General features: G+C 56.2%; 51 protein-coding genes and 3 pseudogenes (1 of these 54 running past the window's edge). 29 read left to right on the plus strand and 25 right to left on the minus strand.

Annotated elements, in window-relative coordinates:
- Positions 1 to 136: 136 nt before the first annotated feature.
- The 13 genes and pseudogenes from FHP24_RS27025 to trbB form a co-directional block, all read right to left on the minus strand.
- Positions 137 to 940, minus strand: a pseudogene (locus FHP24_RS27025) (IS3 family transposase); the annotation flags it as partial.
- Between the two features lie 34 nt (positions 941 to 974).
- The gene (locus tag FHP24_RS27030; protein ID WP_139679359.1) at positions 975 to 1622 is read right to left on the minus strand and encodes a hypothetical protein; all 648 of its coding nucleotides are present in this window, start codon (positions 1620 to 1622) and stop codon (positions 975 to 977) included.
- A complete protein-coding gene (trbI, locus tag FHP24_RS27035; protein WP_139679360.1) occupies positions 1623 to 2960 on the minus strand; it encodes an IncP-type conjugal transfer protein TrbI in 1338 nt (445 codons plus the stop codon).
- A gap of 13 nt (positions 2961 to 2973) precedes the next feature.
- The gene (gene trbH, locus FHP24_RS27040) at positions 2974 to 3429 is read right to left on the minus strand and encodes a conjugal transfer protein TrbH (protein WP_139679361.1); all 456 of its coding nucleotides are present in this window, start codon (positions 3427 to 3429) and stop codon (positions 2974 to 2976) included.
- A gap of 3 nt (positions 3430 to 3432) precedes the next feature.
- On the minus strand, positions 3433 to 4254 hold the full coding sequence (gene trbG / locus FHP24_RS27045) for a P-type conjugative transfer protein TrbG (protein ID WP_139679362.1): 822 nt from the start codon (positions 4252 to 4254) through the stop codon (positions 3433 to 3435).
- Positions 4255 to 4272: 18 nt separating this feature from the next.
- Positions 4273 to 4938, minus strand: a complete 666-nt coding sequence (trbF, locus tag FHP24_RS27050; protein ID WP_139679363.1) for a conjugal transfer protein TrbF — start codon at positions 4936 to 4938, stop codon at positions 4273 to 4275.
- 40 nt (positions 4939 to 4978) lie between these two features.
- Complete coding sequence (trbL, locus tag FHP24_RS27055; RefSeq protein ID WP_139679364.1) at positions 4979 to 6085, minus strand: P-type conjugative transfer protein TrbL; 1107 nt, start codon at positions 6083 to 6085, stop codon at positions 4979 to 4981.
- Between the two features lie 16 nt (positions 6086 to 6101).
- Positions 6102 to 6353, minus strand: coding sequence for a DUF2749 domain-containing protein (locus FHP24_RS27060; protein ID WP_139679365.1), 252 nt, complete (start codon positions 6351 to 6353; stop codon positions 6102 to 6104).
- Between the two features lie 4 nt (positions 6354 to 6357).
- Positions 6358 to 7146 carry a P-type conjugative transfer protein TrbJ gene (gene trbJ / locus FHP24_RS27065; protein WP_139679366.1) on the minus strand — a complete coding sequence of 263 codons (789 nt, stop codon included), beginning with the start codon at positions 7144 to 7146 and terminating at the stop codon, positions 6358 to 6360.
- The gene (locus tag FHP24_RS27070) at positions 7121 to 9559 is read right to left on the minus strand and encodes a conjugal transfer protein TrbE (protein WP_139679367.1); all 2439 of its coding nucleotides are present in this window, start codon (positions 9557 to 9559) and stop codon (positions 7121 to 7123) included. Before FHP24_RS27070 ends, trbJ begins: the two co-directional genes overlap by 26 nt.
- Positions 9560 to 9562: 3 nt before the next feature.
- On the minus strand, positions 9563 to 9862 hold the full coding sequence (locus FHP24_RS27075) for a conjugal transfer protein TrbD (RefSeq protein WP_139679368.1): 300 nt from the start codon (positions 9860 to 9862) through the stop codon (positions 9563 to 9565).
- Positions 9855 to 10220, minus strand: coding sequence for a TrbC/VirB2 family protein (locus FHP24_RS27080; RefSeq protein WP_139679369.1), 366 nt, complete (start codon positions 10218 to 10220; stop codon positions 9855 to 9857). Before FHP24_RS27080 ends, FHP24_RS27075 begins: the two co-directional genes overlap by 8 nt.
- Positions 10210 to 11202 carry a P-type conjugative transfer ATPase TrbB gene (trbB, locus tag FHP24_RS27085; RefSeq protein WP_139679370.1) on the minus strand — a complete coding sequence of 331 codons (993 nt, stop codon included), beginning with the start codon at positions 11200 to 11202 and terminating at the stop codon, positions 10210 to 10212. Before trbB ends, FHP24_RS27080 begins: the two co-directional genes overlap by 11 nt.
- Positions 11203 to 11894: 692 nt before the next feature.
- Here trbB and FHP24_RS27090 point away from each other — a divergent pair.
- The 6 genes from FHP24_RS27090 to repC all read left to right on the plus strand — a co-directional run bounded on the left by FHP24_RS27090 (position 11895) and on the right by repC (position 17784).
- Positions 11895 to 12617, plus strand: coding sequence for a helix-turn-helix transcriptional regulator (locus FHP24_RS27090; protein ID WP_139679371.1), 723 nt, complete (start codon positions 11895 to 11897; stop codon positions 12615 to 12617).
- A 79-nt stretch (positions 12618 to 12696) separates the two neighbouring features.
- Positions 12697 to 13365: an acyl-homoserine-lactone synthase gene (locus tag FHP24_RS27095; protein WP_139679372.1), complete on the plus strand. Its 669-nt coding sequence runs from the start codon at positions 12697 to 12699 to the stop codon at positions 13363 to 13365.
- A 71-nt stretch (positions 13366 to 13436) separates the two neighbouring features.
- Positions 13437 to 13859, plus strand: coding sequence for an HTH domain-containing protein (locus FHP24_RS27100; protein WP_139679373.1), 423 nt, complete (start codon positions 13437 to 13439; stop codon positions 13857 to 13859).
- A gap of 300 nt (positions 13860 to 14159) precedes the next feature.
- Positions 14160 to 15377, plus strand: coding sequence for a plasmid partitioning protein RepA (gene repA, locus FHP24_RS27105; RefSeq protein ID WP_139679374.1), 1218 nt, complete (start codon positions 14160 to 14162; stop codon positions 15375 to 15377).
- On the plus strand, positions 15374 to 16372 hold the full coding sequence (gene repB / locus FHP24_RS27110) for a plasmid partitioning protein RepB (RefSeq protein WP_139679375.1): 999 nt from the start codon (positions 15374 to 15376) through the stop codon (positions 16370 to 16372). The genes repA and repB overlap by 4 nt, the downstream gene beginning before the upstream one ends.
- 197 nt (positions 16373 to 16569) lie before the next feature.
- Positions 16570 to 17784 carry a plasmid replication protein RepC gene (repC, locus tag FHP24_RS27115; RefSeq protein WP_139679376.1) on the plus strand — a complete coding sequence of 405 codons (1215 nt, stop codon included), beginning with the start codon at positions 16570 to 16572 and terminating at the stop codon, positions 17782 to 17784.
- A gap of 28 nt (positions 17785 to 17812) precedes the next feature.
- Here the strand turns inward: repC and FHP24_RS27120 are convergent, their stop codons facing one another.
- On the minus strand, positions 17813 to 18631 hold the full coding sequence (locus FHP24_RS27120) for an alpha/beta fold hydrolase (protein ID WP_139679442.1): 819 nt from the start codon (positions 18629 to 18631) through the stop codon (positions 17813 to 17815).
- Between the two features lie 257 nt (positions 18632 to 18888).
- Between FHP24_RS27120 and FHP24_RS29140 the strand changes: the two genes are divergently transcribed.
- The gene (locus FHP24_RS29140) at positions 18889 to 19107 is read left to right on the plus strand and encodes a hypothetical protein (protein ID WP_246091966.1); all 219 of its coding nucleotides are present in this window, start codon (positions 18889 to 18891) and stop codon (positions 19105 to 19107) included.
- A gap of 26 nt (positions 19108 to 19133) precedes the next feature.
- Entirely contained in the window at positions 19134 to 19562 is a 429-nt protein-coding gene (locus tag FHP24_RS29145) for a GGDEF domain-containing protein (RefSeq protein ID WP_246091967.1), read from the plus strand.
- Positions 19563 to 19664: 102 nt separating this feature from the next.
- Here FHP24_RS29145 and FHP24_RS27130 read toward each other — a convergent pair whose 3' ends face one another.
- The gene (locus FHP24_RS27130; protein ID WP_139679377.1) at positions 19665 to 20264 is read right to left on the minus strand and encodes a hypothetical protein; all 600 of its coding nucleotides are present in this window, start codon (positions 20262 to 20264) and stop codon (positions 19665 to 19667) included.
- A 175-nt stretch (positions 20265 to 20439) separates the two neighbouring features.
- Here FHP24_RS27130 and FHP24_RS27135 point away from each other — a divergent pair, with 175 nt between their 5' ends.
- Together FHP24_RS27135 and FHP24_RS27140 are read left to right on the plus strand one after the other, a co-directional pair.
- Positions 20440 to 21009 carry a hypothetical protein gene (locus tag FHP24_RS27135; protein WP_139679378.1) on the plus strand — a complete coding sequence of 190 codons (570 nt, stop codon included), beginning with the start codon at positions 20440 to 20442 and terminating at the stop codon, positions 21007 to 21009.
- Between the two features lie 65 nt (positions 21010 to 21074).
- On the plus strand, positions 21075 to 21938 hold the full coding sequence (locus FHP24_RS27140; protein ID WP_139679379.1) for a toll/interleukin-1 receptor domain-containing protein: 864 nt from the start codon (positions 21075 to 21077) through the stop codon (positions 21936 to 21938).
- Between the two features lie 173 nt (positions 21939 to 22111).
- On the opposite strand, the gene FHP24_RS27145 is transcribed toward FHP24_RS27140, so the two are convergent.
- A complete protein-coding gene (locus tag FHP24_RS27145; protein WP_139679380.1) occupies positions 22112 to 23287 on the minus strand; it encodes a site-specific integrase in 1176 nt (391 codons plus the stop codon).
- Between the two features lie 77 nt (positions 23288 to 23364).
- On the opposite strand from FHP24_RS27145, the gene FHP24_RS27150 reads away from it, so the two are divergent.
- Positions 23365 to 23643: a type II toxin-antitoxin system Phd/YefM family antitoxin gene (locus tag FHP24_RS27150; protein WP_139679381.1), complete on the plus strand. Its 279-nt coding sequence runs from the start codon at positions 23365 to 23367 to the stop codon at positions 23641 to 23643.
- Positions 23630 to 24061: a plasmid maintenance toxin (PemK-like) gene (locus FHP24_RS27155; protein ID WP_139679382.1), complete on the plus strand. Its 432-nt coding sequence runs from the start codon at positions 23630 to 23632 to the stop codon at positions 24059 to 24061. The genes FHP24_RS27150 and FHP24_RS27155 overlap by 14 nt, the downstream gene beginning before the upstream one ends.
- Before the next feature lie 368 nt (positions 24062 to 24429).
- Here the strand turns inward: FHP24_RS27155 and FHP24_RS27165 are convergent, their stop codons facing one another.
- Together FHP24_RS27165 and FHP24_RS27170 are read right to left on the minus strand one after the other, a co-directional pair.
- On the minus strand, positions 24430 to 25413 hold the full coding sequence (locus FHP24_RS27165) for a hypothetical protein (RefSeq protein WP_139679383.1): 984 nt from the start codon (positions 25411 to 25413) through the stop codon (positions 24430 to 24432).
- An 18-nt stretch (positions 25414 to 25431) separates the two neighbouring features.
- Complete coding sequence (locus tag FHP24_RS27170; protein ID WP_139679384.1) at positions 25432 to 25890, minus strand: hypothetical protein; 459 nt, start codon at positions 25888 to 25890, stop codon at positions 25432 to 25434.
- 61 nt (positions 25891 to 25951) lie between these two features.
- Between FHP24_RS27170 and FHP24_RS27175 the strand changes: the two genes are divergently transcribed.
- On the plus strand, positions 25952 to 26134 hold the full coding sequence (locus FHP24_RS27175; RefSeq protein ID WP_139679385.1) for a hypothetical protein: 183 nt from the start codon (positions 25952 to 25954) through the stop codon (positions 26132 to 26134).
- 30 nt (positions 26135 to 26164) lie between these two features.
- Here FHP24_RS27175 and FHP24_RS27180 read toward each other — a convergent pair whose 3' ends face one another.
- Both FHP24_RS27180 and FHP24_RS27185 read right to left on the minus strand, forming a co-directional pair.
- Positions 26165 to 26797: a hypothetical protein gene (locus FHP24_RS27180; RefSeq protein ID WP_139679386.1), complete on the minus strand. Its 633-nt coding sequence runs from the start codon at positions 26795 to 26797 to the stop codon at positions 26165 to 26167.
- Entirely contained in the window at positions 26790 to 27542 is a 753-nt protein-coding gene (locus FHP24_RS27185) for a hypothetical protein (RefSeq protein ID WP_139679387.1), read from the minus strand. The genes FHP24_RS27180 and FHP24_RS27185 overlap by 8 nt, the downstream gene beginning before the upstream one ends.
- A 189-nt stretch (positions 27543 to 27731) precedes the next feature.
- On the opposite strand from FHP24_RS27185, the gene FHP24_RS27190 reads away from it, so the two are divergent.
- Positions 27732 to 28127: a hypothetical protein gene (locus FHP24_RS27190; protein WP_246091968.1), complete on the plus strand. Its 396-nt coding sequence runs from the start codon at positions 27732 to 27734 to the stop codon at positions 28125 to 28127.
- A 5-nt stretch (positions 28128 to 28132) separates the two neighbouring features.
- On the opposite strand, the pseudogene FHP24_RS27195 reads toward FHP24_RS27190, so the two are convergent.
- Positions 28133 to 28351: pseudogene (locus tag FHP24_RS27195) on the minus strand (IS66 family transposase); the annotation flags it as partial.
- 306 nt (positions 28352 to 28657) lie between these two features.
- Positions 28658 to 30127, minus strand: a complete 1470-nt coding sequence (locus FHP24_RS27200; protein ID WP_139679388.1) for a hypothetical protein — start codon at positions 30125 to 30127, stop codon at positions 28658 to 28660.
- 270 nt (positions 30128 to 30397) lie between these two features.
- Here FHP24_RS27200 and FHP24_RS27205 point away from each other — a divergent pair, with 270 nt between their 5' ends.
- From FHP24_RS27205 to FHP24_RS27245, 9 genes are all read left to right on the plus strand, one after another.
- A complete protein-coding gene (locus tag FHP24_RS27205) occupies positions 30398 to 31423 on the plus strand; it encodes a ParB N-terminal domain-containing protein (RefSeq protein WP_065282917.1) in 1026 nt (341 codons plus the stop codon).
- Entirely contained in the window at positions 31413 to 31814 is a 402-nt protein-coding gene (locus FHP24_RS27210) for a hypothetical protein (RefSeq protein ID WP_139679389.1), read from the plus strand. Before FHP24_RS27205 ends, FHP24_RS27210 begins: the two co-directional genes overlap by 11 nt.
- Positions 31804 to 33294, plus strand: a complete 1491-nt coding sequence (locus FHP24_RS27215) for a DEAD/DEAH box helicase (protein ID WP_139679390.1) — start codon at positions 31804 to 31806, stop codon at positions 33292 to 33294. The genes FHP24_RS27210 and FHP24_RS27215 overlap by 11 nt, the downstream gene beginning before the upstream one ends.
- Entirely contained in the window at positions 33295 to 34341 is a 1047-nt protein-coding gene (locus FHP24_RS27220) for a ParB N-terminal domain-containing protein (protein ID WP_139679391.1), read from the plus strand.
- A 181-nt stretch (positions 34342 to 34522) separates the two neighbouring features.
- Positions 34523 to 35548, plus strand: a complete 1026-nt coding sequence (locus FHP24_RS27225; RefSeq protein ID WP_139679392.1) for a DGQHR domain-containing protein — start codon at positions 34523 to 34525, stop codon at positions 35546 to 35548.
- Positions 35541 to 37172 (plus strand): radical SAM protein, encoded by a 1632-nt coding sequence (locus FHP24_RS27230; protein WP_139679393.1) that lies wholly within the window; start codon positions 35541 to 35543, stop codon positions 37170 to 37172. Before FHP24_RS27225 ends, FHP24_RS27230 begins: the two co-directional genes overlap by 8 nt.
- The gene (locus FHP24_RS27235; protein WP_139679394.1) at positions 37169 to 38767 is read left to right on the plus strand and encodes an ATP-binding protein; all 1599 of its coding nucleotides are present in this window, start codon (positions 37169 to 37171) and stop codon (positions 38765 to 38767) included. Before FHP24_RS27230 ends, FHP24_RS27235 begins: the two co-directional genes overlap by 4 nt.
- A gap of 106 nt (positions 38768 to 38873) precedes the next feature.
- A complete protein-coding gene (locus FHP24_RS27240; RefSeq protein ID WP_139679395.1) occupies positions 38874 to 40766 on the plus strand; it encodes a PIN-like domain-containing protein in 1893 nt (630 codons plus the stop codon).
- A gap of 1 nt (position 40767) precedes the next feature.
- Positions 40768 to 42324 carry an ATP-binding protein gene (locus tag FHP24_RS27245; RefSeq protein ID WP_139679396.1) on the plus strand — a complete coding sequence of 519 codons (1557 nt, stop codon included), beginning with the start codon at positions 40768 to 40770 and terminating at the stop codon, positions 42322 to 42324.
- Between the two features lie 801 nt (positions 42325 to 43125).
- Here the strand turns inward: FHP24_RS27245 and FHP24_RS27255 are convergent.
- Both FHP24_RS27255 and FHP24_RS27260 read right to left on the minus strand, forming a co-directional pair.
- Positions 43126 to 45981 carry a metallophosphoesterase gene (locus FHP24_RS27255; protein ID WP_180356150.1) on the minus strand — a complete coding sequence of 952 codons (2856 nt, stop codon included), beginning with the start codon at positions 45979 to 45981 and terminating at the stop codon, positions 43126 to 43128.
- Between the two features lie 230 nt (positions 45982 to 46211).
- A pseudogene (locus tag FHP24_RS27260) lies at positions 46212 to 46415 on the minus strand (integrase core domain-containing protein); the annotation flags it as partial.
- Between the two features lie 168 nt (positions 46416 to 46583).
- Here FHP24_RS27260 and FHP24_RS27265 point away from each other — a divergent pair.
- Both FHP24_RS27265 and htpG read left to right on the plus strand, forming a co-directional pair.
- Positions 46584 to 46997 (plus strand): transcriptional regulator, encoded by a 414-nt coding sequence (locus FHP24_RS27265; RefSeq protein WP_139679399.1) that lies wholly within the window; start codon positions 46584 to 46586, stop codon positions 46995 to 46997.
- Positions 46998 to 47793: 796 nt separating this feature from the next.
- Positions 47794 to 49680 (plus strand): molecular chaperone HtpG, encoded by a 1887-nt coding sequence (gene htpG, locus FHP24_RS27275; protein WP_139679401.1) that lies wholly within the window; start codon positions 47794 to 47796, stop codon positions 49678 to 49680.
- A gap of 77 nt (positions 49681 to 49757) precedes the next feature.
- Here htpG and FHP24_RS29155 read toward each other — a convergent pair whose 3' ends face one another.
- Entirely contained in the window at positions 49758 to 50318 is a 561-nt protein-coding gene (locus FHP24_RS29155; RefSeq protein ID WP_246091970.1) for a hypothetical protein, read from the minus strand.
- A 419-nt stretch (positions 50319 to 50737) separates the two neighbouring features.
- Between FHP24_RS29155 and FHP24_RS27285 the strand changes: the two genes are divergently transcribed.
- The 4 genes from FHP24_RS27285 to FHP24_RS27300 form a co-directional block, all read left to right on the plus strand.
- A complete protein-coding gene (locus FHP24_RS27285) occupies positions 50738 to 51631 on the plus strand; it encodes an NAD-dependent epimerase/dehydratase family protein (protein WP_139679402.1) in 894 nt (297 codons plus the stop codon).
- Positions 51632 to 52339: 708 nt separating this feature from the next.
- Positions 52340 to 53092 (plus strand): ImuA family protein, encoded by a 753-nt coding sequence (locus FHP24_RS27290; protein ID WP_139679403.1) that lies wholly within the window; start codon positions 52340 to 52342, stop codon positions 53090 to 53092.
- The gene (locus FHP24_RS27295) at positions 53013 to 54524 is read left to right on the plus strand and encodes a Y-family DNA polymerase (protein ID WP_139679404.1); all 1512 of its coding nucleotides are present in this window, start codon (positions 53013 to 53015) and stop codon (positions 54522 to 54524) included. The genes FHP24_RS27290 and FHP24_RS27295 overlap by 80 nt, the downstream gene beginning before the upstream one ends.
- Positions 54521 to 57671 carry the 5' portion of an error-prone DNA polymerase gene (locus FHP24_RS27300; RefSeq protein ID WP_139679405.1) on the plus strand. 110 nt of this gene lie beyond the right edge of the window, so 3151 of the gene's 3261 nt are visible here — the first part of the coding sequence; the start codon lies at positions 54521 to 54523; its stop codon lies off the right edge, out of view. The genes FHP24_RS27295 and FHP24_RS27300 overlap by 4 nt, the downstream gene beginning before the upstream one ends.

Raw genomic sequence — 57671 nt, forward strand, 5'->3', positions numbered from 1 at the left:
GTGTTTGTTATGGGAGAGACCGTTCGTTGACGATCGGCCGGGCCTACATCATAATCCAAACGCATCGGCAAACCGACGCGATAACGACCTGCGGCCGAAACCGCGCTTCTTTCCGAATATAGGACGTTATCCACACGATGGCGAATGGTCTGCCTCGCCATTCGATGATCTGGTCCAGGCTGCGGATGACGCGTTCAGCAGGCAGCGAAAAGTCCACCTCGATGCGGAGCCCCTCGCGGTTGAAGTCGTCCAGGACATTCAACAGTCGGAATTGCCGACCATCCTCCAAACGATCCGCCATGAAATCCATTGACCAGACCAGGTTAGGCGCATCCGGCACAGTCAGAGCGTCGGGCTTGTCCCGCCTCAAACGCTTGCGTGGCTTGATCCTGAGGTTCAACTCCAGCTCACGGTAGATGCGGTAGACGCGCTTGTGGTTCCAGCGATGTCCTCGGACATTCCGCAGGTATAGAAAGCACAGGCCAAAGCCCCAGGTCTTCTTTGCCCGCGTCAGCCCGATCAGGAGATCGGCGATCTGCTCGTTCTCGTCGTTCAGCTTGGCGCTGTAACGATAGCAGGTCTCGCTGACCTCGAAGGTGCGGCAGGCAAGTGCAATGCTCACCCCGCGCAATGCCACAGCTTTCCCGGCCATCTCTCGGCGTTGGAGATGGCCGTGTCATTTTTTCCCCAAAGCCTCCTTCAGCAGTTCCGCCTGCATGCTCATCTCCGCATACATCTTCTTCAGCCGACGGTTCTCATCCTCCAGAGCCTTCATCTGGCTGATCATCGAAGCGTCCATACCGCCATAATTCGAACGCCACTTGTAAAAGGAGGCGGTGCTCATTCCATGTTCCCGGCATAACTTCGGCACCGGAACGCCGCCTTCTGCCTGACGCAGGGTGGCAAGGATTTGGGGTTCGCTGAATCTGCTCGTCTTCATCAAAATCTCCTCGTTCATAAAGCCCGAGAAAATTCTACTTTTGAAGCCCGTTAATTGGCGGGAGGATTACGCTTCCACCAGGATCGAATTTCAGGAAAACACGATCTTCCCAAGATCTACGACTCCAGACATGAGGGCCACTGGCCGGTTGTTCGTCCGCGCTGCTTTCCAGCACCTTGCCGTCGACCTCGATGCGGATCGTTCCGCTCGCCTCCAGACCGACTTCCGTGAGATCGGCCAGCGCCTTCGGCGGCAGTTCCGGCGACGAGATCATCACGGTTCCGTCGGCTTCGCGGCGGATGGTTAGAAAATTGCTGCTGCCGCCCTGGGTGTTTGGAAATCCGACCACCGGCGCGGCCTCGGTCAGTTTGCCGTCAATCTTCATTTCAAAATCGTACCGGCCCTCGCCGACATAGGCAAAACGGGACATGCCGGGGAGCGCTACTGCGGTAGCCTCTTGGGCCTTCATCTGCGCCTCCTGGTTAGGTGGGATAGTCTGCCCTTTCGCCAGCGCACCGACGGTGCGTGGTTCGGCCACCCTACCCTCAAGGGTCACGTTATATTGATAGCCGTTCATGACAATGATGGCGTCGAGCTGTTCGGGGAGCACGCAGCCGCTCAAGACAACGGCCACACCGATCATGACAGGAAGCTGCAGTCCCTTTCGCGAGAGTGTAGGCATTTATCGCTCCACATATCCGGTCTGATAGGCGTCGGGGAAAACAATGTCCTGATCCACGAGGATGTTGAAATTGTACCCCGGCCGAATTTCCAACGTCGGCTGGATATTCATGTTCTTGTCGATCGTCCGGTCAGCAACGCGGCCGAATGTCTCTGCAAAGTTTCGGCGAGCCGCATCCGTCGGATCGTTCTGGCTGACGCCGAAGGCGTTTCTGTTGCTCTCGGGCAGTGACATATCAACACCAGTCCCGATCGCGGCGACCAGAATTGCCGATCCCCAGACCCGCCAGAAATGGTTGTTCACCTTGTCCTTAAAGCCGCCGTACCCTTGCGTGTCGACGCCGGCCATGCCGCCGATCTGAAGGGTCGCGCCGTCCGGGAAGATGATGTCGGTCCAGACGACCAGGGCTCGCGACTGACCATAGGACACTTCGGAATCGTACCGGCCAAACAGTTTCGTCCCTTGCGGGATCAGAAGCCTGTGGCCGGTCGCGCTGTCATAGACGTGCTGGCGTACTTGCGCCGTGATCCGCCCCGGCAGGTCTGAGTTGATGCCGGTGATCAATGTCGCCGGGATCACCGAACCCCGTTTCAGTTCGTAGGGCGACAGCTGCGGAACGACCTGGTTGGGCAGATAGCCAGCATCGGCAATATCCTTGTTCAGGAACGAGATCTTGCCCTGCTGGTTGTTGGGATCGGCCATTCCGCCCGGTGCGGCACCTGCCGCACGCATGGCGGCCGAGAGCAGGTCGGCCGTACCATTCGGGCTTGTCAGGCCGTTCGCCTGCCCCTGCCCTTGCTGGCCGATGCCTTGCTGCTGGGTGACTTTTCCGACGTCGACGGCCATGGGGCTGTTGCGGGCATTTACTTGTGCTTGCATCGCTGCCAGTTTCTGGCGGTTCTGCTCGCGCAACAGGGCCTCTTGATGCTCACGCATGAGGCGTGCGCGCCAATCCGCATCCGGCTCAAGCGCTGTTTCCGGTTGCTGTGTCGTCGGCCTCTGGCGAAATCCCGGCTGAAACGGGTTGACGCCTTCCGGGCGTTCAATCGGCGTCTCGCCGGGCGTGATGATCAGCGGATCTTGCCTCGGCGGCTCGTTGACGCCGTCACCTATATTTCGCTTCAGCTCGTCGGCAAAATCGGACGCCGGTAGGCCAGCCGATTGCTCTGGCTTGGCGCTACGGTTTCCGATCAGGCCGCGTTGCGCCATGCCCCAAATCACGACAACCACCAGAATGACAATCAGGCCGATAAAGAAGAAAATCGGGAGGCGGTTCAGCCGGCGGATTTTTGGCCGCTCTTCAGCATCCTCGGCAGATCCAAGATTGATTGAACTCATGCCCGTGCCCTCTTTACGTTTCGCCGTGCTTCATGATCGAAAGCGGGCTTGAGGCCACTACACCTGTTGTCGTTGCCTGGTATTGGCGGGCTAGCTCGACGCTCGGCGTCGAAACCCGCACGATCACGTCGCCATCCAGCGAATCCACGGTATAGGCAAGCGCAATAGCTTTGGGGCCGGTCGCGGCTGGATCGACGGCATAGCCCCATTCCCGCAAATGCTTGTCAAACGCTGACGCGAAGGCGGTTTTATCCGCCTTGAGAACAATGGTGCCAGTTCCCGGCCTCACCTGCTCAGCAAGCCGAGCAACCATGTCGGCTGCAACAGCATCGGCGGCCGGCGCCTGGAGATTGGCGGCGTCCATGCTGGCTTGCGGTGAGAAATATCCGCCCGACGTCGTGCAGGCCACAAGCGAGACCGAGACAAGAGCGAGCGCGAGGACGCGCGCGAGTGTGGCGTTTCCCCTCATAGGTTAACCCTTCCTGCTGATGGTGATTTTCTGCTGCTGCCCGCCGACGCCCGAAATCAGCACCGCCCGATCGATCAGATAATCGACCACCATCATGTTGTTGTTCATCCGGTAGTTGACGATCTGGTTTTGCCCTCCGGACACCACATAGAGGACCGGCGCATCGCCACTGCCCATGTGCCCCGGAAACTGGATGTACGTCTTCGTACCGTCGGTATAAATCCGGGTCGGCTTCCAACGGGCTGAGCCTCGCATGGAAAAGTCAAAACGGAGGTTCTCGGCAGGAATGCCGGCGCCCGGAATGATGCTGCCGGAGATCTTCTGGTTCACCGCCGCTAGCTGCTGGCGGACGTCTTCCGGGTATTTGAAGGCGACGCGCGCCATATAGCGTGTCGCGTCGGACTGCAGATTAATATGATAGGTCCGGCGTGACGTCGTAACGACCATCGACGTCTTCAGACCGGCTTCGGCAGGCTTGACGATCAGGCTGATACGCTGGCCTTGTGGCGAACCGGAAGATGCGGGCTCGACCTGCCATCGAACAGTGTCGCCGACGAGAACATCGCGCACGGCCTCGCCGGGCTGCAACTGCACTTCACAAAGCTGGAGGGGTGCGCAGACGACGGTCGGCTGCGTTTCGCCAAACAGATAGATGACCTGCCCGTCAGGTCCGCGTGTCATGACAGCGCCAGCATCTTGCCATTGGCCTGAAAGCCGGGTGCCCTTGCTTGCGTTATAATCGGCAGTGCGGCCTAGGGAGGGCGCAGCAGTTAGCAGGACCAGTGCCGTCACAACGCTCGCGCGCAATTTCGTCAATTTGAACATAGTCTCTCCGCGAGCGTCTTAAAGTTGGGCCGTCCAATCGAAGTCCTTGAGGTAGAGACCGATCGGGTTGAGGCGAATGATTGCTTCGTCCTGGGGCGGCGACAGGGTCACGGTGGCAACGCCGCGCCAGCGCCGGGTCCGCAGTTCCTTGCCCGAACGATCGCGCTCGATCTCGGTCCAGTCGATCTGGTACGACTGGTTCGAGAGCGCCACGATGTTGTTGATCTCGACCGACACCGTCACCGTCCGGGCGCGATCGAAGGGCGAGTTGTTCCGGAACCAGTTGTTGACCTTCTCCGTGGAGGGGTCGGTGCGCCTGAGCATCGCATAGGTGCGGTCGATATAGCCCTTCTGGACCACATTATCCGGCGTGATCGATCGGAAGTTATAAACGAACTGGCCGAGCATGTTGCGGACGACGCGCTCGTCGGCATATTCGATCTGTGCCGGGAACCCGCCCGTAACAGAATTTCCGAGCGTGTCGACCTGCACGATATAGGGGACAAGCTTGACCTGGCTGGCCTGATACAGCGCGAAGCCGAAACCCACCGTCGCCATGATCAACGATACCGATCCGACAGTCATCCATGCCCTGGCTGCGCGGTTAGCCCCGCCCATGCGCTCATTCCATTCGTGACGCGCCGCCAGATACGGGTTGTCGAGATGCTTCAGCTTTTTGGCCATGGCCTGATCCTGTTTCCTGACAAGTTGCGAGCCATGCCGCCTATTTCGATGTTTTGTGGTTGCGCAGTCCCATCGACCTCGATGAGCCACCCGCGCCCGAGCCATGCGAACCCATGGCGGCTTTTGCTGCCGTTCCGGCTAAAGCCGAGCCACCCGCCTTCACGCCCGCGGAGGCCTGACCTAGAATGCCAGCGCCGGCGGCCTTCGCGGCACCTGCCGCAGCAACGCCAGCACCGACACCCGCGACCGTCGATGCGGCGAAAGCCGTGACCTGCGCGCTGGATCTCATGGCTTCCATGCCGCTGCTGACTGACACGCCCTGTACGACGCCCTGGATGATATTGGGCACGTAGATCGCAATCATGAAGACGACGACGGACAGGCCCGCGATGACGAGGCTCGCCAGCAGCTCCTCTCCTGTATCGGCGTCATTCGAAAGGCCGATCAGGATCTCCGAGCCGATACGCGCAATCATCACGAGCGCCATCAGCTTCATGCCCACCGAGAAGGCATAGATGAGATATTTGATCGCGAAATCCTTGGTGAAGCTCGACCCGCCGAGACCGAGCATGATCATGCCTGCGAGCAGGCCGACATACATCTCCACCAGCACCGAAACGAAAATCGCGGCCACCAGCGAGAAAGAGATCACCACGACAATCATGGCGATGATGATGCCGATCGCCATCGCGTTGTCTTCGAAAATCCCAAACTTGACCTTTTCCGACAGCGTACTCGCCACCCTGATGCCGGCATTGAAGACGTCCGCTGGCGAAGCCGTCCCGCCGTTCGCCCCCAGCTGAAAAAGGCTGTCGACGACAGCTTTCGCGAAGTCGGGTCCCTGCTGCAGGACAAACAGGAAAAAGCCAATGAAGATAATACGCCGTATCAGCTCTGCGACCAAAGTATCGAGCGATGGCGCTGCAATGGCGAGCCACACGGCGGCAATACCAAATTCTATTCCCGCCAGGATCCAGAACAGTGACCTTGCCGCATTCATGACGGTGTCTTGCCACCCTTGAGTCGCCGAGCGGACATTGTTTTCGAGGCTTGTAAGGATCGATCCATCCGCAGCCATGGCGGGTTCCACCACGGCGAGTGCGACGATGGCGAGGGGCGCCAATCCCAAAATCAGTGCGGCACGCATGAGGACACCTTTCAGATTACCAACGCGGGGCCATTTTCTGCCCGCCTGTCGTCGGATAATTGTCTGGGTTGGAGTTCATCAGTTTGCGCGCGCGCTCGGCCGCGGATGCCCGCGCCGCCGCTTCCTCTTCCGCAAGCGCGACCTGTCTTGCGAGCAATGCCTTCATTTCCGGATCAGCGGCGGGGATCGCGACATAGGAAATCGCACCGCCGACCAGGGCGGATAGAAGGGCAACTAGGATGACGATCGGAAGTTTCACCTGGGCCATCCGACTACCACCGCGGCTGCATTTTCTGACCGCCTGACGTCGACGGCGGTGTACTCGAGAAGAAGGCCTCCCGCTTTTGTTGGGCGAGATCCTTGGCGGCCTGTTCGGACTGATACCATGTGCCCATCATCGTCGACTGCTGGGCGATCAGGCCGCGCAACTTCTGTATCTGCTCGAGCTGCTGGCTGGCGATCGAGTGGCCGACCTGTAGCGCCTGCATTTGGCCGACGGCCGTTTGCGACTGCTCCTGCAGCTGCTTCATGGTGTTTTGTTCGGTCTCGAACTGCTGCGCGGTCATCCCGGCCTGAGCGAGTGTGCCGCCGATCGTGTCACGGTTCGTTTTCGACCACTGCTCATATTGCTCCGAGAAGTTCTGCCCGCCGTGGACGCCGGAAGCGAACTCCTCGAAACTTGGGAAGCGCTGCTTCAGCACATCATCGAGATTGCCCATCGAGAAGCCGATGCCCTGCCCCTGCTGGGTGAGCTGCCGCAGTTTGTTGAGGTCATTTTCCGCCCGGCCCCAGACGTTTTTGGGCAGCTTCTCGAGATTCTGCAGCATCGTCCTGTACTGGTCGAGCTGGTTCTGGATCTGCGTGACCTGGTGGGCGATCTGTTGCGCCTGATTGGCGATCTGTTCGACCCCCTGCCCCGACTGTTCGAGAAGCTGCGCATTGTTGAGAAGCTGTGTCCATTCGGTCGCACCACCCGTCGCTGCGCCGGCGTAGACGGCGCAGGGGCTCACAGTGAGGACCAGACCGGCAAGAGCATTACGAAGCAAAGAGCGACGCAGCATTTTCAATTCCTCTTAGATGAAGCCAATGGCGGGGCCATTCATCCCCGTAGTGGTCGTAAAGTTCGCTGATGCGCTGAAGATCTTGCTTGCCGGAGACGCCGACGAAGGACAGGGTGATAGGACCGAGCCCCATTTCGAACAGGCGGCGGCCATCGGGAGAGACGACGTAATATTCACGCTTGGGCGTGGCAGTCGCGATGATCTCGATCTGGCGATCGTTGAAGCCGATCTTTTCGTAGAAATCGCGTGTCCCGATTTCACGCGCCGAACCGTTCGGCAAGCAGATTTTGGTCGGGCAGGATTCCTTGAGAACGTCCATGATCCCGGACTTGTCGGCATCCGAGATCGACTGGGTTGCGAGCACGACCGCACAATTGGCGCGACGGAGGGTTTTCAGCCATTCGCGGATCTTGTCGCGGAATGCCGGATGGCCGAGCATGATCCATGCTTCGTCGAGAATGATAAGGCTGGGTGAACCGGTCAGGCGCTTTTCGATGCGCCGGAACAGATAAAGCAGAACCGGGACGAGGTTGCGCTCGCCGATGTTCATCAGCTCGTCAATTTCGAAGGTCTGGAAATTGGAGAGCTTGAGATTGTCGCGCTCCGCATCGAGCAGATGGCCCATGGGACCGTCGACCGTGTAGTGGCGCAACGCCTCCTTGATTGACTTCATCTGCACGCCCGACACGAAATCCGAGAGCGAGCGACGTTCCGACTTCGACATGAGATCGAGCTGATGCGCGATAGCATTGCGATGGTCAGGCGTGACCGTCTCGCCTGACATGACGATGAGCGTCTCGAGCCATTCCGCCGCCCACGCTTTGTCGGCGTCCGTATCGAGATCCTGTAAAGGGCAAAATGCAAGGGTTTCGCTGCCGCCGACATCGTAGAAATCGCCACCGACGGCACGGGTGAGCGGGTACATGGACCGGCCCTTGTCGAAGGCGAAAAGCTGGCTGTTCTGATAGCGCCGGAACTGCGCTGCGATCAGCGCCAACAGCGTCGACTTGCCCGAACCGGTTGGCCCGAAAATCAAAGTGTGTCCGATGTCGCCGACATGCAGGTTGAGCCGGAACGGCGTCGAGCCGGAGGCCACCAGCATGAGCGGCGGGGAGTTCTCCGGATAGAAGGGATTTGGATTGACCGGCTCCCCGGACCAGACAGAATTGAGCGGTATCATGTCCGCCAGATTCCGTGTGTGGATCAGCGGTTCGCGGATATTGGCGTACCAATTCCCTGGCAGACTGCCCAGAAAAGCCTCTGTCGCGTTGAGGGTTTCGATACGTGCGCCGAAGCCTTCCGACTGGATGAGACGGCGGACACTTTCGGCCTGGCGGCGCAGCTTGGCATCATCGTCGCCGAACATGACGATGACCGGCGTGTAGTAGCCGTAAGCAACCAGGCCGGAATTTGCCGCTGCAATGGCGTCTTCGGCCTCGCCGACCATCTGAAGCGCGTCCTGGTTCACCGAGCCACTGTTCGTCTTGAACAGCTGATCGGTGAAGGGGCGCACCTTCTGGATCCACTTCTTGCGCGTACGCTCCAGCCGCTGGGTGGCCTCGATCTCGTCCATGAACATGAAGCGCGAGGACCACCGATAGGTCAGCGGCATAAGATCGAGGACGTTCAAAATCCCCGGCCAGCTTTCAGCTGGAAAGCCGTCGATCGCCACGATCTGGCAGAAGCGGCCGTCGACCATGGGCGACAGGCCGTGGTGAAACTCGGCGGTTGCCAGAAAGTCGAGATACATCGGGATTTCCGGGAGCCGCACCGGATGGTTTTCGCCCACGAGGCAGAACCGGACGAACTGGAAAAGCTCGTCGTATCTGGCGACACGATAGCCGCCGCGATCGAGCACTTCCTGAGTGATCATGCGGCGGATCGAAACCACGTTCTGCATGTATTGCTCGAACTCGCGGATCGATGTTTTGAAATGTTCAAGAATTCGATCGGCATTGCTCGTGGTACGAGACTCCGGGTCCGCATAGATGTATCTGACCAGTCCGGATTTGCGCGTGTCCGGTTCGCGGTAAGTGAGGATGATGGCGTGCTGGCTCTCGAAATGACCCTCAGCGGCTTCGAACCGCTGGCGACGCTCATCGTCGATCAGCTGGCTCACCCTGTCTGGAAAATGCGAGCGATCCTTTGTCGGATATTCGGTCGTGGGCACGCGCACTGCTTCGACCTGGATCATCCAGCCCGTGCCTAGGCGCGCGAGAACAGCGTTGATGGCGCGCGAAACTTCGTTGCGCTCAAAGTCGGTGGCGCTTTCGCTGTCGGGGCCGGCAAAATACCAGCCCGCCATAAGCGAGCCGTCCTTAAGAAGCATGATGCCGTTATCGACCAGACCAGCATACGGCATGAGGTCGGAGAAAGACGCGCCCGTGTGGCGAAATTTCTTGAGTGAAACCATCGTTCAGTATTTCCTCCATGGGCTGGAGGTTGGCCGGTAGTGGGAGCGGTATCTCATGTGCCGGAGATAGACCTGCCGCATAAGGGGATCTGCCTTCGCCATCATGCGGAGCAGGCCAACGACGACGACCCAGATGGTGAACCCGACTGCGGCGGAAACCAGCGTCAGGACGACGAAGATGAGAATGACAGCAGTCAGCCCGGTCATCAGGACCAGCTCACGGTCAGCCCCAAATAGCAGGGCCGGCCGTGAGAGAGCTCGATGAATTCGCACCCTGTCCAGCCGGCTCGTCCCTTCAGCCATGCGCCCTGTCCAGCGTCACGACCTGCGTTGCCTCGAGAGGAACACCAATCGAAGCCCCTCCTCCGCCGAATAGGCCGACAACCTGCGTCGCGCCAAGAAGGATACCGCAGACCAGAACGACGTAGGCGAGACGACGCGCAAAGTCGTTGATCTCTCCTCCAAAGATGAGCATGCCACCTGCGACCGCGACTGCGATCAGGGCGATTGCCATGGCGACGGGGCCGGTGATGGACTGCTGGATCTGTTGAAGCGGTCCCTCCCATGGCAGACCGCCCCCTCCCCCGGCAGCAAAGGCCGGTTCGATTATCATCATCGAGATGGCCGCAAGGGCGACCAACGTATACATTCTACGCGACATGAAGTTTTCCCTGATTATCAGAGTTGGAATTACCAACCGGGGCGATTTGATAAGTGCCGTTCCGGAACCCATCGACCCTGAGTATCTCGCGCACGATGCGCCCTTTGGGGGTGCGTTCGATGGAGACGATCAGGTCGACCGCTTCCCCGATGACTTCGGGCATAGGCTGGGAACTCACTTCCGCGACGAGCTGTTCGAGACGCGTAAGGGCGGCTTTGGCATTGTTCGCATGTACCGTCGCGATACCGCCTGGATGTCCGGTGTTCCATGCTTTGAGGAGCGTAAGTGCTGCGCCATCACGTACTTCGCCAACAATGATGCGATCCGGCCGCAAGCGCATTGTCGACTTCAAGAGGCGGTTCATATCGACGGTATCAGTGGTGTGCAGGATAACGTAGTTCTTCGCCGCGCACTGGATCTCGGCCGTGTCTTCGAGGATGACCAAACGATGTTCGGGCGTAACGTCGACAAATTCGCGAAGAATGGCGTTCGTCAGTGTGGTCTTGCCGGTCCCCGTGCCACCAGAGACCACGATGTTCAGACGCTGGGCAATGGCGTCTCGGATGACGGCGACCTGCGACGTGGCGAGAATGCCATCCTCCACATAGCGATCGAGCGATATCAGGACCGTTGCTCGCTTGCGGATGGTGAACATCGGCGCTGGCGCGGCGGGTGGTAAAAGTCCCTCAAACCGATGTCCTCCAAGCGGAAGTTCGCCCGAGATGATGGGTCGCTCGCGGTTGATTTCGGTGCTGAGTGCGTGGGCCACGCGGCCAATCACGGCCTCTGCGTCATGGGCATTCATGTCCCCGGCAGGTCTGATGCCTTCTCCAATACGCTCGATGAATAACTTGCCGTCCGGATTGAGCATGACCTCGACCACAGCCAAGTCATTCAGGGCCGCAACAATGACATCGCCAAGGGCGTCTCGGAGATTGGCGATCAACCGCCTTTCGGATTCACCAGAGCGACTTGGATGCACGGACCCACCTTTCGCGCCCTGCACCTTTGTAAACAATCAAACAGCACAGGGAACTCTTACGAGCACAACCGGAGAGAACTAATGTTCCCGGATTAGACGACGATAAATTGGCTGTCAATCACTTGAAAAGCTACAAAAAACAACAACATAAAAAATCTGCGTCGTTGGACAAAGGTTGCTGCGGTCAAGGGCTCAGAATGCTGCGGCTGAAAATCAACCGCAACCAGTGATACATAAAATTTGATCAAGAAAGCTCATCCTCTCAGTATCTTTGCTTGAACCAACGTCACTGGCCGGGCGTTGTATGTCGATTTCGACGAGGAGGACGCGGTTGAGTCAGACCCAGCTCGAAGACGATGTACTACGGGCCATGGATAAGTATGCCGATCAGCTGGTCATGGTTGAGGCCCTGGAGGCTGCGTGCGATCGACAGGCGACCTGTGACTGTCCACCTGACGCCTGCCAACGGCTCCTGGAGGCGCAACGCAAGATGTGCGAATTGAGGGGGATATTGTGTACCCTTCTCCAACGCCTTGGCTACACCCCCCAGCCCAGATGCGGGAAGCTCTCCGAGCACTAATCAAACCAGGGCGCGCATCTCGAAAAGTTGATGCACGTTATAAGCTTTTAATGGCGCAGATTTGAGGTAAGAATGGCACGGGGAGCTGTGCGATGTAGGAAGGGAATTTGCGGTGAAAAATCAAGACATTTATGAATTTATGGAACGCTGCGACAATCAAAAGAGCGTCGATAATCTGTTTTCGGATTTTGGAACGGTCATCGCGAAACGCGGCTTTCATTCTTACATTTACACCGGGCTGCCAGCGGTGGGTGACGACGTCAAGCATTATGTCGTCAAAAATGCGTGGCCGCCGGGATGGACCGAGCAATTCGAGGGTCTTAACTATTTCGCCGATGATCCCGTCAGTCGATGGTCTCTTTCCCAGTCGAAACCGTTTACCTGGAAAACCGCAAGACAAGAGACGAAGGCGACAACGCGCACCAAAGAGATCCAGCAGGAAGCGGACAGGTATCGCTTGTGCGATGGTATCGTTTTCCCGATGTTCGACCCGAATTCCTGGCAATCGGTGATCTCACTTGCAACCGACGACAAGGATGGATTGGCAAAAGAGAACATTGGCGACCTGTATCTTCTCTCTTCCTATTGCGCGATGACAGCAAACAATCTGCTTCGACGTGCTGAACAGGCGGAACATCGATTAACGGCCCGCGAGAAAGAAATTCTGCAATGGGTTTCACGTGGGAAAACGGATTCGGAAATCGCGATCATCCTCCGCATGAGCGCAGGCTCCGTGACCCAAAGGCTCATCCGAATTCGACAAATTCTGGATGTCACGAACAGACCGCAGACTGTTTCGCAAGCGATTCGGCTTGGCCTTATAAATGCAGACTAGCTTGTCAAGATAAGGAACCTTATCTTTCGCGAATCCAGCAGGCATCTAGAGTTGCGTCATCAATCATGAGGACGCGCAGATGTTGGTTCATGTCATTACTTCTTCAAATAGCGCCTTGTATGCAAGCGAACTGAACGAACTGTTCCGAATTCGCCACAAGATTTATGTAGAAGAAAAGCGATGGCGGGAGCCATCGCCTGACGGGATGGAACGTGACCAGTTCGATACCGAGCATGCTGTTCATCTCGTAGGAATCCAGGAAGGGCGGATCATTGCGGGCTCAAGGCTTGTGCCGACCACGCAACCACATCTTCTCAGCGAGGTGTTCCCTCACCTTTGCACCCGCCCCGGTGTTCTTCGCCACGAACGTGTCGCCGAGTGGACCCGCGGCTTCGTTATCCCTGAATTTCGCGAAAAAGCCGGTGTGACAATCAAGGCGCAGTTTTGCGCAGCCGTCATGGAATATTGCTTGAACCAGGGCATTGAGCAGATCGGCGGAATTCAGGAGATCTATTGGTTGCCCCTGTGGAAGCGTTTTGGTTGGCGGGTCACTGTGATCGGGGATGCTGCCGCAATCGACGGCGTCCTGTGTGTACCCGCATATTTCGAAGTCTCAGTCGAGGCCTTCGAAGGAGTTAAAAAGCGGGCCGTATTATCCCGAAGCAACCTCGTCGAACGCGGCGACATTGTACCGTTCGTCCCGGTGCAGGCTCCCGCTTTTGACGCCTCGATACTTTCAACTTTTTAGCTCTGGAATGTGGAGACCCCTCCCCTGCCCTTCAAAGGGTAGGTATTATCGATACGACGGAACCGCGAGCAATGGATACAGCAGTCAAAAAGATACATCTGGGCGCCAGAGGCGGTCTGCAGGAAGCATTCGATCTGATCCTGAAGGGCCGCGGAAGAAGTGATACGCCCGGCAAGTCTCTGAAGTGCATAGGGCTATTCACAGTCATTCTTCGCCTTCGGGCGCTTGATGAGACAGTGACCAGACAGACCCTCGCCCGAGAAACAGGCCTGACGGAGAATGCGATTGCTCCTCACGTCCGCTATCTGGAATCGCTTGGTCTCGTGACGATGACACTGGCTCGAGCTCAAAACTCAATAGCGAGAGAATTTCACATCAATGCGGAAGCCGCCTTGATCGAATACACTCGCAAGGCGATCGCGAAAAACCGATACCGAGCATTTGTCAGACATGAAAACCAATCGAACGAACATAGGGAAAAATTCCCTCATTAAGTTCAGCACCACAGTTGACGCGGCACTAGAAAGGCCACGATGCGAACTCGACGTTAGATTGCGGTGGCTGGTCTAGGGGCGCAGTTCGACCGATTCTCTCTGATCGCTGTTTTTTCAAGCGGGAACCCGAAGGGGCTGCAAAGCCCGTTGTCAGCTGACAATTCGGTTAAGCAATTGGAGTCAAATGATTTTTCGATGTGATAAAAAGGGTTAATACACGTTAACCAAAAACAACTTGACCCAAAGGCGCCCTATGAGATCATTTGCGGAGATTACAGAGAATTATCGGGTTTACCGTGAATGGCGAATAAGACCGCAAATAAAACCACAGCCGGCAAAATCGAACGCGTTTCGATTGATAAAACCATTGCGGACGATTCTGCAAAGCTCAGCAGCAATCTTCAGGAACTCTCCGCTCGTTTGTTTTCGCCCGACGCACAAAAGGCGCTGCGTCGTTTCAGCAGTACGGAGGCCGCCAAGTTGCTCGGTGTGACAGACAGCTACGTGCGTCATTTAGCGGCTCAAGAGGATTCGGTGACTTCCGAAAAAACGTCCGCTGGGCGGCGAACGTTTTCTTTGTCCGAGATCAATACGATCCGACAGCTCCTCGGAAAGACCAAGCCTGCCTACCTGGCGGGGCGTCGGGAAACCGATCATCTTCAGGTCATTGCAGTGACCAACTTCAAGGGTGGATCAGGTAAGACAACGACATCTACGCATCTCGCTCAATATCTGGCGCTGCGCGGCTATCGCGTTCTCGCCGTTGATCTGGATCCGCAAGCATCTATGTCCGCGATGTTGGGGTATCAGCCGGAATTTGATGTCGGTGAAAACGAGACGCTGTTCGGCGCTATTCGCTACGACGATCTTCGTCGCCCTGTAGGGGACGTGGTTCGTGAGACCTATTTCCCGGGATTGGATCTGATTCCGGGCAATCTTGAACTCCACGAATTCGAGCACGACACGCCAAGAGCTCTCGCAGAGCGAAACGGCTCTGAGACCGACATGTTTTTCATGCGTGTCGGCAATGCACTCACCGCTCTCTCTGACCGGTACGACGTCGTCGTTATTGATTGCCCGCCGACATTGGGTTTCCTGACACTCTCGGCATTATGCGCTGCAACGGCAGTCCTGATCACTGTCCACCCTCAAATGCTCGACGTTGCATCCATGAACCAGTTTTTGGCGATGACGTCGGATCTTTTGTCGGTGGTCAAAGACGCCGGGGGGAATCTTGAATACGACTGGATGCGATATCTGGTCACGCGGTACGAGCCCAACGATGGGCCGCAAGCGCAGATCGTTGCGTTCCTCCGGAGCCTGTTCGGGGATCGTGTCCTTACCTCGATGATGGTGAAGTCTACCGCAATCTCTGATGCCGGCCTTTCGAAACAGACGATCTACGAGGCTGCACGAGAATCCATGAACAGACAGACCTACGATCGCGCCGTAGAGGCCATGGATGGGGTCAATCTTGAAGTAGAAGCTCTTCTCAAGAGCTCATGGGGGCGCGCATGAAGGGCCGGGACATTCTCAAGAATATGGTCAGTTCTGCCGGCGGTGAAGCACCGAAGGTGGGCACTCAGCCCCATCCACAACACAAACCGGCAGGCGCTGTTCGCGCCATGAACTTGTCCCTCGGCCGGCTCGGAGATGAAGCCGCTGCGGCCAAAGAATTGCGGTCCGCGCTTGCGGCCGGCGACAAAGTCGTCGAGTTAAGTCCAAACCAGATTGAGCCTTCGTTCATTCAGGATCGTATTCCGACTGAAAACGATGCTGCTCTGGATGAACTCATCACTTCGATGCGCGAAAGCGGTCAACAGGTTCCTATCCTCGTTCGGCCACATCCGACGAAGGATAATTGGTACCAAGCGGCTTACGGACATCGCAGATTGCGTGCAGCCGTTGTTCTGGAACGCCCGGTTAAGGCGATTGTGCGCCAACTCTCCGACGAGGAACTGATTGTCGCGCAAGGTCAAGAGAATGGGCCACGTATCGATCTTAGTTTTATCGAGCGCGCCCTGTTTGCAAAAAGACTTGAGCAGCATGGTTTTGATCGCGACAGGATCTCCCAGGCCCTGTCTGTCGACAAGCCTGAGACATCGCGGCTCCTACAGGTCGCGGACGCCATCCCGACAGATATCATCATGGCGATCGGGCCTGCTTCGAAGATCGGACGGCCACGCTGGTTGGCCTTTGCCGAACTTTTGAAGGACAATGCAGCGGCGGACCGGATTACCGACGCCATCGCCGAAGCTCAGTTCGGAGCAATCGATACGAATGAACGGTTTGCCCGTTTATGGGCGAAGGCCCAAGGCCCCAAAGCTTCGAAGAAGGGCACCGGCGGTAAGATCCGCACGCGCAAGGGCATCGTTCTCGCATCAATGGAACGAACAGCCAAAGGCGCCAAAATCACAGTTACATCAGAAGAGTTTGCACAGTTCCTTGGTGCCAGAATGAGCTATCTTGTTGAGCAGTTCGAAAAAGAAAACTCTTCTAAAACAAACCATTAGTTCGATTGTCAGCTGACAATCCGATCGCAACCAGGAGATCAAACCGCAAAAGAAAAGGCCCCCAAACGTCGCCGTCGTGGAAGCCCTTCTTATAGTGTCGCAACTAAAGAATCGCATTTCCCCGAATCCCAGTCAAGAGTCTTTGGCGCTGTTTTGGCGAGCGGATTTCTTTTGCCTATTTTGTGAGGGCTGAAGAAATGCAAACAGGAAATGTAACGACGCCTTTTGGGCGGCGGCCGATGACGCTTGCTCTGGTGAAACGGCAGATTGCCGTCGCCGAGATCAAGTCAGGCAAGAGCGCTGACAAATGGATGATATTTCGCGACGTCAAAGAAGCGCGCGAGACGTTCAAGCTGCAGCCGTATTCGATTGCTGTGCTTGACGCACTCCTGACGTTCTACCCGGACAAGGAATTGCGCCAAGACGCACAGATGATCGTGTTTCCTTCGAACGCCCAGCTGCAGGTGCGCGCCAACGGAATGTCCGGAGCAACCCTTCGGCGGCATTTGGCGATCCTTGTCGATGCAGGGATGATTGTCCGCAAGGATAGTCCCAATGGCAAACGATACGCTCGAAAAGACGGGGCAGGGGAGATCGAACGTGCCTTCGGGTTTGATCTCTCCCCACTGCTGGCTCGCTCCGAGGAATTTGCGTTGGCCGCGCAAAAAGTGGCGACCGATCGCCGGGAGTTTCTCCAGGCCAAGGAGAGCCTTACCTTGTGCCGACGCGATGTCCGGAAGGTCATCAGCGCCGCGATCGAGGAGGGGGCTGAAGGCGACTGGGAAGCGATAGAAGCCGTCTACCTCGACATCGTCCGACGGATCCCCCGCACCCCGTCAGCTTCCGACTTGGCGAATATCCTCGACGAGATGCAGCTTCTTTACGGCGAGGTCATCAACCAACTGGATATGCTAGGTAATTCAGAAGATATAAGCACCAATGGTGCTCAGACAGAGCGCCACATACAGAATTCAAAACCCGAATCCATCAATGAACTTGAACCTAGCTCTAGAACCGAGCAAAGCGCGAGGCCGAGTGAAATCAGTCGACCGAAGAGGGAGCCGATAAAGGCATTCCCACTCGGTATGGTGCTGAGGGCTTGCACGCAGATAAGCGATTACGGGCCGGGCGGCCAGATCGCAGGTTGGCGAGAGCTGATGTCAGCCGCAGTTGTCGTTCGCTCGATGCTCGGCGTCAGCCCGAGCGCCTATCAAACGGCCTGCGAAACCCTGGGACCCGAGAATGCGGCCGCAGTTATGGCCTGCATTCTGGAGCGGGGGGGCCAGATCAACTCAGCAGGCGGTTACCTCCGTGATCTGACGCAACGGGCGGAGAAGGGTAAGTTTTCGCTCGGTCCGATGCTGATGGCCTTGATGCGCGCCAATGCCGGGAACGAACGACAGGCGGGATGAGATGCTGATGTTCGGCCCTGTCTCCGTCTTAGGCGACGGCGGTGAGGAAGCTGTCCATCAGGACATTGAACTCCTTGTGCCTTTGCCAGTGGAGACCATGTCCAGCATTTTCCAGGCGGACAGCGCCGCGGTACCAGAGGTTGGCGAAAGTCAGGCTGTCGATGTAGTCGAGATTGATCACGGGGTCGTCGGCGCCGTTGACGATTGCCAGCGGAACAGGCGAAGTTTCGACAAGGGTTCGTTGGTTGGGGTGCTTTCCGGAAAGGGCTGCATCGATCATCAACTCGCGCGAGCGCCCGTCTGTTCGTCTGACAGCGGTTTTCCAAAACGCATCGTGGACGGCGTCCGATCCGAGCGCGAGCGCTACGATCATGTCGATTTCCCGGTCGGTGAGGGTCTGTTTTCCCGTGTATCCAAATTCCGGATTGGGAACGAAGCCGAGCGCTGCACCTTCAGGGCCCGGTGGGATTGGCGGTGTACCAAAGATCATCGTCCCAGCAATTTTTTCTGGCAGGAGCCTCATGAGTTCCAAGGCGACATGGCCGCCCAGAGAGTGGCCGAGCATGGCGAAGCGATCCACGTCCAGTGCTTCAATCACTTCGCAGATGGCGTCGGCATATCCATTGAAGTTGTAAGTGCGGAGCGGATCGGTCGCATCGGAGGATTGACCATGGCCTGGCAGGTCGACGGCGATGATCCGGCGTTTTTCGGCAAGGGCCTCGATCTGGAAATGGAATGTTTCTTTGCAGAGGGAATTGGCGTGGATCATGAGGAGGGGGATCTCGCCGCCGGGTTTGTCGTAGACTGCGATCCGTCCATGGGATGTTTCGATCGTTTTTTCACTCATCATCACTGCTCCACGTTCACCTTGAGGTTCTCGTCCTGACCATATTGCTAAAGGACCTAAACGGTCTCTGTGACCACAATCTGAAGCTCGCTTCGCGTAACACCCGCAAGCCGCTATCCGGCAAAGGGCGCACCAGCCTTAACGTTAGAGGCCATTTTTCCAGATATTGGGCACATAAGTCGACTTTTACGAAAGTGTTTCAGTCCACCTTAAATTCGTAAGGTTCATAGAATTTCAGATTTCTCGCGGTGATATTTATGCGTCGTATTGTAGAAAAGTCGATTTTAACCGGACTGTTTTCGGTGTTGGCATCGCTTGCGATCTCGTTCAACATTGTTCCGTTGTTGGGTGGTCAAGTTGCGGGCGCGGGCCTGCTCATGACCATATTTTGTCCGTTGGCCATATCGATCCCAGCGTCGGCGCTGCATTTCACCCAGTCAGATAAAGTGCGACGGGCAGAGGCAGCGACGGCCTGACCGGTGTTCTCACAAGAAGCGCATTCATGGAAGATCTGGCTTTGACAAGTCAACGAGGTGGGACGGGCGCCCTGCTGTTCCTGGACCTGGACTACTTCAAGTCGATCAACGACCGGTATGGTCACGCGATCGGTGATGAAGCTCTTCCCTGCGCCGGACTTGTCCTCGCGCGCTTCCTGAGCGATTCAGATTTCGCAGGACGCCTTGGCGGTGAGGAATTTGGACTGTTTCAGAGCGATCTGACGTTTGAAAAAATGCCCGGCCGTTGCGAGGAGGTTCGGGAGGAGATCGCCCGTATCGTCTCGAAAACACCTTCTGGCACCCAGGTGCGGATCTCCACGAGCATAGGTGCGTGTTATTGCCAGCAGGGCTTTGATTTATCGGACTGCCTGAAAGCAGCGGACGAAAATCTTTATCAGGCTAAAGCCTTGGGCCGAAACAGGGTCATTGCATGAATACCGTCCGAGATGCCGAATGCTACGTCGCGCCCTTGAAGTTCAAGTGAGTCTCGTTCCATGCGGCCTTTGCAGAATCCTAAACTGCTATTGTTCCAACCCCTAATTGCTCATCACCATCATTACATCCTGAGTCAGATTGTAAAAACGTACAGCATCAACAGGCTCAACGTCGCGGCCATGGGCTGCTGCATTTCTCAACTCAAGCAGGCTTCGCAGTGTTTGGAATGTGCCGGTGGGAATGAAGCCCATTTCATAGATCCGCTTAATGTTTTGGCCGGTCGACTGCCTTTGGATCTCTTTAGGGTTCGTTGAAGTTATCAGTTTTGCAAGCTCTTGGATCTTTAGTTCCACCGGTCTCCAAGCATCAAGAATTGCGGCGTTTGGAGATAGTGCGATCAATTGCTGTAGTCGTGGATCGGGCAGTTCGTTTGCGTTTAGTCCCACGCCCTCCGGCTGTGCGTCAGGCATCGGCGCTGACTCTTCGATCTCGTCCAGCTTCTCCGCGAAATCTAGTACCTTGTCGCCCCAGGTCAGTTTCCTAACTTTTGCGAGCAACCCTCCAATCTGCGAACGGAAAAACCACGCTATGATGACTGCTGCCAACGGCCATGCCAGCGAACTGACAATAGATGCCGCGAAGTCCAAGCCACCCATGCCACCCAACCCACTGTCGTCGTGTCCAATCTTCAATTCCAGCATTATGTCCCCTCGTCCCCACTCTGATCCAGCGCTGTAATTCGGCAAAGGGCTCGATTTAAACCCGCTTCGATTTTTGGAGGGCATATCAGCTGCCAATAGCTCTTCAAAACGACTGCTTGCCGGAGCCAACTCCTCTGTGTAGCAATTCAACATCAGCTTGAATTGGGAGGGAAAATTGGGACAGGCCAAGCAAAATAAGAAATTATTAGACGGATGGAAAGATACGCTTTCCTTAGACGAGCGCATCGTATTCGATGTTGCTTTCAGATTGCACAACAACGTCATTAAGCCACGTAATGCAACCGGCATGTGCTATCATTCGGTGTTTTTTCTGTATCTTTATCTCAAAGAAAAGCATCGGATTACAGCTTCCCCAGTCATCGCGTATGTCAACGATGGTACCGATGATATCTTCATATCGCATGCTTGGCTCGAATTTAACGGGAAACGCACCGATGTTAGTTTAGCCGTAACAGATCCTAGAATAGGAACGGCGGGTCAACTTATCATTTTGGACCGGGTCTTTAAGTCCGGGCACGAATACGGGTATTTTCTTGAGATCCCCGAGGCTGGATTAAGGCAAAACGAAGCGCTTCGCCTGGCAGGGATGCGGGCCCTCTTAGAGCACAAAGAAAAAGAGCACGCGACCATGCTGAAGCGCGTGAATGACGATGACGCAATCCGCTCGTATCTTGATGCTGAGCCCAATGGCTTCGATTACCAGAAAATGGCGACCTTGATCTGATGGCGGTCAGACTGCCGAGCCTCAGAAATTACCAAACGTGACACCCGGGAAATAGGTGAAAATCAATGCCAATATTCATTAGCCACAGCCATCAGGACAAGGACTTTGTCGATAACCTCGCGAAGATGCTAGTGGTCGCAAAGCACCATGTGTGGGTTGATCGCTGGGAATTGAAGCTCGGCGACTCCCTGACGTCGCGCATCCAAGAGTCGCTTACGGGTTCAAGTGCGATCCTCGTCATCCTTTCCAAAAGCTCCGTTGCGTCAGAGTGGTGCAAGAGAGAACTGAATGCTGGATTGATCCGTGAATTGGAGGAAAAGAATACCATTGTCATGCCGGTCGTGATTGATGACTGCTCGATCCCGCTCTTTCTCAGAGATAAATTATACGCGAACTTTAACAAAGATCCTGACGAGGCGTTCAATCTGATCGATAGTTCGCTAGCTCGGATATCCAACCCAACGATGTCTAGGTTCCTGCAGCCAGAACACAAAACAGACTATGCTTTCGACTGGCGCAGCGCGCCAGCAAATGAACTGCACGATGGTTGGTTGCTCCGTTGGACGTTCATAGACCACGCAGATTCCATGGAGTTTTCTATCCTTAGCGAGTGCCGCATTTATGCGCCTAAGGATGCCGAAGAAGCTTTCTTTAGGGCCGCGAGAAACGGGCGCCAGATTGAATTTGGACGCGACGTTTTGGCTGCTATCGGTGCGATCCTCGATAGAAAGCCGCTCGTGGAAAATATTGAAGACAATCTGCCAAAGTTTGTAGCTTTCCAGGTGAAATGCATGGGTCAAAGCTTTGCTGTTCAATATAATTATCGGAGGCTAGGTGTGGATCAAGGTACTGATACTATCGTCTACTTAGACAATCACGTCAAATTGGCCATGGATTACATGAATTCGGTTATTGGCGGCGGGCAATGACCGCTCAGCCTCTACTGCGGTCACCTACAGTGTCATTCACCCTAGCTGAGCCGGCCCATTTAGGAGCGTTCCTCCCGGCGTCTTCTCAGAGGCAGAGCTCAAAGACATGACGACGCACCCAATGATATCGGGGCACAAAGCGGTGACTGTAACGCGGAGCAAGTTCTGCTTGATCAGATAATTAACCGCGCCGCCCGTCCCATCTTCCGTTCGGAATTATTGTAATAGCCCGAGGCCTGCGTGACCGACTTGTGCAGGGACTGCTGCATCGCCTCCGGTAATGGGACACCGCGGTTCGCCGCCTCGGTCAGATAACCAGAGCGAAGTCCGTGCGCTGAAAACTGCGCGGGGTCCAGCCCGGCTTGCTTGACGCGCGTTTTCAGGATGAGGTTTATAGACTGCGGTGTCATCGCCCGCCGATCGAGATTGCCCCACTGGTCGATACGGCGGAAAACCGGTCCTGCTTCAATCTTCGCCTCCTCGAGCCAATGCCGGAGCGCGGTCACGGGACGGCCGATCAGCACGACGTGTTCGTTGTCATCGGCCGACGTGGTTTTGGTGCGACCGAGACGGATTGTCAGGCAGGGGAGGAGAGGGGAGTGCTCGTCGGCAGGATTGGCGCGAACCGGTTCGTCGTCGACCAGATCCTCAACGCGCAATCCCGCTACTTCTGAACGCCGGCGGCCTCCGGAGGCAAACGCCATCAACAGCAGCGCCCGATCGCGCTGATCAACCAGCCGGTCGCCGGCGCAGGCGGTCAACAGCTTTTCCAGGATATCAGCGGTGACAGCTTTCTTGCTCTTTCTCTGCCTAGGTCGATTGATGGCGCGAACGGCCAGCCGAAGCGCGCTATTCAGCGACGGCGCCGAAAACGATCCGGTCAGCCCGCGCCAGCGCGTCAGGATTGACCAACTCGTCAACCGGCGGCGAACAGTCGCCGGCGCATGCGGACCTTTGCTTCTAAGCAGCCCCTTGACGCGGAGCGCCATCGCCACGTCTTCGGGCATGCCGTGATCGGGATTGGTTTCGCGCTCGGCCGGATCCCACAGATGATGGGCGACGAATTTCAGAAGCAGGCTTTCGGGTGCCGGCCAGGGGAGGGGAGTGCCGGTGGCGACGGAACACCAGGCTTCTAGATAGGCAAGGTCGGACGCCAGTGCCCGCATGGTATTGTCGCCCATGCCCTCGCTGGCCAGATGTTTGAGCGTGGCGACGTCTTCATCGGTCAGAAGTTCGGCGAGCTGGTCACGGCGATCAAACGGCAGGATGGCATCGAGCGCATCCAGTTCCTCTGCACGCTTCAGAACTGTCTGCTCTGCCGCAGGCACGATCTGCGAATTTTGCTTCATCTCACATGTCCTGCCGATATCGCGAGTTTGCAAATGTTCCGGAAATCCCGTATATTCCGGAACAAAGGAGCTTTATCATGACATCCACGGTTACCGCTGCGGCGGTTTCGAAAAATTTCGGGGCTTATCAGGATGCGGCCGTTCGCGAGCCGGTGATCATCACCAAGAATGGTCGGCCCCGCACGGTTCTGATCGCCTATGAGGACTATGTGCGTCTGGCAAAGCGTGACCGCCGGGTCGAACTTTCGGCGATGCTCGGCGACGATGAGCTCGCCGCCATTGAAGCATCGCAGATGGAGCCTGGTCTGGATCATCTCAATGCCGAACTGTTGACGGACAAGCATGCTGCCGACTGAACCCAAGGTTGGCTGGCTGTTTCGATATTCGTATCTCTGGCATTGGCAACATCTCGAAGGCCGGGAGGAAGGCGACAAGAACCGTCCCGTGCTGGTTCTGGCAATTGTTGCCACGCTGGAAGACGGAACGCCGGCGGTGCGGGTTCTGCCTGTCACGCATTCGCCACCGTCTGATCCGCAAGACGCTGTTGAAATCCCCGCCGCTACAAAGCGTCGCCTTGGACTTGACGACGAGCGCTCCTGGATTGTTCTGACGGAAAGCAACCGTTTTGTCTGGCCCGGACCGGACGTCAGGCCGATAGACAGCGAAAGCGGCTACTACGGAGCGTTGCCACCGGCCCTCTTTGAAGAGATCAAGCGCCGGTTTGTCGAGCGGGCGCGGGCGCAACGTCATCATGCGACGGCCCGAACCGACTAGCTGTTGCGTGGTTGTAGGTGTGTCACCCTGCCTCCCGTTTTCGGCCATCATTTTTCGTTTCGGTTTGTTCGCTGCGACTGTGATTTGCCCGGAGTTTACACCGTCCAGGAGTCGAAATCCATCACTATCGATACTTGAATATTATCGATGGCCAGGCGTGGCCTGATGCATCATATCCAGTGGCGAACCCAAACTTGGATATAGCTTTCGTGTGAGAGGTTTTTTACCATAAAATCAATGGCGTACCATTCCGGCAGATTGGCGATTTCGAGTTTTTTGGAACCGGCGTTTCGCGCCGGCATCGCTCTCACGCGTCTCGACGAGCGCATTGCCCGCGCGTCCTTCGGCCCGGGCTTCCTCGAACGATCTCAGTTCACCGACGCCTGTCCCTCGCTGTGGATCGACGGCGACCCAGCAAATTTTGTCTTCAGCGTTGGCGCTCCAATCAGACGCAGTCGCTCAGGCAGATGCTGCCTCAGGCTTTCCAAGTGCTTTGTCCAAGCCGCTCCGTCGCGCTGGGCTTCATCAAAGCCGTAAATAATGAGATGCGGATTGGGATCGATTGCCGGGGGCTCGCCGCTTTGAGCTATCTGCTTTACTAAAGAGTGTGGCTGTCGGCCGTCTACTTTTCCGCTCGCGACTGACCGCATTTCACTTAGTCGTACCAACGCTTTGGCTGTTTGAAGATATCTCTGGGAGAGGTTCTCGGAGTGCTGAGTGAGGGCACTCTCATAGTCCCTGATTTGCTCGAGAACGCCAGGTTTACCGATGGCGGATCGAAGGCCCGCGTTAGAGAAATGCTTGGCTTCATAGAAGCGTATTGTCGGACGCCCGTCTTTCGACGTAACGACGGCTGCGTCGATCCGGTCCTGCTTTCTCTTTGAATCCTCGGCCTCATCATCGTCTAGAGCAGTGGGACTACCATCCATCCTAGCAAGTGCGATTTCGGAATCGATGACATTGTTGTTCCCGACCAGCATCGGATGGAGGCCAGCTTTCTCAGGTCCTACATGAAGCTGGGCTGCCTTGATCATCGAGTTAAGCGTCTTCAATCCACCGTATGATGAAAAAACTGGAGCCACACCTGAATGCGTAAATTGCCCGCCTTGCAACGAGACGTATGACTGGTTCGGGCGAATTAGATATTTGACATGAACGGTAGGAATGATCTTCGACGCCTTCCAATCGATTCGGAAGATCGATGCGCCTCGGTGATAGGCGTTTAAAGAATTTCGTCGCACGGCCAGGACGAGATCCTTATGGCCCAGAATGTCTTTCCACCAATTCTCTCCGTCCGACGAGGCTAGCTCATCAAGGGCTTCAAGGAACTGCGGTGCCAGCATAGGCTTCATGGGTATCGTCATCCTACCTCAGTGCCCGATCGCCGCGTATTCGCCGCCAAACCGTTCGCCCCTGCAGAAAGATTCCGTAACGAAGTTGACGCTGCCCTCGCCAGGCAGAATGAAGAGAAACGGGTCGGACTTCATCGAACCAGCCAAGCTGTCTGGATACTGGTTATTCGCATCAAACTTTAGCGGACGGCGTTTCATCGCGATCTTTTCTTCGCAAAAGACCTTCTTAGCGGCCAGCCTGTCCGCCATGACCCAGCGAACGTCGTAGTTTTTGGCGCCTTTTTGACCGATTTCATGCCAGCAGGGGTATTGTTTCCCGCAGCTGCCACCCCATTCACCGCCATAAGGGTCCCGCTCTTCAGCGTACGCAGATGACGCGATGAAAGCGAATGAGATGGACAAGGAGAGATTGCGATAATTCACGGAAAGGCCACCATATAGCGCCCAAAGTTTCCCCGGAAACTGTTTAGATTTCATTGAGCAAGCACATGATTTCCATATTTTAAGTCGCTCTTAATCTGAACTTGGAGGAACGGCCATGGTCGTCGAACGGAAAGGTCGGCACACTGTCTTTGACAGCAAAGCCTTTCCGGCGCTGAACACGGCCGACGGTAAAGTCGAGGGGTATGCCTGGCTTGCTGAGCGCGTGAACACCTTCATCAACGTCGTCCGACCGCGGGTGAGGTCGGCAGCCACTGACTACGCAGAGCGCCTTAGTTGATATGATCTTGATCGACCGAAGCTGGCTCCATTAATCAATCTCAAGTATCTCGCGAAACAGAGCCCGTGCCCGTCCCGCGAACTCAACAATATCTTCGCGACACTCCAGATTTTCGATGTTCGCGGTAAGACGGCAGGACTGGACGCCCTCAATTGCCTCGAACGGAAGATCGCCGTGTTGCGCGTCTTTGTCCGGCCAGTGGCCATTGTTCCAAACATGCCTAAGCCAGTTGGTGCTCTCGTCCATCGTATCTGTGCATTTCCAGGCAATAACGGATATCTCTGAGCGGGTCGTATCCGAAGAGGCGAAGATGTTTGGATCCGGTTCGCCCTTAAAGTCTATCCCCGGGACGAATGCGGTGTCTGTCGTAACATTGATCTCGAGCATCCATTCCCCCTTTTGGGGGTAGTAGGATTTCTGAGCTGCATTGGTGAAGAGATAAGACGTGCAGTTTAGCGGCAGGAAATCCCAAGCCCATTTATCAAATGGTGACGTCGTCTTTTGAGGAGGATGTGCATGGTTGGCGTTGCTCCACGCATAGAACGTCCTGTCCGAAAACAGCTCGCCGATAAGCCTTACCGTATCCAAAACTCTTCGATAGTAAGAATGAAGCAGACGTTGGGATTCCCGAACGTCTGCAAGCGCATGAGATAATTCAGTCATGGGTTTCCTGAAAATTATAATCAACAAGAACTGCTTTTGACCGGTGGTCTATTCGATGATGCGCAGTCAGACCGCTGAAGGACTGGATCTGCCGGTAGCCGGCCAATGCCAGTGCGCTCACGATGTCGCTCAGGATCCTCGTATCACGTAGGTCAGTTGTTTCTTTTCCGACTGCGATCACTGCCTCCAGTAATTTTGGCCAATTGGCGGCGAGAGCTTTTACCTCGTGACCGCCTTTTTGCAGGTCCTGGAGGATGCGGCTCAAATAAGAAGCTTCATGCTGCCCAAGCCCGCCTATGGCAATAAGGTACGGTTTTGCATCGCCATCAATTGTCGCCGGTAATTCGTGATATGCAGTCCATTGGCGGCGCCACTGGTCGGCGCATTGGTCAAGACCAATTCCCAGCTTCGCCTCGATGATCAAATCGATCTGAACTGACGGGTCGCCAACGTTAATCTGCAGAAAGACGTCGGGCTCCACGGTTCTCGCTGCGCCATCTCCTTCCGGCCAGGTCGGCCAGAACTCAACATTATAAAGCTCTACCACCTTATAATCCGGAAGTTCGAAGCCCAGCCCACGCCGTAAAATCTTCCACACCATCGGGCCTTCAAGATATGAGAGACGCCCGAATACTGAAGCAGTCAGCAGATCCTCTGAGCTTCGAAACAGATCTCGCCAGCTGGCACCAACTGATATGTCCTGCTTGACGCGGCCGGCTTTGCCATTCGTTAAAGCAATCAGCATTCTTCGAGTTGTCCCTGTGTCTTTCATGCAAGGTAATGAACACCTCACGAAAGGCAAGCTGCTGTGGCGCGGAGGTAAGCGGGGCTGATTTGGTAGCAGTGCCCGATAACGGGCAGTGCGGAGGGCGAGATTGCGTCGATGTGCTAGCCCTTGGCATGGAGTTTCGGCAACAACAGAGGGGCTCAGGCCATGCGGCAGATCGACATTGATAATCTGGACGAGGCGGCCCTGGTCGAACTCAATGCGCGCATCGTCGAACGGCTGCAGTTCCTGCATCATCAGCGGACTGCAGCTGCGTTGCAGGACATTCGGGTTGGAAGCGGCGTGACGTTCGAAGGGCCGGGGGGAGCAACGATCCGGGGCATCGTTATTCGCCGCAACAAGAAAACCGTGACTGTGCATGCCGACGATGAGCGACAGTGGAACGTGTCGCCGACGCTGCTGAGGCTTACCGGCTCCCATGTGCTCGGTACGCTGGATGGCGTCATGACGGGCAAGGCCAAGTTAGACGGGGCCAAGTCAGGTGGGGCCGGTACGAGCGCATCGGATAAGATCGTTGCTTTCCCCAAGCCTGATCGCCGTTGATGTGCTCAGGCTCTGACGGCGATCATCGTGGCCAGCGGAGTAATGGCTCGATGCGATGTGCCGATCCCCAGCCGATCGCCAAGATAGTGCCAGAACGACAGGCCGAGCTTCTGGCAGGTCTTCATCAGGCCGAGCATGCTGTCACGCGCCTGTCGACCGTTACGACTGACCGTGCCGCCGGAGATCTTTCGCTTGATGACAAAGCCACGCAGATCTCTTTCTGTCGTTTTCCACTCAACCGTGAGAATGCGCCCGTTTCGGCAGGTCTCGGCAATTAAAGCGAGATTTTTCGGTGCGATATTCGGCGTTGACGGCTTCAGATTCGGCAATAACATTTTGTGTTGTTTGCCTGTTTTTGATCAAGCCTGGCCGAAGGCAGCCATTTTGTCCACTGCGGGGAATCTCACATTAAGTGCCGAGATCGATGCCAAAATCTCGAATCAAGTGCCCAATCTTCAATTTACGTGCCGCGCTATCCTATTGAAATTCTTGCATGCCGAGTCTTGCGATGAAATGCGAAACGACATCGTTCAGACCGGTTCGCCTGTTTCCTGGGGGAGGGGGTCCCCCGGCTTAAGCGTCCAAACCATGTGCGTTTTGTTTCCAACCTCTGCCAACACCTTTTCGACATCGATTGGTGATAGGTGCTGGGTCACGGAGGAGGTTGGATGAAATTCCGGCGTAAAGCTCCTGACAAGTCGGCTTTCCTCGAAGAAGTGATGCGCGGCGCCCGGTAGTATCTCCATCGGCATTGGAATTTCGGCGTTTGGATTGTGATAGACGTTGAGCCCTTCGATCCAGGTTTCCTCATAACCGTCCGCATTCACGATGACCCGAAATATTTTTGGCAGGGTTGCGTTGGGGTTATGGTCGACCATACGGCCCTCTCGGATCGCAAGCACCTGTCCGGAACCGAATTTTCCCAAGATGCCGAGACGGTTAAATTTTGCGATCGTGCCCGCATTGGTCGAGATGACCGCACTGACGTGCCGAGAGTCAGGCAGTCGAAAAAAGCCGGAGGGGACAGGAGCCTTGTCTCCCCATTGGTGCGTCTCGACCCGCACTGGCGAGATGATCAATTTGCCTTCGCTGTCGAGAGCTGCGGGATATTCATAACCCCACAGATACCGTTCCAATGCAGATTGTGACCGCACCATCGACATGGAGGAGGAGAAATCGGCAATCGCAAGGACGAATGGCTTGCCGCTGACATGGGAGTGTTCCCAGTATTTCTTTTTGAGTTTTGAATACAACGCGCTGCCGAACTTGATCGGCATGTAGTCCTTCAAAAAGCGGTTCACTTCTTCGGGCGTATCGCTCGGCGGTGGAGGCATTATGGTCCCATTCTTGATGGTCGGGCCGACAGTTACCGCCTCAATATACAGTTCACCGAACAAACCGGCGGCGCAAAAATCGGGGACGTTCTTTTCCCGGCTCAGCACGTATCCCGCCTCGATCAGCATGGCATAGAGATAGAGCTCCCAGATGCGCTGGTCGAAACCCGTCGTCTGAAACTGTTCGATGAAATTGCCATCTGCATCCTCATACCAGCGCATCATCGGCTCAATAATATTCCGCGCTGGCGAGTATCCCTCGTTGGTTGAGAGCTCAACGAACGAGGGATGCAGCCTCCCTTCGTCGTGGAGATGGCTGAAGAAATCGACTGGCTGACCTTTTTCATCGCCTTGATAGTGTTCTTCCGCCAGCGCCTCAGCGGCGCTGCGCATAGCGGCGAAAAGTTCTTCCCTCGCTGCGTCAGGGGTGGGAGAAAAATCCGTTACGTGGACACCGCGGAAGCAAAGTTTCCGGTCTCTCGCCATCACGATACCTCCGAAATCCTGATCCTCGAGGTCCTGGGTCGCGATGCCGATGACATTGCCGCCCTCTGCTTCGAAAAATTCCAGCTCCTCCAAAATAAGCGGTGTCCGAGGGTGGCGAGCATAGCCTCCCAAGGCATTGAAGCGTGTGATGGAGATAGGTTTGATTTGCAGTTCGCTCATGATCTATCTTTGCACAGTAATCCTGACGGCGACAACAGGGAGTTGTAGGAGCGATCCTTTTGGGGTGCGTGATCCCTCCGCCGCCGCCGATCTATGTGGAGGGGCGGATAGGCCTGATAGGCTTTTTGTGACCTGGTTTAGTCATGCTGGGGCCCGTGCAATCCCGAGCAGCGAAACCGCCAGTAAAATCAATGCGGGACAGTAGAAAAATGAGGAATCTTTAAATTGCTGATGCTACTGCTGATGGCAACGGCAGCATAGGAGGTAGGCGTGGTCGGTGTGCAGCAACATTTGCCAATTTTTGATGTCGAACTCGACCGCAACAATCCTCGCATCCGTCGGTTTGTTGAGGGATTCGAAGGTGAGCTGACCGACGACAATATTCAGCTGGCCCTCGATATCGGGGGAGACGACGGGGACAGTGGCAAAGGTGTCACGAGTGCTGACAAGCTGCGGAATTCAATTCTCGCGAATCGCGGGATAATGCAGCCGATCATCGTCTGTCGCAACGAAGCGGGCCGATATCTTTGTATTGAAGGAAATACGCGCCTGTTCATATATCGCCAGTTCCACGAAAATGGAGTTGCTGGGGACTGGTCGACGATACCCGCAATCGTTCACGAGACACTCGCCGGCGACGGCATCGATGCGATCAGGCTTCAGGCACATCTGGTAGGGCCACGCGCGTGGGACGCCTATTCGAAGGCCAAATATCAATGGGAGCTTCACTTCAAGCACCTGATGCCCCTGGACCGGTTGGTCGACTTGTGTGGCGGGGACCGGCGCGATGTTCAGAAGTCGATCAACGCATATGCGGACATGGAAAATCACTTTCGCAAGCTTCACCAACCGGGCGAATTCTATAACACTCAACGATACTCCGGTTTTGTTGAACTTCAGAACACGAAGGTGAAAACGGCCATTTTTCGGGCGGGCTTCTCGCTCGACGACTTCGCCTCCTGGCTGAAGGAGAAGAAGATCGATGGTCTGATCGCCATTCGCCAGCTCCCGCTCGTCCTCGGAGACAAGAATGCCCGGGCAATATTCCTGAAGAAGGATATCAAGGCGGCTCTCGACGCCATCGAACGTCCCGACATCGGTGCCGACCTACGCGCGGCCAGCCTTAGCCAGTTGGCACGAGCAATTACCGAGAAAGCAGAGAAGATCCCGTTCATCGAGATCCAGCGTCTGCGCCAAAACCCAGATGACGATGTCGTGCGGTACGTGCTGGATGCCTTGGACGCGCTGCAGAATCTGGCTGGAGAATTCCAGCAGCGGAGGGATGATGTCGGGTGAGACGAGCGCGCATACGGTCCTAGTTGAGCGGCTAATATCCTACGTCCGCGCACGGCATTGCCCGCCGCGTGGCCTGCTTGTCCTCGCCGACCATCATACCTACGGCAACAATCGTCCTCCGCAGATAGCGGGATACACGCCAGATCTGTTCGCCAGCGACTTGCCAGCGACTTTCGAAGTTATTGGCGAAGCGAAAACGATGGCCGACCTCGAGACCGGTCGCTCTCATCGCCAGATATCAGCGTTCCTCGACTATCTGTCGGTCCGCCAAGGCTCGAGCTTTTATCTGGTTGTTCCACCGTTTCAGCGACGCCGTTCAGCCGCGATTGTTGATGGATTGCGCACGCCCGCTCACAGCGGCATAGCAGTTGAGGTGATCGATGGTCTCTGAACCCTCCACGCGGCTGAAACGAAACCCGTCGCTGAACCTTGGTTTGCGTCACTCAGGCTTTCTATACCAGCTTGAGGCGGTTGAAGCCGTGAAGGATCTACCCTATGCCGCGCTTTTTCACGAGCAGGGTCTCGGCAAGACAAAGATTGCCATCGACCTTGCGCTTGAGTGGCTGAAAACGGATGCTGTCGATACGGTCGTGTTCGTCACCAAACGTGGGCTTATTCAAAACTGGCAGGACGAGATCAAGGCCCATTCGTATCTCTATCCGACGATCCTCGACCAAAATCACGCCGGAAATTTCTTTGCCCTTAACTCCCCGAGCCCGGTTTTCCTTGTTCACTACGAGGTTTTTCGCACCGAACAGCGTCGTCTGGGGCTTTTCGCAAAAACTCGGCGCGTCGGCGTTATCCTCGACGAAGCACAGAAAATCAAAAATCCGGAATCGGACCTCGCCCGGGCTTTCCATGCGATTGCTCCGGTCATGAAGCGCCGCATCATTATGACCGGTACGCCTGTGGCGAACAGGCCCTACGACATCTGGTCACTCATCTACTTCCTCGATCAGGGTGAATCTCTCGGTACGGATTTCGAAGCTTTCAAGAGTGGCCTGGATCTCAGCAACGACCTTTGGGTGAACCAGACCCGGCGGGACGCCTTTGAGGACGAGCTAGGTGACCTTTTTGATCGCATCCGCTCATTTACCGTTCGGGAAACGAAATTGACGGCTGGGATCCAGCTTCCGGAGAAGCGAATTCAAAATGTTCCGGTCGACATGAGCCCACGCCAGAAAGCTCTCTACGACGAGTACCGAACAGACCTTGGTGCATCGATTGTCGTCAATGAGCGACAGACGCTCGACGACGCTGAAGAAAGTCTCAAGCGGCTACTTCGACTGGTACAGGTCGCATCCAATCCTAAACTCGTCGACGATTCTTACACCGAAACTCCTGGAAAATACGCCAAGCTGCATGATCTTGTGACCACGGCGACCATCTCAGGTTCAAAAATCATCGTCTGGACCAGTTTCGTTAAAAATGCTGACTGGCTGCAATCTCGCCTTACAGAGTTTGGAGCCGTTAAAGTACACGGGGGCGTGGAGCTCGCCGACCGCAACGATGCAATTGCTAGGTTCAAAGCTGATCCATCCGTGAAGGTTCTCGTTGCAACGCCGGGTGCGGCGAAGGAGGGTCTCACGCTTACGATTGCCAACCACGCGGTCTTCTATGATCGTTCCTTCAGCCTTGACGATTATCTTCAAGCGCAAGACCGGATTCACAGGATTTCGCAAACCGACACCTGCTTTATTTGGAACCTGATCGCCATAGAATCGATCGACGAATGGGTGGATTCCCTTCTTGCCGCGAAAAGACTGTCTGCCCAGCTTGGGCAAGCCGACATCAGCAAAGAAGAATATCGCCGCCTGGCAAACTACGATTTCGGCAAGATAATAAAAGAAATTCTCGGTCTGGAGGTTTAATTGGGAAGTTCGGGAGAGAACGCGATGTTTAACAGGGTCAGCGAGCAGGGCTCGGTGATCCTACGCGGTGTGGAGATTGTCACGCGTACCCTTGACATCGATGTCAGGGCTTTGAAGTTCTATGTCGATAATCCTCGAATTTATTCCTTTATGCGCGCGGACGGCGTAAAGCCGACACAGAGCGATATTCTTGCAAAGCTGCAGACCCTCGAGCACGTTAGAGAGCTGGTGCAGGACATCCGTGCCAACGGCGGTCTGATCGACCCTCTAATAGTGCGAGACGGTGATTTCGTTGTCCTCGAAGGCAATAGTCGGCTAGCGGCCTATCATTACCTCGTCGCTGAAAATCCTGTTTCGTGGGGTAAGGTAAGGTGCACCCTTTTGCCGGCCGACATCGACGAAAAATCGGTGTTCGCCTTGCTTGCGCAGTATCATGTCAAGGGCAAGAAGGACTGGGCTCCTTATGAGAAGGCTGGCTTTGTTTATCGACGGTTCAAAAATCAGATGGTCGATATCCCGGCCATCGCCAAGGAAATCGGTCTTACCAAGGACGAAGCGAAGCACCTCGTCGCAGTCTACGAGTTCATGATCGAGCATGGCGACGGCGACCGCGAACGCTGGAGCTACTACGACGAGTTTCTGAAGTCCCGGAAGATTAGGAAGGTCCGTGAAGAAGTGGCTGGTTTCGACGACTTCATCGTCAGCGAAATCCAAGCCGGTCATTTTGGCAAGGCAATGGAGTTACGAGACAAGCTTCCGGTGATCTGTACAGCAAGCAGCAAGATCGTCCGGCGCTATATGGATGGTACCTACGACTTCGCCGAAGCGCATGAGGCCGCCGTCACGGCGGGGGGTGAAAGCCACGTGCTCAACAAGCTGATCCGTTTCAAAAAGTGGTTAGTCGAAACATCCACTGAGGATGATATCCTCGATGCGCCAAAACAGGTCCGGGACCGCATCCAGTACGAGCTGAAGGAAATCGAAAAAAAATCTCGCAAATACAAAGACCTGGTTGAGACCAAAAAAAATGTGATCGATGTCCAGTGATCAGTCGGAACCCGTGAGCATGACTGAACCAGGTACGATCGGCCTCAAAAATTAAAGCGCTTGCATCCGATCAGATGGAAGCAGCAAATGAGGTCTGAAACACTTCGAGAGTGCTTGACTTGCACGGCCATAACCGCAAAATTGCACTGAGGGAATGCAATATTGTGTTGCGGGAAATGCCATGTCTGACGTTTTGTCAATTTTTTGCTCGATCGGAAGCTCTGCCGGAAGGATGGTTCTCCTTGGTTTTGCGCCCGCTAAAGTGTTGCATGCTCTAAGTTTTCCCGACGTCTTGAACGAGGACACGGGTGCCGGTTATCAGCGGCGCTTCAACTCGCAGCACAGTCAGGATTTTCGGCGCTATATTCGCCAACCCGGCGCTTCAACCATCCCGCTGACCCTCAACCTCCGGCCATCGGCTAACGCATGGTCGGTTTGCGACAAGGGCAACGGACAAGCCGAACTCAAGATCAGTGCTGATGCCGGGAAGATCATGGCGCAGGTCGATTGCCAGCACCGGCTAGGCTTTCTGGGGGAGGTGGATCTGTCGCTTCCTTTCATGTGCTATATCGGCCTGAGCGTTGAGGAAGAGATGGAGGTATTCCGCACCATCAACAGCAAGGCGAAGGGTCTTAGTACCAGTCTGCTGGATTTTCATGATGCGCATTTGGCGGGCGATCTTGCTAATGACCGGCCCGAATTGTTCATTGCCTTGCATCTCAACAATGACCCGGAATCACCGTGGTATCGACAGCTGGACCTCGGTGGTACCAGCACATCCGGCATGACGCGACGGGCATCACTTCGGACAATGCAAAAGGCGATCAAGCGCTTCTTGACGGCTACAAAAATTCTGAAAACGAAGTCGACCGAGCGGGCCGCCCAAATCGTGCTTTCCTTCTGGAAAGCCGTTTCCGAGGTGCTTCCCGAAGAATGGGCAAACACCCGCAAGCATATTTTGAACAAGGGGTTGGGCGTCTACGCGATGATGGATATCGCCGCAGACCTCTACCGTGAAGCGCCCGATGACAGCGGCCTTGATCGAATCTCGTTTGTGAACGCGCTTACGGACTTCGCTCACCAGGTCGATTGGACGACCAAGGGAAAATTGTACGGATTGGGCGGTGAGGGCGGCGTTCGCCCTGCCGTAGATTACATTCGCGACGTTCGCAAACGCGCGCATTTGAAAGTCGTCAGCAATGGCTAACAAGAATATTCTGCTTATCGAACCGGGCTACAAGAACAAGTATCCGCCATTGGGTCTGATGAAGATTGCCCAGTATCATGGTCCTCGTGGCAAACGTGACCGCGTCCGTTTCATCAAGGGTGAGGATCGCTCGGTGATGAATGAAGCATGGGACCGGATTTACGTCACCACGCTGTTTTCATTTGAATATCCGAAGATTTCGCAGTCGATCGATTTTGCACTGGAAGTGGCGAACGGCCAGGCAGACAAGGTTTTCGTCGGGGGGATTGCCGCTTCCCTCATGCATGAGCGGTTTCTGGATGAGCGTCGCTGGCATGGGATCCGGTTCATCAAAGGGCTTCTTTCAGAGGCTCCCGCCGTCTCTCTGCAACTCGATGAGTTCGCCGAAGAGCTTTATTCCAGCGACACGACGGGAAGGCCGATCGAGGATCTTGTGCCCGACTATGATATTCTGACGCAGATCGATTATCGGTATCCCGTGCGAGATGCCTATTTCGCTTACACGTCACGCGGCTGCATTCGCAAATGCCATTTCTGCGGTGTGCCAAAACTGGAGGGGATGCAGCGCGACACCGAGTCATTGACCGACCTGGTTCGCGCCATCGATGAGCATTACGGTCCAAAGAAAGACCTGATCCTCATGGACAACAACGTCGTCGCTTCCGCCAGGTTCAAGGAAATCATCGCGGAAATTAGAGATCTCGGCTTTGTGCCGGGCGCAAAGCTTATGAGGCCCGGCGCCAAAGTCGCGGTTCAGCGGCGGGTCGACTTCAATCAGGGCGTAGACGCGCGGATCTTGTGCAAGGATCCAATGTATCTACGGGAATTGGCGACCATTTGCCTCAAGCCACTGCGCATTGCGTTTGACCATCTGGGTGTCAAAAAACCGTATGAACAGGCTGTGCGCTACGCGGCGGAATATGGACTGACGGAATTATCGAACTACATGCTCTATAATTTCCATGACGGTCCTGAAGACCTTTTCGAGCGCATGCGTTTGAACGTGACCCTCAACGAGGAACTCGGCATCCGTATCTGGTCGTTCCCGATGCGTTACCAACCGACCAACCGTCCCAACCGCGGGCATATCGGTGAGAAGTGGTCGCGCTACCAGCTGCGCTCGATGCAGATTGTGCTGCAGGCGACCCATGGTATAGTCAGTGGGGCACCGGAATTCTTCAAGCATGCATTCGGCGATACATTTGAGGACTACGCGCGCATCTTGATGATGCCTCACGACTTCATATTCAATCGCACCTGGTACGAACGATACGATCAGGATCAGAAACTCTACGAATTTCAGGCAGAGTTTGCTGCACTCGACAACTACGAGCGGGCGGAGCTTATGGAGTTGCTGTCGTCGCGTGATCCACGAGAATTCGTTACGCTCAGCGATTACGCTGCCAACGATAAGGTCCGCCGGATTTTACGGTTCTATATCCCGGTATCCAAGGATGAGCTGACGACGATCTGGTCGACGCAAAAAGAATTGATCCGCTTGGAATCGATGTCGGACCTTGGGCTCGCCGAAGACGAGCGCGTTGAGGACGCCGGATTGGACTATGAGGAAGAGAGCATCGCGATCACTGCAGAGCTCGCACCAAAGCAGAGGGCTATTGCATGACCGAAGCACCCCGTATCAGCCGAGCGGCCCTTGCTGCTGCAAAAAGTGTTGGCGAGAGTGAGTACCTCAACGATATCGTCATAGGCCGCGATGTTCTGGAACTCGTTTCGAGCGCAATGTACGTCGACCCAATGACGGTCTATCGCGAATACGTTCAGAATGCCGCCGACGCCATTGATGATGCCAGAGCTCGGAATTTGCTTATGCCGGACCTGCCCGGCGAGGTGACGATAACCATTGATCAGATGCAACGGACGATCCGCATTCGCGACAATGGGGCCGGTCTCACAAATGCTGAATTCGCCCGGCGTATGCCGGCGCTGGGTGCAAGCAGCAAACGCGGAACCAGCGCCCGCGGTTTTCGTGGCGTCGGTCGCCTGGCCGGCCTTGGCTATGCTCAGGAACTGATATTCCGCTCCCGTCGGTCCGCCGAGGAGCCGGTCGCAGAGCTTTCGTGGGATTGCCGCAAGCTCAAGGCGCTGCTGCGCCAGGAAGACGGCGATATTGAAAGCCTGATCCGCTCAGTCGCGACGCTTCGAAAGCGGCATGTGAGCGAAGATCCGGATCGATTTTTCGAAGTCGAGTTGCGCGGCGTCGTGAGATTGCGGAGCGACCGGTTGATGAACCCCGCCGCTGTCGAGGAATACTTGGGACAGGTGGCACCTGTTCCCTTTTCGCCCGAGTTCCGGTTCGCAGACGAGATCCGGGCAGCGCTTGCGCCGATGGTCGACCTGGGCGAATTGCACATTCGGATCAATGACAACGAGGCCCCGGTCTATCGGCCGCACCGCGACGTTTTCGTCCAGGAAGGCGGCAAGACGACTCGGATTGACGCCCTCTCCATCGCTGAGATTCCTGGCATCGACGGTGACATCGCCGCTATCGCCTGGATCCTCCATCATGACTACGAAGGCGCTCTTCCCAACGCATGGGGTACGAAGGGCCTGCGGCTGCGTTGCGGCAATGTCCAGATCGGTGAACACGGGCTACTTGAAGACCTGTTTCCGGAAACCCGGTTCAACAGCTGGGCGATCGGTGAAATTCATATTGTCGACCGGAAGATTGTGCCCAACGGTCGGCGCGATCATTTCGAGCAGAGCGCGCACTATCATAACTTGACCAATCAACTGGCGCCGATTGCCCGCGATATCGCACATCGATGCCGTACCAGCTCGATCAAGCGTAATTGGATCCGTGAGATCGAGACGCATTCGCGGATGGTCGAGGAAACGGTAAACATTCTCCAGCAAGGCGTTTTGGGCCCGGATGAATACGGCAAGAAGCTCGTTGCAGCGGAAGAAGGACTGCGGCGCACCCATCGTGCCCTGTCGCAGAAAATCTTTAGCGAAACAGAAGTCTGCAGCTACCGCGAGGACGTCACGCGTCTGGAGAACCGCGTCGCTTCCCTCGCTGGACAAATGGTCCCCGAGCAACTGCAAGCCTTTCCCGAACGCGACCGCGAGGTTTTCATGAAAATCTGCGAGGCGATCTATCAGGTATCCACCAGCCAATCCTCGGCAAAAGCTCTGATCGATAAGATTATGGCCAAGCTTGAGATAGACTACGGTGAAACAGGGAAGGGTAGCGCCGGCTAACGCTACGAACAACATTCAACTATACAAGTTGACGAATGGATTGCGGTTGATGCAATTTTAAACTTTGCACCCCAGATTGTGCCCATTCTCATATGGCTTCCCTTAAATGTTGAAACAAAGCCCGCCCGCTCTTCTTTCCCTTCCGACGGGGGATGAGACATCCATCGATTTCAAGCAGCGCTTGCAGGCGCTGCTCCTCGATAGCTCGACGCATCTTTACGTGGACACTTCATTTCTGATGTGGTTGACGAAAGTCGGATCGGCCTCGCGCAATCAGCTCACCGACTGGCTTTTGGACAACTGTGGCAACCGCGTTCACGTCCCGGCTTGGGCAGCGCATGAATATCTAAAGCATCATGTTGCCGGGACGATTTCTGAAGAGCTTGGGAAGAAGCTCGAGGAGGTCAAGGGCGCGCTCGGCGGCATCTATACATACTGTCGGCCATTCGTGGATGAAGCGACCGAGAAGGGCCATAGCGATCCCGTGGCTGCTCGCGCCACGGCCCGCGATGCGATCAATACACTGGCCGACTTCATGGCGCGGGTCAAACAGTGGACGAACGGATATCAGCGCAATGCTGTCGAGGTAATATCCTTCATTAACACGACCGCAATCGGAAACACGCCGCTTTTCGACTATTTCGAGACCTTGTCATCGACCGGCGACGCTCGCTATGTCGGATCGGTACCGCCAGGTTTTCAGGATCGCGGGAAGAAAGGAAAGTTGTCTGCGAGCGATGAAGGCGATGATGAGAAGTTGCGCGCAAGCAACAAGTTTGGCGACCTCGTTTTCTGGAAAGAGATCCTCGCCCACGCTGCCAGCGACGCGGTGCACTCAATCGTCATTCTGACAAATGACCGGAAGAACGATTGGCGCCTCGGTGGTGGCGCAGGTAGTGCTTTTGACGCGCGTATGCTTGAGATGCGCAAAAACTGGACGCCTTTGCCACGTCCTCACCCGATGCTCGCACTCGAGGCGCGCCTCTCGGCTCACGTCGCTCACATCGAGGTCCTCGACAGCGTCTATCTCGGCGCTGTGCTTGACGGTTTGGCTCCAGACATCGTCAAGGCGTTTGTCGATGTGGCGACTGTTGCCGACGCGCCAGGCCTTGGTGATTCAAGCAAGACGACCGGCGAGAAGCCACCATCTGGGCCGCCGGAAGGATGGGGATCTGAACCGAAGTTGATTTTTGCTGAAGCCAAGCTGGTCAGTGCCAAGACATCGCCTTTGCGGCGAGCCCTGATTGCAAGCCGCGACGCGCCAAAAGACAACGTTTTGGCATTCGTTCAAAGGCTGTTGCAGATCGAAAATGGCATGTCTCTCGCACTCTCGGACGCGTTTGACGGACCAGTCCTGGAGAATTTCTCGCATAACGAGTTCGTTTCGTTTGCTCGACTGTTGCACGACGCAGCCATCGAAGGATCGCCGGGCTACGTCGAGAAGATTACCGACTTTATCTCGGCACTGGATCGTTTTCCGGTCGAAGCGGCCACATCGATTTATCTTGGCTTTCTGGCTTCGGCTTATCTTATCCGCGAGAAGAACGAGACCAGATTGCCGCCCCGTAGTCCGGTGGCGGAATTGCTGTTCGCGCGCCAGGCTGAACCCTATGCTCAAACGCCGATAGCGCTGATCGAGGCGAGGTTGCGTGACAACGAATTTCAGCCGATCTACCTGCCCAGTGCCGACGCGCCGACGATCCCTGTCGAGGTCGATATTCAAGCGGACACTGACGCGCTCGACGAAATCTGCAGTTTCAAAGTTAATGGCGTTGAGCTGCTGATTGCCGGTCAGGTGGAAGAGAGCCTTAATCTGCGCAAGCTTTTCCCAGAACCCGTGGCATTGAGCGTTGCCAGCCTCGCTGTGAAAGCGTGTGAAATTTTCACACTTCCCTTTTCTCAGTTGGAATTCGCACCGAACGTGCCGCAAACTGTCACGTTCAATGAAACGAGTGGTTTCAAGCGTCCCGGTGATGTCTATTTTGTGAAGGACGCCTGATATGGCCGATCTACAAACACCCGTCCTCTTTGATCCGTTCTTTGGCGGTTTCGTCCTGGAAACGTTGACGATTGGAATGTACGGGGAAGCGCGCAACGCCATCCGCGAATATATTCAAAATAGCTTCGATTCCATACAGCGCGCGATTGAGGAGGTGAAGATACTTCCGGTCGGCGGTGGATTGATTCAGATCGAGATGGCTGCCGACAAGAAGAGCCTGGTCATTCGCGATAACGGCGCCGGCCTTCCGGTTAAAAATGCCGCTGCCATTTTGACGCGTGTCGGTGCATCGACGAAAAGTCACCGAAGAAATGCCGGATTCCGAGGTATCGGCCGATTGGCCGGCATCGTGTTCAGCAATACGGTGACGTTTGTGACCAAGGCCAAAGGCGAGCGGGAGCAAACCACCGTAATCTTCAACGCCAAAGCCATGCGCGATGCCATGACTCCCGGAAAAGGGAGTTCGAAGTCCGCGGAAAACCTTCTGCGCGAGACTGTCAGGGCGTTCCGTACTCCGCATAAGGAAGCTGGCAAACACTTCTTCGAGGTACGGCTCGAAGGCTTCGTTGATGAGCCGGACGAATGCAAATCATCCACCGAGATGTATGATTTTGTCAGCCAGGTAGCGCCTGTGCCTTATCCCGCCGGCTTTCCATTTCTGGCGAAATTGCAAGGTGCGGCGAAACAGAGCGGCATCCCGGTCGAAGAAGTCCAGATCACCATCAAAGACGGCGCTAAGGCTCCGGTTTCGGTCACGAAGCGGTTTGGCGCGACCCATACCATCGCGAGCGGGGAAACCGAGATCACCGATTGCGATATCCATTGGAAGGCGGGCAGAAAATGGTGGGCCTGGGTCGGAAAGAAAGAGGAGTCCGGCTCCTACACGGATAGCAAAGTGAGTGGCCTTCGGGTGAGGGTTCGCAATATCCAGATCGACGGGACTACCATCGTCAGCGAAATTTTTCGAGAACATGCCAAAACCCATGTCCGGTTTCAGGATTGGTATATCGGGGAGATATTCGTCGATCCTGGTGCGCTTGTTCCGAATGCCCGTAGAGATGGCTTCGAGGAAGACAGTGCGTGGAAGAAGATCAAACGCGAGATTGCCGAAGTTGTCAAAGAGCTCGGCAAGGAAGCGTATAAGACCTCGATTGCTGGCCAGCTATCTCTCGAAGCACAGAAGGAAAATCTCGGAAAGGTCCGCAAGGAACTTCGACAGCTATCGAGAGCAAAATTTCAGGACGTAGACCGGGCAATTAAACTTTCGAAGGATCTCACGACTTATCAAAAACGGGTCGCCAAGGCGTCGGTCGGTGCCGACATGGAGACCGCGGCAGAGCTTCATGCCATCGGCTCGGAGTTTGTCGACATTAAGCGTGAGGCGTTGGCCAATGTCGGAGAGGCCGCCACCAAGCTAGACCGCGAACGGATTCAGGAAGACGCAAGAAACGCTTTTCTCAAGGAAATCCTGCTCTTGCTTGAAGACAATCTGACCCCGGACTTGTTCGCGGAGGTGCAGGAGCTGCTCCTCGAGGAATACGGCGACGACGGCGATTAGTGTGTCACTGGAAGAGAGGTGAACCGCCTCTGGCCCGATCAGCGTCGATATGACATATATGTTTATGCGATCTGTCTCGCTTGCCGCAGACAATCGAGTACTGCTGCACGGTCCGGAACGCGTCCGGTAGCTCAGCGAACGGAGCACCCTGAAGCGCGCCGGGCTTGCGCTGCACGACAGCCAGATAGTGTCGCCAGTGGCTGGTGAGCATTTCCGCGTAGTCGATGGCTCCCATGACCGACGATTTATGCGCGTCTTTCAGCCGATCCTACGCCTTCAGCCATTGGAAGCCCTGAATGATCGAACTTCGGTGCCTGGAGTTCTGGGCGAAGACCCGTCCCGGCATCTGCCAATCGCCCGGCGATCCATCGGCTCTAACCAAATCGTGTCGTGGTTACCGCAGAAGGTCAGATCGCTAGATAGACGAGGCAGGTCGGCATGACACGCTTCGTAAGCGACAAGCCGATCGAACGGCCCACAGCCTGACATCTAATGCCAGCGCCTCCTCTGCCCGGTTGTTGGCAATGGTGCCGCGCATCTGCCATGTGGCAAATTTGAACAGAACCATCCAGCGCGTTCAACCGCAACGTGTATAGCCCTTATGACAATACACGCAAGATTATCATCGGATGATGGAAGGCTTCTCGCCTAAACGCTGGTGATCTTAACTCAGCACCGAAGGAGGCGTCGGCTTACGGCCAATTGCGGACGAGGTGATGATGCTCGGAGGGCGCGGTTTCATGTCTTTTCCTTCGCAAGAGAAATGAGATATTGAACGCAGATTGAGGTTTGTCAATGGCACTATCGCTGAACTTCCTCAAGAATTTCTTGACAGAAAACCAGTGCGTCGGCCTCGTCGGCGGTTAGATGTTGAGAAATCTGAATGGTCCACCTCACGCTGCCTTTTTTGGCAAGCTCGATATTGGGCCGTATGGCTCTAACGCGATTTTCGAGGACGAGTTCCAGATGCATCGCGATCTCACGGGCTTTGTCCAGCTCGTCGTGGAACAGACGTGCCAAGGTATCGAGCCAGTGCCAACCAAGATTGTCGACATCGCCTTTACTTTTCTGGAAGTGTTCGAACAACTCATACTTGTAAGCTTTGGCATCTGCCGTGGACACTTGCCCTGAGCTTCCCGGGTCGATTTCCAGCAGCTCCCAGTTATAATACAAAATGTCGTTGATGGCCGAAAGACGATTTTCCGGATCCGCGGGCGTGACGATGACCGATCTGGCGTGTTTGATCGCTTCCGCCAAGTATCCCGCTTTTCGCTCGTCGCCGCTCTTCATTTGTTCAGACATGCGCCAGTATGTCAGTCCGAAACCGCGGCGAATTTCGTCGAAAGCCCAGTGATGTTTGGTGATGATCTCGTCGCCATTTTGCTCGACCGTCGTAATCGCGCGGCCCGAATGATGTAGGGCGCTTTCGTAGTCTCCGCGTTCCCGCAAAATATTGCCTAGCCGGTAGTTTGACGCAGCGTCGTCTGGTTTTTTTTGCAGCAGTTCGCGATAGATGGTTTCCGCCTCAAGTTGCTCGACGCTGTCGCCTGTATAGACCAGCATGTAAGCTCGCTCGCCCTTTAGAGCAAACACGAGATCTTCTTTCCAAGGCTCATTGTCGTAGCGTGCGCCCTGGACATCGTGCAGGATTGCGAGGAAAGCGTCCGCAGCTTGGCGAAACAATCCAGGGCTGCCCCCTTGCGTCGTACGCCGGTCCTGAGCTTCCTCCCACAAGCCGAATGCAATTCTCATCTTCGACCTGAGCGGTTCCGGTACGTTCTTAAAACGGTTCAGCTGCATTTCGCCGCTGTTCATCGAGCGCACCAGTGCTCCGCCGACGGGCGCTGTAACTGGTTCTTCTTCTGAATGTCGCTTGATGACGTCCACGTATCCGACAAGAGCGTCGATCATGCCTTTGAGGACGTTCAAGTGCCTCATCCAGGAGACGCCAACGTCGCCGCGTCCGCGCCCGTAGCGCAGTCGATAATCGATGTCACCCCAAACATCTTCGAGGGCACTGCGAATCTGGACTTCGATTGGGATGACCTCAAGCCGCTCATAGGGCGGAGGGGCCGTCACATAAGCAACCAGATGAACCGAAGAATAACCTGTCGGTCTTTGTTTGACATTGAAGCGCACTGCGAGCGATGAATTCGCGAACGCGCTGCGTATCGCCTCTGCCATGGCGGTTTGATCGGCGTCCATCTTGGCGACGTTGACGTCGATCTCGACAGGATGGTTTTTTGCAAATTCCAGTCCAAGTTCCGCCGGCGCTCCGGCTTCGATCAAGGCCAAGATATTCTTAACCGTCTCCGGTATCTGGTCCTGGTACATGGTGACGATGCGAAAACCGCAAACATCGGGCATTTTCCGCACAGAATAGTCAGGATCTGCACTGCTACGACTTTTCAGCTTTTCCGAAATCCGTGCCGTGTCCTTGATTCGATACTTCAATGCGTAGCAACGGTCGGCGATTTCCGGCGTGACTATCAACGATTTGTGCAGATATGGCGCAAGATATGACTGGATATCGGCTCCCAACTTGAGAACCATGTCCAGGTCGCTTTCCGGTTGGGTTAAGTTCATGTTTTGGTCCATTGGCATGACACGATCGACCGGGTGACCGTTTTGGGCAGCGGCTTCGGGGGATGTGGCGCCCGCAAGGGCCTTCTCGATTTTCGATTTAGGATTGCGTACTCGCCTTGGAGGCGGGGGAAGCATCGCGGCTATGGTCTCCGATTGAGCGCCGTTGAGACGCCAATTGCCAGAATGGGGGGAGTATTCGAACAGCTGAGTTTGGATCTGGCTCCGCTTGAATGAAAGCTCATAGGTGGCAAAGGTGTTACGGATAGAGCCATCGGTTTGATAGGACGCGCCGGTTGCAAGGGTGGTTATAGTGGAGCCAACGTTTCTTGAAACGGTCAGACCTTCGTGTTCATGCAGGTGGCCTCGCAGAAGCAAATGAGCACCGTTTTGCTGGGACAGCAGTCGTTCCACGACATCTCGGTTCCAAGGCACAAGATCACTTACCGGATGGTGAGCGATCGCAATGACAAGGCCACCAAGTTCTCTGGCACTGTCGAGATGCTTGCTGAGGGTCTTGGCGTCAATCACAAGGTTGCCCGTGTCCTCATCATTGCAGCTGAAAAGGGACGAGTTCAGGCCGATCACATGAATTGGCATACCCTTGAAGTCGAAACCAAACCGGAATGCAAAGGGACTGTTTCGATGCCAATCGCTCGAAAGAGGAATGTGCGCCGATATACGTTGATGCCAGTCAAGAAAGGGATGAAGATGAGTGCAGTGATCGGGAGCATATTGCCTCCAATCGGCATAAGCACGTTCATTTCCGGCGACCGTTCGAAAAAGCGCGGCAGTTGCGGCTGAACGCTTTACGTCGTGGTTGCCTGGAACGATGATGAGCTTGGCGTGCGGCCAGGGCGACATCAATTGTCTAAGCCATTCCTGACCTTCAGCGAACTGGCCATCGTCGCCGCTTTGGGCGAGATCACCAGAGAAAACACAAAGATCAGGAACAACCCCACAAGCATGCGCAGCTTGGATTTGGGAGTGGGCAATCGCGGCGCGTTGACCATGAGGGTCATGGACACCAAAATGCGCGTCAGTAAAATGAAGTATTCTGAACTTGTTTTCCAAACACATCCCCAATGTGCCGCGTCACACAAGATCACTAAAAAATATAAAAGTGTCAATCGACGTCACACTCTTTGATTGACCTTCGCAGATTCTTCACTTGCTGCGTTTTTTTTCGAGCGCCACCCCCGTCAACATCCTCCGAAAGTCCGGGCTTCTACGCGTCCCTGGCCTTTGCCATCGCGGGCAGCATCGCTTTGTCGGTTGAACCGGGATGACCTGCCACTGAAGTTTCATCCGGCTGCGATTAGAGCCTCGGCAGTTTTTGATAAGCCAAATGGCGCGATGGAAGCAACCCGCGGACACGCGAAGCTTTCATATTGCGTAGCGTTGGAGCCGGTTGCGGCGATGATCCCGGTATAGTCCGCTGGGGTTTGGTATCCGAGCGATGAGTGCGGCCGGAAATTGTTGTAGTCGTCGGCCGATTTCGCAATGGCCTGCGGGCGTGATCGGCTTCGGTGGCGGAGGACGCAGCTCTGTCCACCAAGGCCCTAGACAGAGGCGCCGACGCACTCTCAACGACCACTGCGAATGCCGAGCGGAATGCGTCATTGACACAGTCCACCGGGATACCGGAAATTAATGCTTCCCAACAGGAGAGAGTGATGGCCGACGAAACCCGCGATAGCGTCAATACCGAGACTTCGACTGCGGAAACAACTGCCCCAGTGGCGGAACCAAAAAAGCTGCGCGCGCCCCGTGGCTCGAAGTCCGCAGCCACTATTGAAACTGATGAGACAACCGCTGATCCAGCGGCTGCGGTCCCGTCAAAGCGAGCGAAAGCAACACGCGCGAAAAAAACGAAGCCGTCCGGAGCAGACGCGAAGCGAGTGAAGCAGACCCGCAAGTCGCGCGCGTCAGCAGCTTTTCCGAATGCGATCGCCGCACCTGTGACAGCATCCGACGAAATGGCGGATTTGCTTCAGCTGGAGGAAGAGAACCAGAAGCTGCGCAAGCAGCTTGCCGAGAAGCTTCGCACTGAGAACGCAGACCTTCGCAAGCGTCTCGGCGTGAGCTGAGCTCGGCAGCGCTTCAGGCCGTGACGACCTCACCTCGGCTCTCTCAGAAGACTGGCGCCTAGGCAGGTAAACATCGCGCCCCAACAAACTGCCAAGGTTGAGCAAGATGGCGAGATCCAAAAACTGGGCCGTCAGTTGTGCGAGAAGCTACGATCTCAGAATGCGCAGCTGAAAAAGATGCTTGACCGCTTCACCAGGTGACGGTGCATAAGGACCAAAAGCTTGCGAGCGTTCCACATCCGGCGATGCCCTGGGGCCATGGAGGGCATCATGGTTGGTCGAATAGTACAAATTCTGCGCGTCGTGGCGGGTGGAGACGACATATGGCTGACGCAACTTTCCGAGGACTTTACGTTATACCGCGACCATGTCAGTCAAAAACGGTGATGCCCTCTGTGTTTACGACATAGACGAATTCGTCCCAAGCTTCCCCATCAGTTGCGAATGTATCGGTCCATTCTGTCACTTGATCATCGGCACTGGTCACCTCAAGTCGCCACCAAAGCTCGACGGAACCCCGGAAAATATCGACTTTCACTGTGATGCCATCGACAGAGTATCTGCGGGATAAGGGGGAGCGTTCGACATTTGGGATTGAATTCATGGTGTCTGCCTGCGGTATGCGATCATTGGATTGTTATTTCGTCCTCCTTTGAGCCAGATGCAAGGGCAACCGCCCCCTGGCGCCGACGGTGTAAACATTCCCGCATCCTTTGAAGGTTATGACTGTGACCATCTTGAAAACGTCCTCTGCGAAAGCCATCTGACGCCCGATTCCACGCAATGGGGTTGACCGATGACGACGACAATAGAGCACCAGCCGGAACAGCGCGCATTCGAGGCCGATGTCAGCCGGCTTCTGCACATGATGGTGCATTCAGTTTATTCGGACAAAGACGTCTTTCTTCGCGAATTGATTTCAAATGCGGCCGACGCCTGCGAAAAGCTCCGGTTCGAGGCGATCTCTCAGCCCCAGCTTTCAGCGGATGGAGGTGAGGCCCAGATCGTGGTGAACCTTGACGAAGAGGCGCTCACGCTCGTGGTCGAAGACAACGGGATCGGCATAAGCCGTGAGGAGATGATCGATGCGCTGGGCACCATTGCCAGATCGGGTACACGGGCCTTCATGGAACGTCTTGAGGCGGCCAAGGGTGGCGAGAAGGCCGAATTGATCGGCCAGTTCGGCGTAGGCTTTTACTCCTCCTTTATGGTTGCCGAGCAAGTCGACGTCATCTCCCGCCGAGCCGGAAGCGATGCCGCGTGGAAATGGTCCTCCGATGGCAAGGGCAGCTATGAAGTGGTTGCTGTCAATCTGGCGGATGCGCCTACGAGAGGAACCCGTGTGGTCCTACACCTCCTGGACGATGCCAAAAAATATAGCAGTAAATGGACCGTCGAAAAGATCATTCGACACCAGTCCGGTCATGTTCCCGTACCGATCAGGCTGATCGAAAAAACCGGCGCCGATCCGGTCCACGTGTCCGACGGTGCAGCACTTTGGACCAAGTCGAAGGGCGACATCTCCAAGCAGGACTACGACGATTTCTATCGTAGCGTTTCCGGTCAGTATGACGAGCCGCTGACAAATGTGCATTTCCGCGCCGAGGGCCGTCACGAATATACAGCGCTGGCCTTCGTGCCGGGCTCTCAGTCCTTCGACCGTTTCGACGCCGAACGCCATGGACGGATGAAGCTTTATGTGAAACGCGTCTTCATCACCGATGAAGCGGAATTGCTGCCGCGCTACCTCCGCTTCGTGCGCGGTATCGTCGATACGTCCGATCTGCCGCTCAACATCTCGCGCGAAATGATCCAGGAAAGCCCGGTTCTGGCCTCAATCCGCAAAGGCTTGACCAGCCGCATACTCTCGACACTGGAGAAGATGGCCGAAGGCGAAGCCGAAACATTCACCAAATTCTGGGACCTGTTCGGCGCAATCGTCAAGGAAGGCATCTATGAGGATTACGAGCGCCGCGAGCAGTTGCTGAAGCTGGCGCGGTTTCGGACAACCGCTTCGGGGGAGGTGACACGGAGCCTGGCCGACTATGTCTCGGCCATGAAGGATGGCCAGTCGGCCATCTATTACATCAGCGGCTCCAGCCTCGACCAGTTGAACGCATCTCCGCATCTGGAAGGCTTCCGCGCCAAAGGTATCGAGGTTCTGCTGCTGACAGATTCGGTCGACAGCTTCTGGCCAACGAATGCACCCGCTTTTGAAGGCAAGACGTTCAAATCGGTAACGCAGGGTCAGTCCGATCTCGACGCGATAGCGGAAGGCGACGGCGCCGCCGAGGACAAGCCAGCGACATCGGCGGATGTGACCGCATTCATCGAGTTCGCGCGCGGGATACTTGGAGAAGACGTGGCGGATGTCCGTGTTTCCGGCCGGTTGACGGAGAGCGCGGTATGCCTCGTCGCCTCCGATCAAGGTCCGGACAGGCAGCTTGAGAAGATCCTGCAAGGGGCAGGGCGTCTGCAGACCGCATCCAAACCAATTCTGGAGATCAACGCCGAGAGCAGGCTGGTGCAGACCATTGCGTCGGTATCCGAAGATGCGTTCCGTGAGGATGCGGCATGGCTCCTGCTCGACGAAGCCAGAATTCTAGATGGTGACAGGCCAACCGATCCCCGTGCGTTTGCCAGCCGGCAGGCGAGACTATTCGAGCGGGCATTGCGGGGCTAAAGCTCAGGGAGAAATGCTGATCACTCCGCACCGCGAGGCTCCATCCGCGGTGAGGGGGCGTTCGATATCGATCATCCCTACCCCGAGCCTGCATCACGCGCGCGTTGGCGGTTGCCCGCCCACTTTCCTCGGCTTCCGCCTCCCTGAATAAGCCCACCAAATCGCTTGAACAGCAACGAGGTGCCATCCTTCAGCTCGTCCAACGCAGCATCAACGACGGGGTTTTCAGCAGACTGGTCTGTTTGATTAGGTATCGCTGATCGATGGAGATGTAGCTCCACCTCCCGACGCTGTTTTTCGTCGAGGGGCTCGATGTTTTCTTTCCAGAACGCGGATGCCATGGCGGGCTCATCCTCCCACTTGCGGGTGCTGACAATGTTGTCGTCGACCTTTGCTCGCCGGCGTCCGCCGAGACGCAAATAGTCTTCAGCCAGCCGACGTGACGGCGTTTGTCCATCGTCGCCAAGAGCAATGTCCTCATCGGTTTCGTCTCTCTTCTCTTTTTCCAAAAATGCCATGAGCGCCTCACGCTCCGGACCAAACGGCCGCTGACTGAGGAAGGCATCCACCGAAGAGCGTGTCTCGTGGCTCCCGGAAGGGGCATTGCCCCGGTGGAGGACGAACAGCACGTAGGTCACCTCGTCTCTTCCAACCAACCACTTATCGCCATTCGAGCTCGAGGCAAATTCCCTTGGATCAGGCATGGTTTCAATCTCCCGTTCGAGGCGTCATGTCATGAGGGCTGTGGAACGCAACGCGCTTTCGAGAGGCCTGGATATGGTTGATAACCTTTGGGCTGCATGCCGGTTCCTGGTCGGATATCTCGGAGACAAAATCAGGCCTCTTGCGATGTCCGAACGATGTTGCCGTCGAGAGACCATGCATCAAGCATGACGCAGCCAGTGCGATGCGACGACGGCGCGCTGATTTCGCAACTTTCCCCGCCCTTGCAAGCGGATCTGAATTGTTATCGTATCGCGGGGGGAATTCCGCGACGTAAGTAACAGCGGTCCGCTGATCGACCGTTTGGACGCGCGTTAGCACAAAGGGGACAGTCATGGGCAAGCGTATCGTATTTACGGGAGGCACGGGCAAGGCTGGGCGCCATGCCGTTCCCAGGCTTTTGGAAAAGGGTCATTCCGTTCTGAATGTCGACCTGAAGCCCTTGGACCTGCCGGGGGTTAACACGCTGATTACGGATATCACCGATAGCGGTCAGGTCTTCAATGCACTGACAACGCATTTTGGCTTTGACGGTTTTGAGAAAGGCGCTCCGCCGTCTGCGCCCGATGCCGTCGTGCATTTTGCAGCCATTCCCCGCGTGTTGATTGAGCCTGACAACAAGACCTTCGAAGCGAACGTGGTTGGCACATACAATGTAATCGAAGCAGCGATGAAGCTGGGTGTGCGCAAGGTCATTATCGCTTCGAGCGAGACGACGTACGGTGTCTGTTTTGCAGAAGGTGACAAGGATTTTCACGCATTCCCGTTGGACGAGAGTTACGACTCCGACCCGATGGACAGTTATGGCCTGTCAAAGCTCGTGAATGAAAAGACCGCGCGTGCTTTTGCTATGCGCTATGGGGCAGATATCTACGCCTTGCGCATCGCCAATGTCATCGAACCACACGAATATCCCAACTTTCCAGGTTTTTTTGAAGACCCTATGTCGAGAAAGCGCAATGCCTGGAGCTATGTGGATGCGCGGGATCTTGGCAATCTTGTTCACCTCTGCATCGAAAAGGACGGGTTGGGGTTTCAGGTCTTCAATGCGGTCAACGACACGATCACAGCAAATCTTCCAACCGCCGAATTTCTCGCTAAATATTGCCCTGATACACCAATTCTAAGGGAAATGGGTAAATATGAAGCGCCACTTTCCAATCGTAAGGCGCGCGATGTTCTTGGCTTTGAGGAAGAGCATCCGTGGAATTTTTGTGTCGCTAGATAGAAGTTCACTGCCCTATCGGTGAGAGATGCGCAATCCGGATGGGTGGTTTCCATGAGCGAGAGCGCACCGGCTCCTGACGATCTAATCCGGTGATCGCGTAGCTTCGCAAACCGCTCTACTGCCCGCGGGGCGGGTTTTTCCCAAGCACTGCGAGCACTTTGACTCTCTCTTCTTCGGACAAGCATAATATGCGATCGTGCCAGAACACGGATGCTTGATCAGGTTCACTCGACGGTGGTTCAAAATGCCAGATACCGTCTAGGCCCGGCACGACGTCAATCTGGCCGCCCAGGCCGCGGTATCCAAATGCCAAGACTTCTGCATCGGTCATAGGTTGCTCGCTGACAGTTTCTGAAGTGGCCATTGTTTCTCAAACCAAAGATTCAGCCTGCCAGAGCCTCCTGCATGTTGCAATGCATGCTGGATGCTTAGCCGGTCCAATTCGTGAAATCGTCTGCCGCGCTTCGTGATTCGGTGAGCGAGAGCACCAGCGAAATTTTTCTCGGATGACCCGTCCAATCGGCACAGCTCTTTAGCGACCTGATTCAAAAAGGGAATCTGCAGAATCTCTAAATTATGAGACTGTCTCCCTATTTTTCACGCGCTTGACTCTTCCCAGCTAACGGAACAGATACAGAACATCAAGTGTTCTGGCGGCATGATGCCGTCCTTTCTAACCCCCGCGAACCGGAAGGATTTCCGCGAACGATGTCGGCTGTCCGCGCCCAAGTTTTGGCAGATCTGCGTGACCGCATCTCTTCGATCGAAGGAGAGGGCACGAAGAAGGCCGGCTGTCTTCCTTTCGGCGTTGCGGAACTCGACGCCATTCTTCCGGGCGGCGGGCTGGCCAACGGCGCTCTGCATGAATTTGCGGGCGGCGGCTCGGGAACGGTGGATGGAGCCGCGGCTGCATTATTTGCCGCGGGAATAGCAGCCAGGACCAGGGGGCCAGTGGTCTGGTGCCTGACCCGACCGGATCTGTTTTTCCCGGCGCTCGCTCAGGTGGGCTTGGATTCGTCGAGGGTGATCTTTGTCGAGTCTGACAACGAAGAGGACGTCGCCGCCAACATGGAGGAGGCGTTGTCGCATGGCAGCCTGGGTGCTGTCGTCGGGGAGCTGGTCAGGCTGCCCATGGTCGTCAGCAGACGGCTTCAGTTGGTTGCCGAGCGGAGCGGGACCATCGCGCTGGCAGTCCGGCGATGGCGGCGGCAAACCGAGGCGAACGACTTCGGTCAGCCGACTGCCTCCACTACCAGATGGCGGGTGAGCGTGCTTCCCTCGCAGGCGCTTCCGGTTCCCGGGATCGGACGGCCTCAATGGTTCCTTGAGTTGATGAGATCGCGTGCGGGCGAGTGTGCTGAGTTTTACGTCGGAGCGTGTGATGACAAGGGTCGTATCCATCTATCTTCCGGATCTGGCCACGGACAGGATCAGGCGGGACGATCCCGCTATTCCGGATGACCGCCCGATCGCAGTCATCACCAGTATAGGAGCCAAGCGCTGGGTGTCGGCGGCAGATAACGCCGCAAGACAGATCGGTGTCAGGGTGGGGATGCCGGCCGCGAAGGCACAGGCGATTTTCCGCGGGCTCATGCTGGTCGATGCAGATCCGGCGGCTGACGCCATGGCATTGGATCGCCTCGGGTCCTGGGCGCTTGGCCACTATTCCCCGATCGTTGCGGTCGATGGCATCGATGGCCTCGTGCTCGATACGGAAGGGGCCGATCATCTCCAGGGTGGCGAGCAACCAATGATCACCGGTATCGTCAACATGTTCCGTGCCAGAAAGCTCACTGCCAAAGTCGCAATCGCAGACACCTGGGGCGCGGCGCATGCCTGCGTACGGGCAATCAAGCGTGATACGGTCATCGTGCCGCGCGGCGAGATTGTTCGCGCCGTCGAGAAACTGCCGATTTCCCTGCTGAGGCTTCCGGAAAAGGTCGTGGCTCATCTGCGAGTGCTCGGCTTCCAATCGATCGGAGAGTTGTCGAACACGCCAAGGGCGCCGCTGGCGCTTCGCTTCGGGCCGGAAGTCGGCCGCCGTCTCGACCAGATGTTCGGACGCATGAATGAGCCGATCGATCCCATCCGAACCGCCGATCTCGTCGAGGTCTCGCGATCGTTCCAGGAGCCGATTGGCGCCGCCGAGACGATCAACAAATACGTCGGCCGGCTGGTCGTGCAGCTTGTTGCCGAGCTTGAGAAGCGCGGCCTCGGTGCGCGGCGGACGGATCTGATCGTCCACAAGGTCGACAACACGATCCAGGCGGTACGGGCAGGAACGGCCAAGCCCGCGCGCGACGTGGCCTGGCTGACCAAGCTCTTCCGCGACCGAACCGAAAAGATTGAACCCGGCTTCGGCATCGAGAAGCTGACGCTGGTGGCCGTCGCCGCCGAGCCCTTGGCGCAAGAGCAGAAGGTTTCCTCGCTTGTCGAGGAAGAGAACAGTGATATCACGCCATTGATCGATGTGTTCGCAAATCGTGGCCAGCGGGTCTATCGCGTGGTGCCCTGCGCCTCCGATATCCCCGAGCGCAGCGTCCAACGGGTTTCAGCGGTTGCGGAATCCGTCGAGGAAGGATGGGCAAGCCATTGGCGGCGCCCGGTCCGCCTGTTCAGCCGACCCGAGCAGATCCAGGCGATCGCGATGATGCCGGACTATCCGCCGGCTACCATCACCTGGCGTGGTAAGCGCCATCGAGTGAAACGCGCCGATGGCCCCGAGCGCATCTTTGGCGAATGGTGGATGCGGCCAAACGAGCTGGACGCTGTCCGAGACTATTTCGTCATCGAGAACGATGATGGCGAGCGCTTCTGGATCTTTCGGTCCGGCGACGGTGTGGACCCCGAGACCGGGTCGCACAGGTGGTTCATGCACGGGATCTTTGCATGAAGTACGCCGAACTCCAGGTGACGTCCCATTTCAGCTTCCTGCGAGGGGCATCCTCCGCACAGGAGCTGTTCGTGGCCGCTAAAGAACTCGGCATTGAGGCGCTGGGTGTCGTCGACCGCAATTCCTTGGCAGGCATCGTGCGGGCGCTCGAGGCATCGCGAGACACGGGACTTCGTCTTGTCGTCGGATGCCGGCTGGATTTGCAAGACGGCATGTCCATCCTCGTCTACCCGACCGACAAGGCAGCCTATTCGCGGCTGACCCGGTTGATCACGCTTGGCAAGGGCAGGGGCGGCAAGGACAACTGCATCCTCCACCTCGATGATGTCGCACTATACGCGGAGGGCATGATCGGCATTCTCGTGCCGGATCTCCCGGACGACACGTGCGCGCTCCAGCTGCGTAAGATGGCAGACACCTTCGGCAGGCGGGCCTATGTCTCGCTCTGTCTCCGAAGGCGGCCGAACGATCAGATGCGGCTCCACGAGCTGTCGAACATGGCGGCGAAGTTTAAGGTTAAGACCGTCGTCACCAACGATGTGCTCTTCCATGAACCGTCCCGCCGGCAGCTTCAGGATATCGTCACCTGCATCCGCGAAGGCACCACGATCGACACGCTCGGGTTCGACCGGGAGCGGTTTGCCGACCGTTATCTTAAGCCGCCGGAGGAGATGGAGCGGCTCTTCCCCCGGTATCCGGAGGCGCTGGCGCGGACGATGGAAATTGTCGAGCAGTGCCGGTTTTCTCTGGAAGAGCTCACTTACGAATATCCCGAGGAGGCGCTGATCGATGGGATGAATGCGCAGCAGTCGCTTGAGCTGTGCGTTCGCGACTGCATCCCGATGCGATATCCGGAAGGCCTTCCCCAGAAGGTGTTGCGATCCGTCAGGCATGAGCTCGATCTTATCAAGGAGATGGACTACGCGCCCTATTTCCTGACGGTCTATAGCATCGTTCGTTTCGCCCGCAGCCAGGGCATCCTGTGCCAGGGCAGGGGATCTGCTGCCAACTCGGCGATCTGTTACATCCTGGGGATCACCAGCATCGATCCGGATACGAACGATCTCCTGTTCGAGCGCTTCGTCTCCAAGGAACGCAACGAGCCACCGGATATCGACGTCGACTTCGAGCACCAGCGCCGTGAGGAAGTGATCCAGTGGATCTATAAAACCTATGGCCGCGACCGGGCGGCACTGGTGTGCACCGTTACGCGGTATCGGGCCAAGGGCGCCATCAAGGATGTCGGCAAGGCGATGGGCCTGCCGGAGGATGTCACCAAGGCATTATCGTCAGGCCTTTGGTCGTGGTCTGAAGAGATTACCGAGCGCAATGTCCGCGAGCTGAACCTGAACCCGGATGACTATCGTCTAGTGATGACACTTCGGCTTGCACGCGAGCTGATGGGGGCGCCTCGGCATCTCGGTCAGCATGTCGGCGGCTTCGTCCTGACGCGCTCGCGCCTCGACGACCTTGTGCCGATCGAGCCGGCCGCTATGGAAGATCGCCAGGTGATCGAATGGGACAAGGACGATGTCGAGGCGCTGAAAATGATGAAGGTGGACGTGCTGGCGCTCGGCATGCTGACCTGCATGCAAAAGGCGTTCGACCTAATCCGGGAGCACAAGGGAGAGGATCTTGATCTCGCCAGGGTCAAGCAGGAGGACAGCGCCACATACGCAATGATCCGCAAGGCCGATACGCTCGGAACCTTCCAGGTAGAGAGCCGGGCGCAAATGACGATGCTGCCCCGGCTGAAGCCCAGGACCTTCTACGACCTCGTCGTTCAAGTGGCCATTGTGAGACCCGGGCCAATCCAGGGGGACATGGTTCACCCCTATCTTCGCCGCCGCGAGGGCAAGGAGCCGGTTGAATACCCGACGCCTGAGCTCGAAGCCGTGCTCGGCAAGACCTTAGGCGTGCCGCTGTTTCAGGAATCGGCAATGAAGGTTGCCATGGTCTGCGCAGGCTTCACCGCCGGCGAGGCCGACCAGCTGCGCAAGTCGATGGCGACGTTTAAATTTACCGGCGGTGTCTCACGGTTCCAGGCCAAGCTGATCGACGGCATGATCAACAACGGCTACACGCGCGAATTCGCCGAGCGGACGTTCAAACAGCTTGAAGGCTTTGGCTCATACGGTTTCCCGGAAAGCCATGCCGCCTCTTTCGCCCTGATTGCCTACGCGTCCTGCTTCATCAAATGCCACTTCCCGGACGCCTTTGGGGCCGCGCTGATGAACTCCCTTCCTATGGGCTTTTATGCGCCGGCTCAGATCATTGGTGATGCGCGCAAGCATGGCGTCGAAGTACGACCCATCTCGGTTCAGCACTCGCGATGGGACTGCACGCTTGAGGAAATCCCCGGCTCTGACCGCCATGCCATTCGACTTGGCATGCGACAGGTCGATGGATTGGCGGTCGCTGATGCGGCGCGGATTGTTGCCGCCCGCATGGAGCGGCCATTTGAAACTGTCGATGATGTCTGGCGACGATCGGAGGTGCCGGCCGAGGCGCTCGTCCAGCTCGCCGAAGCCGATGCCTTCCGTCCGGCGTTTGGCTTGCAACGGCGAGATGCCCTATGGGCGATCCAGGCCCTTCGCGACGAGCCGCTTCCGCTGTTTGCCGCGGCTGCCGCCCGGGAGGAGAGGGCCGTGCCCGAACAACACGAGCCCGAAGTGACGCTCAGGCAGATGACTGAAGGCCACAACGTCGTTGAGGACTATGCGCATGTGGGACTGACACTCAGGGAGCATCCGATATCATTCCTTCGCCGTGATCTTGCCGCGCGCCGAATCGTCACCTGTGCAGACGCGATGAATGCCCGGGACAAGATTTTCGTCTGCGCCGCTGGACTGGTGCTGGTCCGCCAGAAGCCAGGAAGCGCCAAGGGTGTGATGTTCATCACGATCGAAGATGAGACCGGCATCGCCAACATCGTTGTCTGGCCGAGCCTGTTCGAAAAGCGGCGACGGGTCGTACTCGGAGCGAGCATGATGGCGATCCACGGGAAGATCCAGCGCGAGGGTGAGGTTGTTCATCTGATTGCGAGGCAGCTTGAGGATCTGTCCGGAGACCTCGCAGCGCTTTCCGATCGTGATGCCGAATTCAGGCATCCAACGGGACGGGGCGACGAGTTCGCGCATGGTTCAC

This window comes from Aliirhizobium smilacinae (genome assembly GCF_006335145.1).
GTDB lineage: Bacteria > Pseudomonadota > Alphaproteobacteria > Rhizobiales > Rhizobiaceae > Neorhizobium > Neorhizobium smilacinae.

Coding starts and splice junctions, on each gene's coding strand:
- FHP24_RS27030 (WP_139679359.1), bottom strand. CDS start 1,622: ATGCCTACACTCTCGCGAAAGGGACTGCAGCTTCCTGTCATGATCGGT.
- trbI (WP_139679360.1), bottom strand. CDS start 2,960: ATGAGTTCAATCAATCTTGGATCTGCCGAGGATGCTGAAGAGCGGCCA.
- trbH (WP_139679361.1), bottom strand. CDS start 3,429: ATGAGGGGAAACGCCACACTCGCGCGCGTCCTCGCGCTCGCTCTTGTC.
- trbG (WP_139679362.1), bottom strand. CDS start 4,254: ATGTTCAAATTGACGAAATTGCGCGCGAGCGTTGTGACGGCACTGGTC.
- trbF (WP_139679363.1), bottom strand. CDS start 4,938: ATGGCCAAAAAGCTGAAGCATCTCGACAACCCGTATCTGGCGGCGCGT.
- trbL (WP_139679364.1), bottom strand. CDS start 6,085: ATGCGTGCCGCACTGATTTTGGGATTGGCGCCCCTCGCCATCGTCGCA.
- FHP24_RS27060 (WP_139679365.1), bottom strand. CDS start 6,353: ATGGCCCAGGTGAAACTTCCGATCGTCATCCTAGTTGCCCTTCTATCC.
- trbJ (WP_139679366.1), bottom strand. CDS start 7,146: ATGCTGCGTCGCTCTTTGCTTCGTAATGCTCTTGCCGGTCTGGTCCTC.
- FHP24_RS27070 (WP_139679367.1), bottom strand. CDS start 9,559: ATGGTTTCACTCAAGAAATTTCGCCACACGGGCGCGTCTTTCTCCGAC.
- FHP24_RS27075 (WP_139679368.1), bottom strand. CDS start 9,862: ATGGCTGAAGGGACGAGCCGGCTGGACAGGGTGCGAATTCATCGAGCT.
- FHP24_RS27080 (WP_139679369.1), bottom strand. CDS start 10,220: ATGTCGCGTAGAATGTATACGTTGGTCGCCCTTGCGGCCATCTCGATG.
- FHP24_RS27095 (WP_139679372.1), top strand. CDS start 12,697: ATGTTGGTTCATGTCATTACTTCTTCAAATAGCGCCTTGTATGCAAGC.
- FHP24_RS27100 (WP_139679373.1), top strand. CDS start 13,437: ATGGATACAGCAGTCAAAAAGATACATCTGGGCGCCAGAGGCGGTCTG.
- repA (WP_139679374.1), top strand. CDS start 14,160: ATGGCGAATAAGACCGCAAATAAAACCACAGCCGGCAAAATCGAACGC.
- repB (WP_139679375.1), top strand. CDS start 15,374: ATGAAGGGCCGGGACATTCTCAAGAATATGGTCAGTTCTGCCGGCGGT.
- repC (WP_139679376.1), top strand. CDS start 16,570: ATGCAAACAGGAAATGTAACGACGCCTTTTGGGCGGCGGCCGATGACG.
- FHP24_RS27120 (WP_139679442.1), bottom strand. CDS start 18,631: ATGAGTGAAAAAACGATCGAAACATCCCATGGACGGATCGCAGTCTAC.
- FHP24_RS29140 (WP_246091966.1), top strand. CDS start 18,889: ATGCGTCGTATTGTAGAAAAGTCGATTTTAACCGGACTGTTTTCGGTG.
- FHP24_RS29145 (WP_246091967.1), top strand. CDS start 19,134: ATGGAAGATCTGGCTTTGACAAGTCAACGAGGTGGGACGGGCGCCCTG.
- FHP24_RS27130 (WP_139679377.1), bottom strand. CDS start 20,264: ATGCTGGAATTGAAGATTGGACACGACGACAGTGGGTTGGGTGGCATG.
- FHP24_RS27140 (WP_139679379.1), top strand. CDS start 21,075: ATGCCAATATTCATTAGCCACAGCCATCAGGACAAGGACTTTGTCGAT.
- FHP24_RS27145 (WP_139679380.1), bottom strand. CDS start 23,287: ATGAAGCAAAATTCGCAGATCGTGCCTGCGGCAGAGCAGACAGTTCTG.
- FHP24_RS27150 (WP_139679381.1), top strand. CDS start 23,365: ATGACATCCACGGTTACCGCTGCGGCGGTTTCGAAAAATTTCGGGGCT.
- FHP24_RS27155 (WP_139679382.1), top strand. CDS start 23,630: ATGCTGCCGACTGAACCCAAGGTTGGCTGGCTGTTTCGATATTCGTAT.
- FHP24_RS27165 (WP_139679383.1), bottom strand. CDS start 25,413: ATGAAGCCTATGCTGGCACCGCAGTTCCTTGAAGCCCTTGATGAGCTA.
- FHP24_RS27170 (WP_139679384.1), bottom strand. CDS start 25,890: ATGAAATCTAAACAGTTTCCGGGGAAACTTTGGGCGCTATATGGTGGC.
- FHP24_RS27175 (WP_139679385.1), top strand. CDS start 25,952: ATGGTCGTCGAACGGAAAGGTCGGCACACTGTCTTTGACAGCAAAGCC.
- FHP24_RS27180 (WP_139679386.1), bottom strand. CDS start 26,797: ATGACTGAATTATCTCATGCGCTTGCAGACGTTCGGGAATCCCAACGT.
- FHP24_RS27185 (WP_139679387.1), bottom strand. CDS start 27,542: ATGCTGATTGCTTTAACGAATGGCAAAGCCGGCCGCGTCAAGCAGGAC.
- FHP24_RS27190 (WP_246091968.1), top strand. CDS start 27,732: ATGCGGCAGATCGACATTGATAATCTGGACGAGGCGGCCCTGGTCGAA.
- FHP24_RS27200 (WP_139679388.1), bottom strand. CDS start 30,127: ATGAGCGAACTGCAAATCAAACCTATCTCCATCACACGCTTCAATGCC.
- FHP24_RS27210 (WP_139679389.1), top strand. CDS start 31,413: ATGTCGGGTGAGACGAGCGCGCATACGGTCCTAGTTGAGCGGCTAATA.
- FHP24_RS27215 (WP_139679390.1), top strand. CDS start 31,804: ATGGTCTCTGAACCCTCCACGCGGCTGAAACGAAACCCGTCGCTGAAC.
- FHP24_RS27225 (WP_139679392.1), top strand. CDS start 34,523: ATGTCTGACGTTTTGTCAATTTTTTGCTCGATCGGAAGCTCTGCCGGA.
- FHP24_RS27230 (WP_139679393.1), top strand. CDS start 35,541: ATGGCTAACAAGAATATTCTGCTTATCGAACCGGGCTACAAGAACAAG.
- FHP24_RS27235 (WP_139679394.1), top strand. CDS start 37,169: ATGACCGAAGCACCCCGTATCAGCCGAGCGGCCCTTGCTGCTGCAAAA.
- FHP24_RS27240 (WP_139679395.1), top strand. CDS start 38,874: ATGTTGAAACAAAGCCCGCCCGCTCTTCTTTCCCTTCCGACGGGGGAT.
- FHP24_RS27245 (WP_139679396.1), top strand. CDS start 40,768: ATGGCCGATCTACAAACACCCGTCCTCTTTGATCCGTTCTTTGGCGGT.
- FHP24_RS27265 (WP_139679399.1), top strand. CDS start 46,584: ATGGCCGACGAAACCCGCGATAGCGTCAATACCGAGACTTCGACTGCG.
- htpG (WP_139679401.1), top strand. CDS start 47,794: ATGACGACGACAATAGAGCACCAGCCGGAACAGCGCGCATTCGAGGCC.
- FHP24_RS27285 (WP_139679402.1), top strand. CDS start 50,738: ATGGGCAAGCGTATCGTATTTACGGGAGGCACGGGCAAGGCTGGGCGC.
- FHP24_RS27290 (WP_139679403.1), top strand. CDS start 52,340: ATGTCGGCTGTCCGCGCCCAAGTTTTGGCAGATCTGCGTGACCGCATC.
- FHP24_RS27295 (WP_139679404.1), top strand. CDS start 53,013: ATGACAAGGGTCGTATCCATCTATCTTCCGGATCTGGCCACGGACAGG.